The sequence below is a fragment of the Micrococcus sp. Mcc89 genome (assembly GCF_024519795.1).
Lineage (GTDB): Bacteria > Actinomycetota > Actinomycetes > Actinomycetales > Micrococcaceae > Micrococcus > Micrococcus luteus.
In genome coordinates this window covers 1-57,160 of record NZ_JALJRI010000042.1, presented here as the reverse complement: position 1 = coordinate 57,160, position 57,160 = coordinate 1, and the positions used below count along the sequence as shown (strand labels likewise).

The window sequence follows — 57,160 nt, the reverse complement described above, 5'->3', positions numbered from 1 at the left end:
CGTGGCGATCTTCCTGCAGCGCGGCATGGGGTTCACGCCGCTCGAGGCCGGCCTCGTGGGTCTGCCCGGCGCCGTCGTCGTGGCCTCTCTGTCCCCGTGGGTGGGCTCGATGGTGCAGCGGCGCGGGCCCGTGCTCGTGCTGCTCGGCGCTCTGGTGGGCCTCGTGTCGCTGGGGGTGCTCGCGCTCGCGTTCGAGCGCAGCGCAGCCGGCGCGTGGTCGCCGTGGATCGTGGGGGTGGGGCTGATCGTGCAGTCGGCCTCGCAGGCCCTGCTGCTCACCAGCACGCAGGTGCTGATGATGGACGACGTCGCCGGCCACGAGGCGGGGGCGGCCGGCGGCGTCGCCCAGACGGCGCAGCGCCTCGGCACCGCCCTGGGCCTGTCCGTGGTGACGGGCGCGTTCTTCGCGGCCCTGGCCGGCGCCGCAGCCGAGAGCGCCGGGCCACCGTCGGCCGCGGCGTACGCGCACGCGGCCTCGACCGCCATGGGCATGGTGGCCGTGTGCTGGGCGCTCACCGCCGTGGTCGCGGCCCTGGACGTGGTCCGGCGGCGCCGCGCGGTGCGCGCGGCCTGACCGGCCCGCGGGGGCCTCAGCGCAGGAACAGCGCGCCGAGCCGGCGGGCGGCGAGCCACACCCCGACGCCGGCCATCACCACGAAGTAGAGGACGTGGCCGGCGGTCGCCCAGCTCAGCACGCCCACCGCGAGCGCACGCATCATCTCCACCGCGTGCCACAGCGGGAACACGCGGATCACCCACTGGATCGGCTCCGGGTAGACCGCGAGCGGGAAGAACGTGGCCGAGAACAGGAACATGGGCATCAGCACGATCTGGATCCAGTCCATGTGCTGGAACGTCTTCATCCAGCTCGTCACCGCCATGCCGAGGGAGGCGAAGCCCAGCGCCACGAGCAGGGCGCCGGGGATCATGAGCAGCGCCGTCCACGAGGTGACGAGCCCGGCCACGGTCATGACGATCAGGAAGCCGACCGCGTAGATCAGCCCGCGCAGCAGCGCCATCGCGATCTCCCCGAGGGCCACGTCCAGCGGGCCCAGCCGCGTGGAGAGCATGGTCTGGTACGTCTTCGCGTAGCGCAGCTTGAAGAACACGTTCCACGTGGAGTCGTAGATGGCGCCGTTCATCGCCGAGACCGCCAGCAGTGCGGGGGCGAGGTACATGCCGTACGGGACGGGGGTGCCATCCGGGCCGGCCACGTCGCCGACCAGCGCACCGAGCCCCAGCCCCAGGGAGGCCAGGTAGAGCACGGGCTCGAAGAACCCGGAGAAGAACACCACCCAGTTGTTGGACTTCAGGGACAGGAACGCCCGCTCCATCACCGCGCGCACGTTGCCCGAGTACGCGCCGGCCAGCGGGCCGCGGCGCACGGGGATCTCGGGCATGGGCGGCACGGCGACGGCGTGTTCCCGCACCACCGACGACGACGGCGCGGCCGGGCCCGCCTGCGGGGCGGCGGGTGCGACGTCGGCGCGGGCGGCCCCGGTGCGCGCGGCACGGCGGCCCAGGCGCGGGGCACGGTCCCGACGGGCGACCGTGACGGCGTCGCGGTCCGGGGTGCCGCGGACCCAGCCGAGGCGGCGCGTGTAGATCCGCACCGCGAGCCAGGCCCCGCCCAGCGCGAGGGCCAGCAGGAACGCCACGTGCACCACGGTGAGCCAGACCGGCTCGGCCATCCCGTAGGAGAGCACGCGGCCGAGCTGGGCGGCATGCCACTGCGGGGAGAGCCAGCCGATCCAGCGCAGCCACACCGGCAGCGCCTCGAGCGGGTAGAAGGTGGCGGAGAACAGGAACAGGGGCATGACCACGAGCCGCTGCAGGGTGGCGAACTGGCCCTTGTCCTCCTGCAAGGAGGCCGCGAACGCCATGATCGGCGCGCCGACGGCGAGCCCGCCGAGCGTGGCGGTGAGGACCTGCACCCACGCCCACGGGCTCGAGACCACGCCGAACGCCAGCATCACCAGCAGGAACACGGCGGCCTGGAACACGAACCGCAGGCTCACGGCCGCGAGGTGGCCCAGGGCGATCTGCGCCGGAGACAGCGGAGTGGCCTGCGCCGCGTAGTACGTGCGCTGCCACTGGAACCCGCCCATCACCGGGTAGGAGAACTCGACGGACGCGGTCATCAGCGCGCCCGAGGCCAGCAGCGCCGGGGCGATGAACGCGACGTAGGAGACCCCGCCCAGGGCGTCCTGCGGCATCCCCCCGCCCATGAGCTGGGCCAGGCCCAGGCCCATGGCCAGCAGGTAGAGCACGGGCTCGCCGAGCGCCCCGACGAGCAGCACCGCGCCGTAGCGACGCATGTTCCGCAGCTGGTGTTCGGCGTAGAGCAGGACGCCGCGGCGCCTCACACGCTCCGCGGACGCCGCCGCGGTGACCGGCGGGCGCAGCGGCTCGGCGGGCGTGGCGGACGGAGCCGAGGTCCCGGACCGCGGGCCGGGCGAGGCGGGGCCGGGGGTCGTCGTCGTGGTGGGGGACGGCACGGGTCAGTCCACCAGGGTGCGGCCGGTGAGGATGAGGAACACGTCCTCGAGGCTCGCGCGGCGGGTCAGCGTGGTGGCGGGGGCGGGCAGGGCGCCCTCGTCGACGAGGCGCTGCACGACGTCGTGCAGGTCGTCCGCGCGTCGGGCGTAGACGAGGACGCGGTCCGGGAGGACCTCGACGCGGTGCACGACGCCGTCACCCGCGTGGGCCTGGACGGTGCGGGCCGCGGCCTCGTTGCGGTCCGCGCCGAAGCGCGCCTCAAGGACCTCACGGGAGGCGTGCTCGCGGATGAGCTCGGCGGGGGTGCCGGCGGCCATGATCTCGCCGCCGTCGACCACGACGAGCCGGTCGCACAGCTGCTCCGCCTCGTCCATGTGGTGCGTGGTCAGCAGCAGCGTGGTGCCGCGTTCCTTGAGCCGGTAGAGGCGGTCCCACAGGATGTGGCGGGCCTGCGGGTCCAGGCCCGTGGTGGGCTCGTCGAGGAGGAAGAGGGCCGGCTCGTTGACCAGGGCGCGGGCGATCACGAGCCGGCGCTTCATGCCGCCGGAGAGGTCGGTGACCTTGGCGTCCGCCTTCTCGGTGAGCTGGGCGAAGGCCAGCAGCTCCTCGGCCTTGGGCCGCAGGTATGAGTAGGGCAGGCCGAAGTAGCGGCCGTAGATCAGGATGTTCTCCCGGGCGGTGAGCTCCTCGTCCAGGTTGTCCTGCTGCGGCACCACGCCCAGGCGCGCACGGACGGCCGGCCCGTCCTCCTCCGGGTCGATGCCCAGGATGGTCAGCTCGCCCGCGGTGCGCTGCGAGGTGCCCGCGAGCATGCGCATGGTGGTGGACTTGCCCGCGCCGTTGGGGCCGAGCAGGCCGAAGCACTCGCCGGGACGCACGTCCAGGTCGATGCCCTTCACGGCGTGGAACTCGCCGTACTGCTTGCGCAGCCCACGGGCACGGATGACGGAGGCGCCGCCGGGGGACGCGTGCAGAGTGGTGTGACTCACAAGGCGACAGCATAGACGCACCACCCGCCCGGACGCGCGCCGCCCCCTCGGCGACGAACCCTGCGATATGGCCCCCATCCGGGGTGGATGGGGGCCATATCGCAGGGTTGGTCGCGGGAGTGGGAGAGGTCAGGCTCCGGCCCGCTCCCCGGCCCAGTCCTCGCCGTCGGCGGCACGCTCGGCGGCCTCGACGACGTTCGCCAGCAGCATGACGCGGGTCATCGGCCCGACGCCGCCCGGGTTCGGCGCCATCCAGGCCGCCTTCTCCTTCACGGCCGGGTCCACGTCGCCCAGGACGCGCGACGTCCCGTCCTCCCCGGTCACGCGGGAGACGCCCACGTCCAGGACGATCACGCCCTCCTTGACCTGCTCCGGCTTCACCATGTGGGCGGAGCCGGCGGCGGCGATCACGACGTCGGCGCTCGCCAGCAGCTCGTCGAGGTTCGTGGTGCCGGTGTGGGCCAGGGTCACGGTGGCGTTGACCTCGCGGCGGGTGAACACGAGGCCGGCGGGCCGGCCGATGGTCACGCCGCGGCCGATCACGAGCACGTGCTTGCCGGCCAGCCCCACACCGTGGTGGCGCAGCAGCTCGACGCAGCCGGCCGGGGTGCACGGCAGCGGCGAGTCCAGCTCGCCGCCGACCGAGGCCACGAGCCGCCCCAGGTTCATGGGGTGCAGGCCGTCCGCGTCCTTGTCCGGGTCGATGGCCTCGAGCACCTTCTGGGTGTCCACGTGCTTCGGCAGCGGCAGCTGGACGATGTAGCCCGTGCAGGCCGGGTCCTCGTTCAGCTCGCGCACGACGTCGAGGATCTGCTCCTCCGTCGCGTCCGCGGGCAGCTCACGCTGGATGGACTCGATGCCCACCTCGGCGCAGTCGCGGTGCTTGCCCGCCACATACTTCTGCGAGCCGGCGTCCTCACCCACGAGCAGGGTGCCGAGGCCGGGGGTGTGCCCGCGCTCGGCGAGGGCGGCCACGCGGCCGCGCAGCTCCTCCTTGATCGCGGCGGCGGTGGCCTTGCCGTCCAGGACCTTCGCGGTCATCGCCGGCTCACCAGCCCTCGAGGCCGTCGTACAGCGGGAAGTCCTCGGTGAGCTTCACGACGCGGGCGCGCAGCGCCTCCACGTCCGGGCTCGGCTTCAGCGCCTCGGCGATGACGTCGGACACCTCGCGGAACTCGGCCTCGCCGAAGCCGCGGGAGGCCAGCGCGGGGGTGCCGATGCGCAGGCCGGAGGTGGTCATCGGCGGACGCGGGTCCCACGGCACCGAGTTGCGGTTCACGGTGATGCCGACCTCGTGCAGGATGTCCTCGCCCTGCCTGCCGTCCAGCTGGGACTCGCGCAGGTCCACCAGGACGAGGTGCACGTCCGTGCCGCCGGTGAGCACCGAGATGCCGTGCTCGGCCATGTCCGGGGCGGTCAGGCGCTCGGCCAGGATCTGCGCGCCGGCCAGGGTGCGCTCCTGCTTCTCCTTGAAGTCCGCGGAGCCGGCGATCTTGAAGGCCACGGCCTTGCCCGCGATCGCGTGCATCAGCGGGCCGCCCTGCTGGCCCGGGAACACGGCGGAGTCGATCTTCTTCTTCAGCTCCTCGGTGGAGAGGATGAAGCCCGAACGGGGGCCGGCGAGGGTCTTGTGCACGGTGGAGGAGACGACGTCGGCGTGCGGCACCGGGTTCGGGTGCAGGCCGGCGGCCACGAGGCCGGCGAAGTGGGCCATGTCCACCCAGAGCCTGGCGCCGACCTCGTCCGCGATCGAGCGGAAGGCGGCGAAGTCGAGCTGACGGGGGTAGGCGGACCAGCCGGCCACGATCACCTTCGGCCGGGCCTCGAGGGCCTTCTCGCGCACCTTGTCCATGTCGATGCGGTGGGTGTCCGGCTCCACCTCGTACGCGGCGATGCTGTAGTTCTTGCCGGAGAAGTTCAGCTTCATGCCGTGCGTCAGGTGGCCGCCGTGCGCCAGGGACAGGCCCATCATCGTGTCCCCGTGGTCCAGCAGCGAGGTCATCACGGCCACGTTGGCCTGGGCGCCGGCGTGCGGCTGGACGTTGGCGTGCTCGGCGCCGAACAGGTCCTTGGCGCGCTGGATGGCCAGGTTCTCGGCCACGTCCACGAACTCGCAGCCGCCGTAGTAGCGGCGGCCCGGGTAGCCCTCCGCGTACTTGTTGGTCAGCACCGAGCCCTGCGTCTCGAGGATGGCGCGCGGCACGAAGTTCTCCGAGGCGATCATCTCGAGCGTGCCCCGCTGGCGGCCGAGCTCGTCCGCGAGCGCCGCGGCGATCTCCGGGTCCACCTCGGCGAGGGGCTGGGTGTTGATGTCGGGCGTCTGCGTCACGGGGGTTCCCTTCGAACGGGGGTCTGTGCGGCCGGAAGGCTCCGGTGCCCTCCATCCTAGTGACCAGGCGCCGTCGTCGGGCCTGCGCGACGGCGGCCCGCGGCCCCGGCGACCGACCCCGGCACCCGGTTCTTTTGACTGATTCAGAAATATGCCAAGATCGGGGGTGACGCCGCCCACCGCGCCGATCGGTGCGCGGCCGACGTCGATCGACGAAGGAGAGTTCCATGACGGAGTACCAGAAGAAGACCCCGCACGCGACCGGTTCCACCCGCCAGAACGGCGCCCCGGCCGTCAGCGACCGCCAGTCCCTGACCGTGGGCAGCGAGGGGCCCATCGTCCTGCACGACACCCACCTGCTGGAGACCCACCAGCACTTCAACCGCATGAACATCCCGGAGCGCCGCCCGCACGCCAAGGGCTCCGGCGCCTTCGGCGAGTTCGAGGTGACCGAGGACGTGTCGAAGTACACCAAGGCCCTCGTGTTCCAGCCGGGCACGAAGACCGAGACCCTCCTGCGCTTCTCCACCGTGGCCGGCGAGCTCGGCTCCCCGGACACCTGGCGCGACGTGCGCGGCTTCGCGCTGCGCTTCTACAGCGAGGAGGGCAACTACGACATCGTCGGCAACAACACCCCGATCTTCTTCCTGCGCGACCCGATGAAGTTCACCCACTTCATCCGCTCGCAGAAGCGTCTGCCGGACTCCGGCCTGCGCGATGCCACCATGCAGTGGGACTTCTGGACCAACAACCCCGAGTCGGCGCACCAGGTGACCTACCTGATGGGCCCGCGCGGCCTGCCCCGCACCTGGCGTGAGATGAACGGCTACGGCTCCCACACCTACCTGTGGGTCAACGCCCAGGGCGAGAAGCACTGGGTGAAGTACCACTTCATCTCCCAGCAGGGCGTGCACAACCTCTCGAACGACGAGGCCACCAAGATCGCCGGCGAGAACGCCGACTTCCACCGCCAGGACCTGTTCGAGTCCATCGCCAAGGGCGACCACCCCAAGTGGGACCTCTACATCCAGGCGATCCCCTACGAGGAGGGCAAGACCTACCGGTTCAACCCCTTCGACCTGACGAAGACGATCTCCAAGAAGGACTACCCGCGCATCAAGGTCGGCACGCTGACCCTGAACCGCAACCCGGAGAACCACTTCGCGCAGATCGAGTCCGCCGCGTTCAGCCCGAGCAACACCGTGCCGGGCATCGGCCTCTCCCCGGACCGCATGCTCCTGGGCCGCGCCTTCGCGTACCACGACGCACAGCTGTACCGCGTGGGCGCCCACGTGAACCAGCTGCCGGTGAACCGTCCCAAGAACGCGGTGCACAACTACGCCTTCGACGGCCAGATGTGGTACGACCACACCGGCGACCGCTCCACCTACGCGCCGAACTCCAACGGCGACTCCTGGTCGGACGAGACCGGCCCGGTGGACGACGGCTGGGAGGCCGACGGCACCCTGACCCGCGAGGCCCAGGCCCTGCGCGCGGACGACGACGACTTCGGCCAGGCCGGCACCCTCGTCCGGGAGGTCTTCTCGGCCCAGGAGCGCGAGGACTTCGTGGAGACCGTGGCCGGCGCGCTGAAGGGCGTCCGCCAGGACGTCCAGGCCCGCGCCTTCGAGTACTGGAAGAACGTGGACACCGCGATCGGCCAGCGCATCGAGGACGAGGTCAAGCGCCACGAGGGCGACGGCATCCCGGGCGTCGAGGCCGGCGGCGAGGCCCGCATCTGACGGCTCCCTCCCCCGGCGGGCGCCCGCGCGCGCTCCGCTGAACGCACGGCGGCCGCTCCCTCGCACGAGGGGGCGGCCGCCGTCGTCGTGGGGCGAATGCCCAGGTCAGCGCTTGCCCCAGCGGCGCTCCTGCGCCTGGGCCAGCTTGTCCTTGATCACCTTCACGGCCTTGTCCTTGGCGGACACGGCCACGTTGTCCCGCAGCGGGACGGCGACCTTGTCACGCACGGTCTCGAACGCGGAGGCCGCCACGGCGCCGGCCTGGGCCAGCTTCGACTCGCCCTCGGCGTCCGAGCCTCGGGTCTGGTCGCGGTCCGCCCGCAGGTCCGGGAGGGCGGCGCCCTCGGTGTCGTCCTCGGCGGGCTCCTCATCCGTGGGGGCGGAGGAGGTGGAGGTGTCCGGGGCCACGGTCGTGGGCGTCGACGACGTCGGCGCGGCGGTCCCGGCGGCTGCCGCCGACTGCGCGGCGCGGGCCTCGCGGCGGGTCGCCGGAGTGGCGTCCTCCGCACGGCCGGACGAGGCCGCGGTCGGATCCAGCTCCGGGGCGCCGCCCAGGGGCGTGGCCGGCGTGGTGCCGGCGTGGGTCTCCGGGGCCTCGGCCCGTCGGGTGGCCGGGGTGGCCTCGAGGGACGGGCGCTCGGCCGCGGCCTCGAGGGACGGGCGCTCAGCCGCGGGCTCGACCGCCGCCGGCTGCGCGACGTCCGCGCCGTGGTCATCGGTGCGCGCCGGCTCGCGGTCCGCCTCCGCCACGCGACCGGGCACCCCGGGCGTGCCGTCGATGCGCAGGGACCCGGCGGCCGAGCGCTCCGCCCCGTCGGCGCCGTTCTGCTGGGCCTGGTCCGACTCGGTGGCCACGACGGTGACCGAGCCGTGCGCGGTGGTGGCGACCGTGTGCGTCTCGAGGTGCTCGCCCTGAGGGACGGGGATCGCGTCCGTGGCGAACTCCTTGGTGGGGGTGTGCTCGGTGGCGACCTCGGCGGCGGGGACGGTCCCGTGCACGTGCTCGGGAGCCGGGGTGAGGTGGCTTCTGTGCTGCGGAGCCTCGGCGGCCGGTGCCGCCGGGGCGGGGGTCTCGGTCACCGGAGACGGGGAGGCCGGGGTCGCCGGGACGTCGGCCGCGGGCGTCTGCTCGTCCAGGGTGACGCCGGAGCCGCCGGCCACACCGGCCGCGCCCAGGCCCACGGTGTCCGTCTCGCGCGCCGTGCTCGGCGCCGCCGCGGCGGGGCGCAGAGTGCCCCGGGTGGCCGGAGCCGCGGCATCGCGACGGTGGGTCTCAGCGGCGGCCTCGGTGCTCGGGGCGTCGTGCTGGTCCACGGTCACCCCCGCCCCGCCGGCCACGCCGGCGACGGACTCGTCGGTCTCGCGGTCCGCCGCGGCGGTGTCGAACGCAGCCATACCCCCGGCGGGCTTCACCGCGGCTGCGGGGCGCGCGTCCTTCTCTGCCACCACCTCGTCCAGGCGGGAGAGGCGGGGCGGGGCCGCGGGGGCGGCCGCCTGCTCACCCGCGGTGTCCGCGGTGACACCCCGACGCTCGAGCCGGGTCTCGGCGGCCTCGGCCTCGGCCTCGCGACGACGGCGGGAGGCGATCACCGAGAGGATGATCAGGATCAGCAGCACGACGATGATCGCCGCGATGATCCAGTAGAGGGTGGACTGTGGCATGGGGGTGCTCCTCGGTCGTCTGGGGCGACCGGCCGGGCCGGGCGCCGCGTCGTGCTTCCCGCGCCGCCGCGCGGCGGGGAACCTGGTCTTGAGGATGACACGGGGCCCGGCCCCCCGACCAGGGATCAGCCCCGTCATCCCGCGGTTCCGCGCGGCCGGCACCGCCTACCATCGACGCCATGGACACGGCAGCCCTCTCCCCCAGCCCCTCCCCCGCCTCCGGCGCCGAGCACGCCCACGTGCTCACGCTGGCCTGCACGAACCGCAAGGGCATCGTGCACGCCGTGACGGGCGCCCTGCTGGGCGTGGAGGCGGACATCACCGAGTCGCAGCAGTACGACTCCCCGGACACCGGCGACTTCTTCATGCGCGTGGAGTTCGTGACCCCGGCCACGCGGGAGGACATCGACCAGGCGCTCGTGCCGGTGCGCGAGGAGTTCGGCATGCGCATGGGCCTGTGGGACGCGGCGCACCGCATGCGCACCCTCGTGATGTGCTCCAAGGACGGGCACACCCTCAACGACCTGCTCTTCCAGCAGCGCGCCGGCACCCTGCCCATCGAGATCCCCGTGGTGGTCTCGAACCACCTGGACCTGCAGCCGCTCGCCTCCTTCTACGGCGTGCCCTTCATCCACGTGCCCGTCTCCAAGGACCCCTCGAGCCGGGACTCCAAGGAGGCCGCGGAGGACCGGCTGCGCGACCTGATCGCCCAGTTCGACATCGAGCTGGTGGTCCTGGCCCGCTACATGCAGATCCTCTCGGACGAGCTGTGCCGGGACCTGGCCGGGATGGCCATCAACATCCACCACTCGTTCCTGCCCTCCTTCAAGGGCGCCCGCCCCTACCACCAGGCGCACGAACGCGGCGTGAAGCTCATCGGCGCCACCGCCCACTACGTGACCGCCGACCTGGACGAGGGCCCGATCATCGCGCAGTCCGTGCAGCCGGTGACCCACGCCCAGACCGCCGCCGACTTCGTGGCCCGCGGCCGCGACGTCGAGGGCTCCACGCTCGCGCAGGCCGTGCGCTGGCACGCCCAGCACCGCGTCCTCGCGGACGGCCGGCGGACCGTCGTCTTCAGCTGAGCCCGGGACGACGGCGCCACGCGGCGCCGTCGTCCTGCCCGCCTAGGCTGGTGGCATGGCCCACATCATCACCGTCGCGGGTGCCACCCCGCGCATCCACGAGTCCGTCTTCCTCGCCCCGACCGCCGCGATCACCGGCGACGTCGAGATGGCCGAGCGCTCCTCGGCCTTCTACGGCGTCTCCGCCCGCGGTGACTCCGCCCCCATCCGCGTCGGGGCGGGCACCAACCTGCAGGACAACGTGGTGCTGCACGCGGACGAGGGCTTCCCGTGCACCCTGGGCGCCGGTGTCTCCGTGGGCCACTCCGCCGTGGTGCACGGGGCCACCGTGGAGGACGACTGCCTGATCGGCATGTCCGCCACGGTGATGAACGGCGCGGTGATCGGGGCCGGTTCGCTCGTGGCCGCCGGGGCCCTGGTGCTCGAGGGGACGCAGGTCCCGGCCGGCTCTCTCGTGGCGGGCGTCCCCGCGAAGGTCCGCCGCCCCCTCACGGACGAGGAGCGGGAGGGCCTCAAGAAGAACGCGGCCACCTACCTGCGGCTGTCCGCCGCGCACCGGGACGCCGTCGCCGGCTGAACCGGGCCCGGAGGATGTGGGACGGTGGGCACCATGCCCACCTCTTCCGCTCTCCCCCGCACCCGACCCGACGACGTCCCCGAGCGCCTGCTCGTCCTCCCCGCGGCGCAGGACGTCGCCGGCACCCCCTACGCCCACGCCCGTCGGCTGGCCGAGCAGGCCGTGGCCGACGTCGGCGGCGCCGCCGTGGCCGAGGGCGACACCTCTGCCACGGCCCTGCTGATGGTCCGCCCGATCCCGGTCGATGCGCTCGCCGCGGCCCTGACCGCCCACCCCCACGTGAGCTGGGTGCAGCTCCCGTTCGCCGGGATCGAGCCGTTCGTCCCCCTCGTGCGCAGCCGCCCGGACATCGTGTGGACGTCCGCCAAGGACACGTACGCGCCGCCGGTGGCCGAACACGCGCTGCTGCTCACCCTGGCCCTGCTGCGGGACCTGCCCGCGCGCGTCCGCGCCACCACGTGGGGCCCCTCCTCCGGCCGCACCCTGAACGGCCTGAACGCCGTGGTCGTGGGCGGCGGCGGGATCGCACAGGAGTACATCCGCCTGCTCAAGACCTGGGACGTGCACGTCACCGCGGTCCGCCGACGCGCGGGAGACGTGCCCGGCGCGGACCGCACCGTCACGACCGACCGCCTCGACGAGGTCCTGCCCGGTGCGCAGGTCGTGATGATCGCCGCGGCCGCCACGGACGAGACCCGCGGCCTGTTCGACGCCGACCGCCTCGCCCTCCTGGACGAGGACGCCGTGCTCGTGAACATCGCCCGCGGGACGCTGGTGGACACGGACGCCGTCGTCGAGGCCCTCGCGGCGGGCCGGCTGCACGGCTACGGCACGGACGTCACCGACCCCGAGCCGCTGCCGGAGGGCCACCCGCTCTGGACGGAGGAGCGTGCGCTCATCACGCCGCACACGGCGGACACCCCGGAGATGTGCGTCCCGCTGCTCCACGCGCGGGTCGAGCGGAACCTGCGGGCCCGCGCGGCCGGGACGGAGCTGGAGGGCTTGGTGGACGCCGAGGGCGGGTACTGACCCGCCCCCGGCGTCCGCGGTGCCGGCTCAGCGGCGCGGCGCGTCCGCCTCGCGTTCGGCGGCATCGCGCTCGGTGGCCATCTCGATCTGGCGGCGGCGCTCCTCGGCGGCCCGGCGGGTCAGCTCCGCGCCGACCTCGGGGTCGCGGGTGAGGTTCTCACCGGTGGTCGGGTCGAACAGGTGCACGCGGGTGGTGTCCACCCACAGGCGGGTCGGCGTGCCCGGCCGGGCGCGGGACTCGCCGGAGAGGGTGGCCACGACGACGGGGCGCAGCTCGTCCGCGTCCAGGTCCTTGGCCAGCGAGGAGAGCATCTCGGCCACGGCCGGGTCCGGATCGAACTCGATGTAGCCGTACTGCTCGTGGCCGAGCCACTCCAGGTGCGTGAGCGTCGCGTCGAAGGTGGAGCCCTGGTCGCGGCGGCTGTCCTCCACCAGCTCGGCGTCCTCGAAGAACTCCGGCCGCAGGCCGAGGAACACGATGTCCCGCCCCTCGGCGGCGCGGGCCTTCTCGGGCGGCACCGGGATGTCACCGATCGGCGAGGACAGCACGTGGCCGCCCTCCTTCTGCTTCAGCGAGGCGGGCAGGAAGTTCATCGACGGCGAGCCGATGAAGCCGGCCACGAACAGGTTGAGCGGCTGCTCGTAGAGCTCGCGCGGGCTGGCCACCTGCTGCAGCTCGCCCTTCTTGAGCACGGCCACCCGGTCGCCCAGGGTCATGGCCTCGGTCTGGTCGTGCGTCACGTAGACGGAGGTGGTGGCCAGGCGGCGCTGCAGCTGCGAGATCTCCGCGCGCATCTGCCCACGCAGCTTGGCGTCCAGGTTGGACAGCGGCTCGTCGAAGAGGAACGCGTCCGCCTCGCGCACGATCGCCCGGCCCATGGCCACGCGCTGACGCTGGCCGCCGGAGAGGTTGCCGGGCTTGCGCTCGAGGTGGTCCTCGAGCTCGAGCACGCGGGCGGCGTCGCGCACCTTGCGGTCGATCTCCTCCTCGGAGGGCTTGTTGTCCTTGATCAGCCGCAGCGGGAAGGCGATGTTCTCGTACACCGTCAGGTGCGGGTACAGCGCGTAGTTCTGGAACACCATCGCGAGGTTGCGGTCCTTGGGGGCCGCCTCGTTCACGCGGCGGCCGTCGATCAGCATCTCGCCGTCGGTGATGTCCTCGAGGCCCACGATCATGCGCAGCAGCGTGGACTTGCCGGAGCCGGAGGGGCCCACGAGGATGACGAACTCGCCGTCCTCGATCTCCAGGTTCACGTCCTTGATGGCGTGGAAGCCGTCGTCGTAGGTCTTGTCGATGTGGTTCAGGGTGATGGAGGCCATCGGGGGGTCCTTTCGGGAGGTCTCGTGTGCGGGCCTCAGCCCTTCACCGCGCCGTTGGTCAGGCCGGCCACGATCTGACGCTGGAACGCCAGCACCAGGATCACGATCGGGATGGTCACGATGATCGCGGCCGCCGAGATGGCCCCGGTCGGCGACTCGAACTGCGAGGCGCCGGTGAAGAAGGCCAGGGCGGCGGGCACGGTGCGCGCGGTCTCGGTGGAGGTCAGGGAGATGCCGAACACGAAGTCGTTCCAGGCGATGAAGAAGGCGATGATCGCCGTCGTGAAGACGCCGGGGGCGGCCAGCGGGACGATCACCTTGCGGAACGCCTCGAGCGGGGTGGCGCCGTCCACCTGCGCGGCCTGGTCGAGCTCCCACGGGATCTGGCGGAAGAACGCGGCCAGGGTCCAGATGGAGATCGGCAGGGTCAGGGACAGGTAGGGGATGATCAGGCCGAGCCACGTGTCGTACAGCCCGAGGGTGCGCCACATGTTGAACAGCGGCGTCACCAGGGAGATGACGGGGAACATCGAGACCATCAGGGACACCGTGAGCACGATCCGCTTGCCCGGGAAGTCCAGGCGGGCGATCGCGTAGGCGCACAGCGTGGCCAGGATGACGGCGATGATCGTGGCGATCACGGTGATGCCGATCGAGTTGCGCAGCGCCGTGAGGAACAGCTCGCGCGAGCCGCCCACGAAGATCTCCTCGTAGTTCACGGTGGACCACTGGGTGGGCAGCAGCTTGCCGTTGGCGAGGTCGGCGGGCGTCTTGAAGCTGGTCGCGAAGATCGAGAACAGCGGGAAGAGGCACCACACGCCGATCACGACGGTGAGGATCCACCACAGTGCGGTGGCCTTTCCGGTGCCGCGACGGTGGGGCGCGCGGCCCTCAGGCGCGCGGCCCTCGGGGGCGGGAGCGGATGCGGCGGTGCTCACTTGGAACCTCCTCGGTCGGCCAGGTCCACCTTGAAGCCCTTGACGGCGATGACCGCCATGAGGGCCACGCACAGGAACAGGATCACGGAGACCGCCGAACCCATGCCGATCTCGAGCCGGCCGATGGACGTGCGGTAGGCCAGCAGCGAGAGGACCTCGGTGCCGTAGGCGCCGTTGGTCATGATGTAGATGGAGTCGAAGATGCGGAACGCGTCCATCGCGCGGAACAGGACGGCCACCATGATCGAGGCCTTCATGTTCGGCAGGATGACCAGCTTCATCCGCTGCCACCACGAGGCGCCGTCGACGGAGGCGGCCTCGGTGAGGTCGCCCGGCACCTGGGCCAGGCCGGCCAGCAGGAGCAGGGAGATGAACGGGGTGGTCTTCCAGATCTCGGAGAGCATGATCACGAACAGCGCGGTGCTGCCCTGCGCGAACCAGTTCAGGTCCGCGTCGACGCCCGGCAGCCACTCGAACCAGGCGTTGATGTAGCCCGAGTCGATCGAGAACATGTAGAACCACGCGAACGCGGAGACCACGGTGATGATGCCGTACGGCACCAGGATGATCGTGCGGATCAGGCCGCGGGTCTGCTTGATGGCGTGGTGCATGGCCAGGGCCAGCAGGAAGCCGAGGATGAGCTCGACCACCACGGTCACCACGGTGATCAGCAGGGTCACCCCGAGGCCCTTCCAGAACACGGGGTCCGTGAGGATCACGCCGTAGTTGCCCAGGCCCACGAACTCGCGGTCGCCCGGCGCGGTGAGCCGGTACGTGAACAGCGAGTCGTAGAGGGCCTGCAGGATCGGGTACAGGACCACGAACAGCATCACGAAGAACGCGGGGCCGGCCAGGAGCCAGCCGAGACGCGCCTCGGACTTCGCGCGCTGGGACTTCACCCGGCGGGGGCGACGACCCTCGGCGGCGCGCGGGGTGGATGCGGCGGGTGCGGTGTCGACGTGGCTCACAGCAGACGCTCCCCTCTCAGGACTTCCTGGATGAAGTCGTCGGTCTCGGCCGGGGTGGACTCGGTGACGCCCGACGGCGGCGCGTAGCGCTGCTGGATCGCGGTGGAGACCTCGTTGTAGTACGGGGTCTGCGGCCGCGGGGCGCCGAGTTCGAGGGACTCCCGGATGGTGTCCGCCATGGGGTACTTCTCGGCGACCTCGGGGGCGTCGTAGGCCGCCGGGTCGGCGGGCGGGTTGCCGTTCTCGACGAAGTACTGGCTCTGGTGCTCGGTGGTGGTGATGCAGGAGATCGCGTCCCAGGCGAGGTCCTGGTGCTCGGACTTCGCGCCCACCCCCAGGTTGATGCCGCCCACGGGCGGCGCGGCGTCCTCGCCCTCGACGGTGCGGGGGTAGACGGCCCAGCCGATGTCCTCGGGCAGGTCCTCCGGCAGCGAGCCCTCCTCCACGGAGCCGAGGGTGGCCGGCCAGACGAACGGCCAGTTGACCATGAACGAGCCGTTCTTGCCCTGGAAGAGCAGCATGGAGGCGTTCTCGTCCTGGGTCGGCAGGCCGGCGCTGCCGAGACCCTCCTTGCCGATCGTGGAGATGATCCGGGCGGCCGTGCGGCCGGCCTCGGAGTCGAGGTTCGTGGTGACCTCGTCCGTGGGCGCCTCGGCGTTGGGGACGATCTGCTCCCCGCCGCCCTCGATGAGCGCGTTGAGCCACACGGTCATGGACTCCGCACGGGCGCCCTGGACGGCCAGGTCCTTGTCCTGGCTGCGGGCGGCCTCGATCAGCTGGTCCCACGTGACGGGCTGGGACATGTCCAGCCCCGCGGCCTCGGCGACCGACTTGCGGTACCAGAGCAGCTGCGTGTTGGCCCAGAACGGGACCGTGACGAGCTCGTCCTTCCAGCTGGCGGCCGCGAGCGCGCCCTCCAGGGCGTTGTCCTTCGCGTACGCCTGCATCTCCTCCGGCACGGGGGCCAGGAAGCCGGGCTCGGCGAGCTCGGGGACGAACGGCGGGTCGAGGGACATGATGTCCATCGACGTGTCGCCCGCGGCGAGGCGGCGGGTCAGCTGCTCGCGCTGGGAGGCGGCGTCCGTCGGAAGCATGGACGTCTCGACTCTGTACCGGCCGTTCGCGGCGTCGGTGCACTGGGCGGCGATCTTCGCCTGCCCGCCGTCGTCGGGGTTGGTGTACCAGGTCAGGGTGGGCGTCTGCTCGGCCGGAGCACACCCGGCCAGGATCAGCGCGCCCGCGGCGACGGCGCCGGCCAGCGTGGCCCGGCGCCGTTGACGTGCCCGCGTGTCGTGTCTCACTAGTGGAACCTCAATCGATGCGAGTCGGATGTGACGGCCATCATCACGCATCACAGCGATTCCTGCACGTTTCGCGGACCCCTTTCTCAGCGGGCGCGGCGGTTCGTCCGGGCGGTCGGCTCCGCGGCGGCGGGATCCTCGGGCCACGGGTGCTTGGGGTAGCGCCCCCGGTTCTCAGCGCGGACCTGCGCGTAGGGGCCGGCCCAGAAGGAGGGCAGGTCGGCGGTCACGGCGAGCGGGCGACCTGCCGGGGAGAGCAGGTGCAGGACCACCGGCTCACGACCGTCCGCGACAGCGGGGGTGACACGCGCCCCGAAGAACTCCTGCAGCTTGGCGGCGACCACGGGCGGGGTGTCCTCGTGGACGGCCGGATAGTCCACGACGACGGCGCGCCCGCTCGGCACGGGCAGACGCTCGGGGGCGAGCTCGTCCAGCCGCCCCGCCTCCGGCCACGGCAGGGCACCGCGCAGCAGCGCCTCGGCGTCCAGGCGCGCGAGGGGCCGCCCCGCGGCCAGGTCGGCCGCGAGCCCGTCGACCAGCGCGTCCAGGCCGGGCAGCGCCGCGTCCGAGAGGTCCGGCCACGGGGCGCCGAGGACGCGGTGGAGCAGGTGCACCCGGCGGCGCAGGCGTTCGGTCCGACCGCTCGGGTCGAACCGGGCGAGGCCGTCGGCGGCGAGTGCGGCGCGCACGGCCTGCGCGGCGGCGTCGGGGGCGACGCGGGCCGGCGTCTCCGCCAGCACGAGCGCGCCCAGCCGGTCCATGCGGCGGCCGGTGAGCCGGTCCCCGCGCCAGTCGGCGGTGTCCTCGGTGCGCCGCAGGCCCGCGCCGGCGAGTTCGGCGAGCGGCCGGTCGATCGGCGCGGCCGCGCGGATCGCGGCACCCGTGCCGGCCGCGTCCCCGGCGATGCGGGCGACCTCGGCCACGGCCAGCCACTCCTGCCCCGCCAGGCCGCCGCCGGCGGCGTCGCGGGGCAGGGCCGCGCGGGTGCCGGAGGCGAGCAGGTACGCGCCCGCCTCCCCCGCGCGTCGGGCGATCCACGCGGGGAAGGCCAGGGCGGCCACGAGGCCGGCGGGGTGGCGCCGCGCGGTCGCCGTCGCCTCGGGCCCGGGCTCATCCGGGGCGTGGTGTGCGTGCCGACGGGCGAGTCGTTCCAGTCGGTCCGCCTCCCGGCGCCAGCGCCCGGCCTCCGGGTGCCGGCCGTCCCGCACGGCCGCGACCAGCGCCTCGAGGTCGGCCCCGGGGGCGCGCAGGTCCAGGGCGAGGGCCGCCGTCGCCTCGGCCGCGGGGCGGGGCCCCGTCCACGGTGCCGCGCGCAGGAGGGCGTGGCCGAGGGGCGGGTCCAGGGGCAGCTCGGCCAGGACGGCGCCGTGCGGGGTGATGCGCCCGTCCGCGTCCACCGCGTCGAGGGAGGCGAGCGTGCGCTCGGCGGCGGCCATCGCGTCGGCCGGCGGGTCCTCGGGCAGGGTCAGCCCGCGCCCACCTGGGGCGCCCCACGCCGCGAACGCCAGGGCCACCGGCGCGAGGTCGACGACGGCGAGGGCCGGCGTCGGGGCTGCGGGCGCGGTGCCCAGGGCCGCGGCGGTGTGGCAGCGGACCACGGTGCCGGGGCCGAGGCGGGCGGCGCGGCCCGCACGCTGGCCGGCGGCGGCACGCGAGGCCTGGACGGTGACGAGCCCGGCCATGCCGCGCCCCCGGTCCCGGCGCGGCTCGCGGGCCAGGCCCGCGTCGATGACGAGGCGCACCCCCGGCACGGTCAGCGAGGACTCGGCGACCGCCGTCGCGACGACGACGCGCGGCACGGTGGGGTCGGCGCGGCCGGCGAGCGCGGCGTCCTGGTCGGCGGGCTCCTGGCGGCCGTGCAGGACGCGGACCTCGGTGTCCGGGGCGAGCGCGGCGACGCGCCCCGCGACCGCCTCGACCTCGGCCACGCCGGGCAGGAAGACGAGGGCGTCCACGGTCGGGTCGGCGTCGAGCGCCGCGGCGTGGGCGCGCGCGGCCGTGGCCGCGACGTGGTCGAGGAAGGCCCGGTCCACGCGGCCCTCGGCGGTGAGGCGGTGGCCGCGGAAGGGGGCGTGCTCCTCGCGCAGCGGGTGCAGCACGGCCGGGGTGGAGGCCACGGGCAGGGGCGCCTCCTCCCCCATGCCGCGGGCCCAGCGGGTGGCCAGGGCCGCCGCGTCCACGGTGGCGGACATGGCCACGAGCGCGAGTTCGGGACGCAGCTGCCGCAGGTCGGCGAGGAGCGCGAAGAGCACGTCTGTGTCCAGGTCCCGCTCGTGGACCTCGTCCAGGACCACCGCGTCCACGCCGTCGAGCCCGGGGTCGGCGAGGAGGCGGCGCAGCAGCAGGCCGGGGGTCACGAACTCGACGGCCGAGGCCCCGCCGCCGGCCGCATCACCCCGCACCGCGTAGCCGACGGCGGCGTCCGCGAGCCGAGCCCGCGCGTCGGGGCCGGCGCCGGGCTGCGCGTCGGCCGCGGCGCCCAGCACCGCCGTGCGCAGCCGCCGCCAGGCCGCGCGCACCGCGACCCGCCGCGGCTGCGTGACCAGGACGCGCCCGCCGCCGTGGTCCGCGAGCCGGACCGCGAGCGCGGGCGGGACCACGGTGGTCTTGCCCGTGCCCGGGGGCGCCTCGACGACGGCCGCCCCGCGCGCGTCCAGCGCCGCCTCGAGGTCGGGCAGGGCGGCGGTGAACGTCAGCCCGGCACCGAGGCGGTCGAGGGCGGCGGCGAGGGCGGTGGGGACGGCGACGGGATCGGCGGGGGTGGGCATCGGGTCCATTGTGCCCGCCTCCGTCGCGCTGTCCCGGGACCGTCCCACTGACTAGGCTGTGACCCATGACCACACCCGTCCAGGAGCACCTCGATCGCCTCACGTCGGCCCACGCGGGTGAGGGGGAGGTCCCGGACGGGCTGGGCGTCGCGATGCTCATGGTGGACGGGCACCGCTACGTCTCCGGATCCATGACGCCCGTGCCGCTCGCCACGCTCGCCTCTCCCCTGTTCCACGCGCAGGCCCTCGAGGACCTCGGCGCGGTGCGGGTGGGCGAGCGCGTGGGCGCCGCCCCCGTGCGGGACCTGGACCACCGGGTCGAGGTGGACGCCGTCACGGGCCTGCCGCACAACCCGCTCCAGAACGCGGGCGCGGTGGCCACGGCCTCCCTGGTGAAGGGCCGCGGTGGCCGCGACCGCACCGCGCGCATGATGCAGCTGCTCTCCGCACTGTTCGACCGCGAGGTCACCGTCACGGAGTCGGCCGCGCGTGCGGAGAACCGCGCCCAGCATCACACCCGGTCCGCTGCGTGGCTGATGAAGTCCCTCGACACGCTGGACGCCGACCCCGAGACGCTGCTCGAGGACATCGCCACGGTGCGTGCCGCCGCCGTGACCGTGGAGGACCTCGCCCTGCTCGCCGGCACCCTCGCGCACGGCGGTGTCCACCCCGTCACCGGGGACCGTGTGCTGAGCGAGGAGACGGTCCGCGGTGTGCTCTCCGTGATGGACTCCTGCGGCATGGACACCCGGGACTCCCGGTGGGCATACGACGTCGGCCAGCCCGGCTGGGCGTCGACGCGCGGCGGCACGGTGCTCGTGGTGGTGCCGGGCCACCTCGGTCTGGCGCTGCAGTCGGACACGACGGACGAGAACGGGCTCGGCGCCGCGGCGATGGCCGCCCTGCGGACCCTCGTCGAGGACTTCGAGCTGCACCCGTCGGTGGTCACCGGCTCCCCGCGCGCGGCCCTGCGCACCCACTACCGGATCGATCAGGCGCCCTCGGGCACGGTGCGCAGCGCCGTCGTCCTCGAGGCGCTCGGGCGGTTCGCGGACACCGTGCACGTCATGGAGCTGGGCGGTCACCTCGGCTTCAGCCAGGTGGACGCGATCGCCCGCGTCAGCCGTGGTCTACCGGAGGTCCTCGAGACGCTCGTGGTGGACATGCGCTCGGTCAGCTCCATCTCCCGTCCGGCCCGGCTGCTGGTGGCCCAGTGGTTCGCCCGCGCGCTGGGCAACGGGCTCGACGTCGTCGTCGTGGACCGGGACGCCGCGGAGATGAAGGAGCTGATGGCGGCCGTCGAGGAGTCCGTGGAGGTCGACCTGCCCGAGCCGCTGCAGGATGAGGCCGAGGGGGTGGATCCCGCCGCCGAGGGTGCGCAGTTCGTGTTCTTCGACTCCCGCTCGCGGGCCGCCCAGTGGGCCGAGCAGCGGCTGCTCTCCCGGCACGCCCCCCACCTGCTGCCGCGGGACGCCCAGGAGGCGGCCGTGGCACCCCTGCTGCAGCACCTCTCCGCGGACGACGCGCGTCTGCTCGAGTCCATGATGGACGAGCGGGTCTACTCGGACGGCCAGATCATCCGTCGCGCCGGCCAGCCGTTCGGCGGCATCTACGTGATCGTCTCCGGCAGCGTGGAGCTCTCGGGTCAGGGCACGGGCAGCCGCCGCGTGCGCCGCACCCTGCTCACCCCGGGGATGACGTTCGGCGAGATGGCCCTGGGCCAGCCCGGCCGCCAGCCCTCCACCGTCCGCGCGCGCGGGCCGGTGACGGCGCGAGTCCTCACCGCCCAGGTGATGGTCGCGCTCCAGGAGGGCTTCCCCCAGCTGGCCCTGGCCCTGTGGGAGGCCCTGGCCCGCGACGCGTTCACCGCGCTAGGCCAGCTCATCCGGGAGACCGGCGCGCTGCAGGACTGACCACCCGCCGGGGCAGCGTCTCTGTGGGACGCGCCCCCACCCCCGTCACCGCCCGAGGATGTGGCGCAACGCGCCCTCCAGTTCGGGGTCGCGCATCTCGTAGCCGGAGGAGACCAGCCGGTCCGCCAGGACCTTCTGGTCGGCCGCGACGGTCTCCATCCGGCCCTCCTCGCCCAGCAGCAGGCGCGGCCCGGCCTCGGGCACCGGGATGACCGCGGGCCGGCGCAGCACCCGCCCGAGCACGGTGGCGAACTCCCGGGCCGTGACCGGCACGGGCGCCACCGCGTTCACCGGGCCGGTGACGCCGTCGTCGAGCACCGCGTGGGCGAAGGCCCCCGCGATGTCATCCGCGCCGATCCAGCTCAGCCACGGGCTGCCGTCGTGGCTCTCCCCACCCGAGGTCGCGACCGGACCGCCGAGGCCCGCGAGGAACAGCGGCAGCACCTGCTGCAGCATGCCCCCGGCCGGGCTCAGGACCACGCCGGTCCGCAGCATCGCGACCCGGATCCCGGCCGCCTCGGCGCGCCGGGCCTCCGCCTCCCAGTCCGCGACGACCTCGGCGAGGAAGTCGTCCCCGGGCTCCAGATCCTCGACGAGGCCGCTGCCGAACGGGCCCGTGCCCGCGTCCGCCCCGTAGTACCCGATCGCCGAGCCGTTCACGAGTGCCCGCGCCCGCGCCTCGTCCCCCTCCCGCGCGGCGATCCGGGCGAGCGCGTCCACGAGGGTGCGCGTGCCGCGCACGCGCGAGTCGTGCACGGCCTCCTTGTGCGCGTCCGAGAACCGGCCCGCGATGGGCTCGCCCGCCAGGTTCACGACGACGTCGGCCTCGGCCAGGGCGTCCTCATCCACGGTCTCCCGGCCGGGGTCCCACAGCGCCGCGTCCAGCGCGCCGGCCTTCTTCGGGCTCCGCACGAGCCGGATGACGCGGTGGCCGCCGGTGGTGAGCAGGGCACAGAGCTGCCGGCCGATCAGTCCGCCGGCCCCCGTCACGGCGACCGCGCGGGCCGGCCCGCCGACGAGGGGACCGGGGTGGGCGGCGTGGAAGTCCAGGTCGTCGGCCATCACGCGGGCGCGATAGGCGAACTGGCGGCCCAGCTCCGCCTCGAAGGCCTCGTGGGCGCGGCGCGAGGCCGCGGTGCCCAGAGCGGGCACGCGGGCCACCAGGGACTCCCCCGGCAGGGCGTACTCGATGTGGTCCGTCACGACCGTGCCGCGCCGGCCGTCCGCCGTGTCCGCCTCACCGGGCGCGGCGTCATCGAGCAGGTGAGTGTGCCGCCAGGAGGCCAGAGGTCCGGAGACCATCTCGTCCCGGAACATGCGGCCCTCCTCGTAGGCCGTGTGGCGGGCGCGCCACGGCACCGCGGGCGCGGCCCCACCGGGCAGGCGGGAGGCGACGGCGTCCGGCAGCAGGCCCGTGAGCATCCCGTGGGCCGCGCCGGCGAACAGGCCGGCCGCCCCGGGGGCCTGGATGCGCAGCCGTGACTCGGAGCCCACGCGGAGGCCGTCCGTGGGTCCCTGGACCACCTCGCCGGCGAAGGGCGGGGTGAGCCGCTCCAGCGCGCCGGGGTTCTCCAGCCAGCGGAAGACGACCTCACGCGGGTGGCGCAGGAGGGTGCGGTGCTCGAAGACGCGGATCTCAGTCATGGACGCCAGCCTGACACAGGGAGGGGACGCGCGAACACCTGTCCGGGCCGGGCCGTGCAGGACAATGAGGGGATGGACCTGCTTCCCGAGCTGCGCTGGACCGCCGCCGCCCTGCCCGCCACCGAGCTCACCCTCGTGGCCGTCTTCTCCCCCGAGGACCAGACGGTGCGCGCCTCCGGCGTGGCCGTGCCGGAGGACTCGGAGCCCCCCGCCGCCGCGATCGGGCGCCTCCTCGAGACGCTCATGGACCGGCTCGTGGCCCTGGACCCGGAGACCGCCGACCGCGAGATGAACCCGCGCCCCGTGGAGCCGCGCCCGGGCGTGTCCCAGCCCGTCGCCGACGCCCTGGCCGCCTACGCCGCGGGGGACGTGGCCGCGCTCGACGCCCTCGACGTCACCCAGCCGGGCACCGCGTTCCGGCAGCGGGCGTGGCGGGAGCTGCGCGGCATCGCCCCCGGCTCCCCCGCCACCTACGGCGGCCTGGCCGAGCGGTGCGGGGCCCCGCGGGCCGTGCGCGCGGCCGGCGGGGCGTGCGCCGCCAACCTGGTGGCCGTCGTCGTGCCCTGCCACCGCGTGGTGCGCGCCGACGGCGCCGCCGGCCACTACCTCTACGGCACCGCCGCGAAGCAGGCCCTGCTGGCCCACGAGGCGGCACACGCGGGCTGACCACCCCTCCCCCCGGGCAACGTCGGTTGAGTTGTCACGGGTCCGGGGCACGCACACCCGTGACAACTCAACCCGCGTTGCGGGCGGGGAGCCGTCTCGGGTGGCCGGGTGGCCGGGGGTCGGCGTCGGGCGCCGGGGAACGACAAGGGGCCGGGCCGCGCGCTCCACGCACGCGACCCGGCCCCCGGCGCTCGAATGCTCAGACGGAGAGCTTGTCCACGATCGCGTTGAGCGTCGCGGACGGGCGCATCACCGAGGTGACCTTCTCCAGCTCCGGCGCGTAGTAGCCGCCCAGGTCCACCGGGGAGCCCTGCACGCCGTTGAGCTCGGCCAGGATGGTCTCCTCCTGGGCCTCCAGCTCCTCGGCGACCGGCTTCGCCGCGGCCGCCAGCTCGGCGTCCTCGGTCTGCTTCGCCAGCTCGCGGGCCCAGTACAGCGCCAGGTAGAAGTGGCTGCCGCGGTTGTCCAGCTCGCCGACCTTGCGCTGCGGGGACTTGCCCTCGATCAGCAGGGTGCCCGTGGCGGCGTCCAGGGTGTCCGCCAGGACCTGCGCGCGGTGGTTCTCGTTCGCGACCGCCTCGTGCTCGAAGGACACGGCCAGCGCGAGGAACTCACCGAGGGAGTCCCAGCGCAGGTGGTTCTCCTCCACCAGCTGCTGCACGTGCTTCGGGGCGGAGCCGCCCGCACCGGTCTCGAACAGGCCGCCGCCGTTGAGCAGCGGGACGACCGAGAGCATCTTCGCGGAGGTGCCCAGCTCGAGGATCGGGAACAGGTCCGTGTTGTAGTCACGCAGCACGTTGCCGGTCACGGAGATGGTGTCCTCGCCGCGGCGGATGCGCTCCACCGAGAGCTTGGCGGCCTCGACCGGGGAGAGGATGCGGATGTCCAGGTCCTCGGTGTCGTGCTCCTTGAGGTACTCCTCGACCTTCTTGATGAGCTCACGGTCGTGGGCGCGGGTCTCGTCCAGCCAGAACACGGCCGGGGTCTGGGACGCGCGGGCGCGGGTCACGGCCAGCTTCACCCAGTCGCGCACCGGGACGTCCTTGGTCTGGCAGGCGCGCCAGATGTCGCCGGCCTCGACCTCGTGGGAGAGCAGGGTCTCCCCGGCGGAGTTCTTCACGGCCACGGTGCCCGCGGCGTCCATGATGAACGTCTTGTCGTGCGAGCCGTACTCCTCGGCCTTCTGCGCCATGAGGCCCACGTTCGGGACGGTGCCCATGGTGGTGGGGTCGTAGGCGCCGTTGGCCTTGCAGTCGTCGATCACGGCCTGGTAGACGCCGGCGTAGGAGGAGTCCGGGATGACGGCCAGGGTGTCCTGGGTCTGGTCGTCCTTGTTCCACATGCGGCCGGAGGTGCGGATCATGGCCGGCATGGAGGCGTCCACGATCACGTCGGAGGGCACGTGGAGGTTGGTGATGCCCTTGGCGGAGTTCACCATGGCCACGTCCGGGCCGTTCTCGTAGGCGGCGGCGATGGCGGCGCGCACACCCTCGGCGGTCTCGGCGTCGAGCTTGTCCAGGCCGCCCTCGATCGCGGCGAGGCCGTTGTTCGCGGACAGGCCGGCGGCGGCCAGCTGCTCGCCGTACTTCTCGAACAGCTCGGAGAAGTAGGCCTTCACGACGTGGCCGAAGATCACCGGGTCGGAGACCTTCATCATGGTGGCCTTCAGGTGCGCGGAGAAGAGGATGCCCTCCTCCTTGGCGCGCTTGACCTGCTCGGCGAGGAACGCGTCCAGGGCCTTGGCGGACATGAACGTGCCGTCCACGACCTCGCCCTTGAGGACCTTCAGGCCCTCCTTGAGCACGGTGGTCTTCCCGTCCTCACCGGTGAACTCGATCGTCAGCACGTCGGCGGCCGGCAGGGTCACGGACTGCTCGTTGGCGCGGAAGTCGTCCGCGCCCATGGTGGCGACGGCGGTCTTGGAGTCCGGGGTCCACTCGCCCATCGAGTGGGGGAAGCGCTTGGCGTACGCCTTCACGGCCTTCGGGGCGCGGCGGTCCGAGTTGCCCTCGCGCAGCACCGGGTTCACGGCGGAGCCCTTGACCGAGTCGTAGCGCGCCTTCGCGTCCTTCTCCTCGTCGGTCTTCGGCTCGTCCGGGTACTCCGGCAGCGCGTAGCCGTCCGCCTGCAGCTCCTTGATCGCGGCGCGCAGCTGCGGCACGGAGGCGGAGATGTTCGGCAGCTTGATGACGTTCGCCTCGGGGGACTTCACGAGCTCGCCGAGCTCGGCGAGGGCGTCCGCGGTGCGCTGGTCCTCGGGCAGGACGTCCTTGAACGCGGCGAGGATGCGGCCGGCCAGCGAGATGTCACGGGTCTCCAGCTCCACGCCGGCGGTGCCCGCGTAGGCGCGCACGATCGGCAGCAGCGACGCGGTGGCCAGCATGGGGGCCTCGTCCGTGAGCGTGTAGATGATCTTCGACATGCGGATGATCTCTCCTTCTGGCCGCACTCGAGACGCGGCCCTCGTCGGCAGGGAACGGGTGACTCCCCGCCAATCTACCCGGCGCCTCGGACGCGCCACACCGTGTGTGGCTCGGCGTCAGCGCCCCCGGCCGTCGCCGGTGCCCTCACCGGGCCGGGCAGGGTCGCTCGGGTACCAGGGGGCGTCGTGGATCGTGGTCGGCTCAGATGCCGAGCACGGCCTGGGCGATGAAGAAGGAGACGACCAGGCCGAGGGCGTCCACGAGCGTCGAGATGAACGGGTTCGAGAACACGGCGGGGTCGGCGCCGATCGTGCGGGCCGCCAGCGGCATGAGACCGCCGACGGTGGCGGCGAAGGCGCACACGGTGAACAAAGTCGCCCCGATCACGAGACCGACGGGCCACGAGAACACGAGCCCGGCGAGCACGAGGCCCAGCAGGCCGATGCACCCGCCCAGGGCCATGCCGACGCGCAGCTCGCGGACCATCACGCGCGGCGCGTCGCGGGGCCGGACGTCGTCGAGGGCGAGCGCCCGGGTGACCGTGGTGGCCGCCTGGTTGCCCGTGTTGCCGCCCGTGCCGATGATCAGCGGGATGAACAGGGAGAGGACGACCATCTCCTCGAGCGTGTCCTCGAAGACGCCGAGCACCTGCACGGTGAGGGTGGCGCCGATCGCGAGCACGAGCAGCCACGTGATGCGCGAGCGCATCAGCGCCAGCACGGAGGTCGCCAGATAGGGCCGGCCGAGGGGCTCCACACCACCGGCGCGCGCCGCGTCCTCTGTCGACTCCTCGTCGAGGACCTCGAGGGCGTCGGCCACGGTGAACACGCCGATCAGGCGCCCCTCCGAGTCCGTCACCGGCACGGTCCACAGACGGCGGTCCGCGCAGAGCCGGGCCACCTCCTCGGCGTCCTCGGTGGCGACGGCGGACACCGGTTCCCGCATGATCTCCGAGACTCGCGCATCGAGCGGCTGTGTGACCAGGACGGAGACGTCCACGACGCCGGTCAGGCGCGCCTGCGGGCTCACCACCGGCACGGAGACGATGGCGGCCTGCTCCCGGCCGCCGTGGTCCCGGAGGTTCTCCAGGGCCACGGCCACGGTCCAGTCCTCGCGCAGACGCACCGGCGCCATGCGCAGCCGGCGGCCCACCGAGTCCGCCGGGTAGCCCAGGAGCCGGCCGACCTCGCCGCGCGCCTCGGCGTCGAGCCCGGCGAGCATCTTCCGGGCCACGGTGGCCGGCATCTCGTCGAGCAGCCGGGCCTGGCCCGAGACCCGCAGCTCGGCGAAGAGGTCCTGGACCTGACCGTCCTGGAGCTTGCGCACCAGGTCGGACTGCTGGCCCGTCTCCATCGCCGCGAAGACGTGGACCGCCGTCGGCTTGTCCAGGAGCCGGAACAGCACGGGGACCATGCGCGGCTCGGAGCGGTCGAGCAGTTCGAGCGCGTCGCCCGGGGACAGCGCGCGCAGCAGCTCGACCGCGCTGTCGAGGTCGTCCCTGCGCAGGTGCTCGCGGATGCGGTCCTCGACGCTCTCGACCTCGCGGCGGGTCATCGCCTCGTCACCTCCTGGGGGTCGCGGGGGCCCGGTCCGGGCCCCCGTCCGGCGGCGGCGCGCCGCGCTCAGCCGTGGAAGAAGTGGCGCGCCCCGGTCAGGTACAGGGTCACGCCGGCGGCCTCGGCCGCGGCCACGACCTCCTCGTCCCGGACGGAGCCGCCCGGCTGGACGACGGCCTTCACGCCGGCGTCGATGAGGATCTGCAGCCCGTCCGCGAACGGGAAGAACGCGTCCGAGGCGGCCACGGAGCCGCGGGCCCGCTCGGGGGCGCCCTCCCCGGAGACGTTCTCCGCGCCGCCGGCGCTGCTCACGTCCTGCCCGCCGGTCTGCGCGGCGCCCAGGGTGTTGGCGCGCTCGACGGCCAGGCGGCAGGAGTCGAGGCGGTTGACCTGGCCCATGCCCACGCCGACCGTGGCGCCGTCGTGGGCCAGCAGCACGGCGTTGGACTTGGCCGCGCGCACGGCACGCCACGCGAAGGCCAGGTCGGCCAGGACGGCGTCGTCGGCGGCGGGGCCGGCGGCGAGGGTCCAGGTGGCCGGGTCGTCGCCGTCCGCGTCCACCGCGTCCGCGATCTGCAGCAGCATGCCGCCGGAGACCTGCTTGGCCTCCACGGCGTCCCGCAGGAAGCCCTCGGGCAGGCTCAGCAGGCGCAGGTTCTTCTTGGCGGAGAGGATCTCCAGGGCCTCGGGCTCGAACGCCGGGGCCACGACGACCTCCGTGAACACGTCCTTCACCTGGGCGGCCATGGCGGCGGTGACGGGGCGGTTGGCCGCGATCACGCCGCCGAACGCGGAGACCGGGTCGCACGCGTGGGCCTTGGCGTGCGCCTGCGCGATGTCCGTGCCCTCGTCCGTGACGGCCACGCCGCACGGGTTGGCGTGCTTGACGATCGCCACGGCCGGGACCGGGTGGTCGAAGGCGGCGCGCACCGCGGCGTCGGCGTCCACGTAGTTGTTGTAGCTCATCGGCTTGCCGTGCAGCAGCTCGGCCTGCGCGATGCCGGGGGCCGCCGAGGAGTCCAGGTACAGCGCCGCGGGCTGGTGCGGGTTCTCGCCGTAGCGCAGGATCTGCGCTCGCTCGAGGGAGAAGCCGGCGTAGGGCGGGAACACGGGGATCTCGTCGGCGTGGATGTCCTCGCCGAAGTGGGCGGCGGTCCAGGCGGCCACGGCGTTGTCGTACGCCGCGGTGTGGGCGAAGGCCAGGGCGGCCAGGCGCCGGCGGGCACGCAGGTCGAAGCCGCCGGACTGGGCGGCCTGGACGACCTCGCCGTAGCGGGCCGGGTCCACGACGATCGCCACGGACGCGTGGTTCTTCGCCGCCGCGCGCACCATGGACGGCCCGCCGATGTCGATCTGCTCGACGACGGCGTCCTCCGCGGCGCCCGAGTTCACGGTGTCCACGAACGGGTAGAGGTTCACGACGACGAGGTCGAACGGCTCCACCTCGAGCGCGCGCAGCTGGGTCACGTGGTCCTCGCGACGACGGTCCGCCAGGATGCCCGCGTGCACGCGCGGGTGCAGCGTCTTCACGCGGCCGTCCAGGCACTCCTGGAACCCGGTGACCTCGGCGACCTCGGTGACGGGGACGCCGGCGGCGGCGATGCGCTGGGCGGTGGAGCCGGTCGAGACGATCTGCACGCCCGCGGCGTGGAGCCCGGTGGCGAGCTCCTCGAGGCCGGTCTTGTCGTACACGGAGATCAGGGCCCGCTTCAGGGGCACCGTGTCCAGGACGGTGGTGGTGGGCTGGGCAGAGGTCACGAGGGGGCGCTCCTTCGAGGGGGTCCGGGTGTCCTCCAGCATAGGCCGGGCCGCATAATGGCCCAGGCGTCCGCGTGACGGACCGCCCCCCACTCCACCCGACGAACGGGAGCCGACCATGTCCTCCGCCACCCCGCCCCGCCCCAGCGCCGACGGCGCGCACCCCGGGCCCGCGCCCGACGTCGTCGCCCCCGACGCCGCCCTGCCCACCGGTGAGGCGGTCGTCCAGGAGCTGCCGTGGCGCTGGTCCGTCCAGGGCCGCATCTTCCTGATCGGCGGCCTGGGCTTCATGTTCGACGCGTGGGACGTCACGCTCAACGGCGTGATGATCCCGCTGCTGCGCGAGGAGTGGGCCCTGGACAAGGCCGACGCCGCGTGGATCGGCACCGCCAACCTCATCGGCATGGCCGTGGGCGCGTTCCTGTGGGGCACCATCGCGGACCGCATCGGCCGCAAGGCGGCGTTCGCGTGGACGCTGGCGATCTTCTCCGTGTTCACGATCGCAGGCGCGCTGACCGACTCCCTGCTGTGGTTCGCGCTGTTCCGGTTCGTGGCCGGCATGGGCCTGGGCGGCACGATCCCCGTGGACTACGCGCTCGTGGGCGAGTTCACCCCGCGCCGGCTGCGCGGTCGCGTCCTGGCCGCGATGGACGGCTGGTGGCCCGTCGGCGCCGCGCTGTGCGGCCTCGTCTCCGCCTGGCTCGTGGGCACGTGGGGCGACTGGCGCCTGCCCCTGCTGGCCATGGTCCTGCCGGCCCTGCTCGTGTTCGTCGTGCGCCTGGGCATCCCCGAGTCCCCGCTGTTCCTGATGAGCCGGGGCCGCGAGGCACAGGCCCGCGCCGTCATCGACCGCATGGTGGCGGCCACCGGCGCGCCTCGCCGGCCCTACACGATGCCCCCGGCCGAGCCGGCCCGCTCCGGCGGCGTCGGCGCGCAGCTCGCCGCGGTCTGGCGGTTCTCCCCGCGCATCACCGCGGTCGCCTGGGCCCTGTTCGTGGCCATCATGCTCGTCTACTACATCGCGCTGCAGTGGCTGCCGACGTTCCTCATCGACGCCGGCTACGCGGAGGGCCGCGCCTTCATCATGACCTCCGGCATGGCCGCGGCCGGCCTGCTCGGCGTGGTCGTGGCCACCGCGCTGATCGAGGTCACCGGCCGCCGCTGGCTGCTGGCCGTCAGCGCCGTCGTCGCGAGCGCCCTGACCGTCTGGCTGGCGAGCGTGCTGGACGTGCCCGCCGCGGTGCTGCCGCTCGTGCTGGCGTTCGGCTTCGTGGTGCAGGTCGCGATCCCGGTGCTCTACACGTACGTCTCCGAGCTGTACCCGACGACACTGCGCGCCTCCGGCTTCGGCTGGGCGTCGGCGGCCTCGCGGGTGGGCGCGGGCCTGGGTCCGCTGCTCTTCGTGGGCATGCTGGTCCCCGCCCTCGGGCTGCCGGGGGCGTTCGCCGTCACCGGCGGGCTCGTGGTCCTGGCCTGCGCGGCGATGCTGGCGCTGGCCCCGGAGACCCGCGGCCGCGCCCTCGAGGTCAGCGCCGACTGAGCTCGCCGAGCACGCGCAGCAGCAGGGCCCGCTCCTGGACCTTGATGCGCTCGTGCAGCTCGGCCTCGGTGTCCGTGTCCAGCACGGGCACCGCGGCCTGGGCGAGGATCGGGCCGGTGTCCACGCCCGCGTCCACCACGTGCACGGTGCAGCCGGTGACCTTCACCCCGTGCGCCAGCGCGTCCCGGACGCCGTGGGCCCCCGGGAAGGAGGGCAGCAGGGCCGGGTGGGTGTTGAGGATGCGGCCGTCGAACCGCTCGAGCAGCGGGGCGCCCAGGATCCGCATGAACCCGGAGCACACGACCCAGTCCGGCGCGTAGGCGGCGACGGCGTCCGCAAGCGCCTCGTCCCACGCGCGCCGGTCCGCGTGGTCCTTCGGGGACACCACGAACGTCTCGATCCCGTGGGCGCGGGCACGCTCCAGGCCGCCGGCGTCGGCGACGTCGGCGCCCACCGCGGCGATCTCCACGTCCAGGGCGCCGGAGGCGACGGCGTCGAGGACGGCCTGCAGGTTGGTGCCGGAACCGGAGACGAGGGCAACGATGCGCATGCGCCCATCGTAGGGTGAGGGGGTGTCCGCCCCCGTTCCCTCCTCCCCGCCCCGCCCGCCGCAGGGCGCCCCGGACCCCGGCCGCGTCCGCACCGGCCGTGCCCTGCTGTGGCAGTCCGTGGCGCTGCTGGGGATGCTGCTCTCCTTCTCCCTCGTGCTGCCGTGGAAGCTGATCGCCCTCGCGCTGGGGCTGGTCGCCCTCGTGCTCGGCGTGCGCGTGTGGGTCACGAGCCGCGGCGCCGAGCGCTCGGGGCTGCCCCGCGCGGTGGCGTCCGCCGGCATGGCGATGGCGCTGATGGGCATGACGACGGCGGCGCTGCCGCTGCTCGCGTGGGACGCGACGGTCCAGCTCGAGCAGTGCGGCGCCTCCGCGCTCACCGTGCGGGCGCAGCAGGCGTGCGCGGACGAGTTCACCCGTCAGGTGGAGGAGCGCACGGGGGTGCCCCAGCTGCGGCCCTGAGCCGCGGGCGTCAGTCCCGCGCCCGGCGCGGGGACGGCCGGTCGCGCAGGCCCGAGGCGCGGTCGCCGGACCGCGGCACCGTCGTCGTCCCGTCCCGGTGCCCGGCCACGGCCAGGGCGGTGAGGTAGCCGGCCGCGCAGCCCAGCGCGACCCACCCGGCGACGGCGGCGGACACCGCCCAGACGTGGGGGCCGATGTCCGTCAGCGTGCCGAGCCCGAGCGTCCCGGAGGTGAGGGCCAGCGGCACGAGCAGCAGCAGCCCGGCGAGCAGTCCGGTGAGCACGGCCAGGGCCAGCGTGGACAGCGTCAGGGACACCGCGCGGCTGCCGTGACGGGTGTGCAGCCAGTCGTCGAGGTGGTTCTCCCCCTCCCGCAGCAGCCACACGCCGGCCACGGCGCCGGCGCCGATCGGCACGGCCAGCAGGAGCAGCTGCCACGGCGACCACGTCACGGGCAGCGCACCCAGCACCGGGAGGGCAGGCGCGGTGGCCGGCGTCGCGCCGAACACGGAGTAGAGGCTGTCCGCGCCCACGGAGAACCCCGGGCCCGCCGTCCACGCGATCGACCACGCGGTGAACGTGGGCAGCCAGCCGATCTGCAGCAGCGCCACCAGCAGGCCGCCCAGCGGGCCGCCCCCGATCGCCTGGGCCACGGTGACGACGGCGGCCCACTCGACGGCCAGCCGCCCCGCCACGAGCAGCGCGTTCAGGCCCGTCAGGGCGAGCACGGCGACGGCCGCGGCGCGCACCACGGACCACGCGTACGAGCCGGCCCAGCGTTCGTACTGCGAGCGCCGCGAGATCCGCTCCGTGAGGTCCAGGCCGATCAGGTGCGCCCAGGTGCCGGCCTCGCGCCGCGCCCCCGCGAGGGCGGCGACGCCGAAGAGCAGGGCGGGCAGCAGCGCCGCCGGGGCGGGGTGGGCCGTCAGCTCGTCCGTGCCGGGCAGGAACGCCACGGCCAGCCCCACCAGGGCGTAGGCCCCCACCGCGCCCACGAAGGCCTGCCACGCCTGGTCCCGGTAGGACGCGCGGGCCAGGCGCCGGCCGGCCCGCCAGGACAGCGCGAGCGGGACCAGGGTCAGGCCCCACGGCACGAGCCACGCCGTGCCGGTGATGAGGTGATCCGGCGCGGTGGGCATGGCCGTGGCCACGGTGACGGGCACCGCGTGCAGGGCCAGCCACAGGACGCCGCCCACCTGGACGGCGCCCTCGATGGTCGGCCGCTCGAACCCGCCCGTGGCCCACACCGCGAGGGTGGGGACCATGACCGCCAGCAGGCTGATCATCGCCGTGACGAGCGCCTCGACCACCCCCTGCAGCCACAGCGGCAGGGGGACGGGGCGCAACAGACGGGGCGCAGCGGGGCGGGAACTCACCCGTCCATGGTGCCACCCGACTCCAGGCGGCGCCTGGACGGGGGCGGGCCGCGCGGGCCGGTGCGACGACCGTCACGCGCCCCGAGAGTTCACCGCGGGGTCACCGGGCCGTCGTCGGCGGGTGTCCCGGCCGTGGTCCGGGGTCCTTAGCGTCGGCCACGTGCGTGTCGTCGTGGTCGCCGAATCGTTCCTGCCCCATATGAACGGGGTCACCAACTCCATCCTCCAGGTGCTGCGGCACCTGCGGGAACGGGGCGACGAGGCGATGGTGGTCGCCCCGGCCGCCTCGTGGTCCGCCGGGTGGACCCAACGCGCGGGCGCCGGTGAGGCCCCCCGCGAGGTCGAGGGCTTCCCCGTGCGCACCCTGCCCTCCGTGCCCCTGACCGGGTACACCTCCGTGCGGGTGGCCGCCGGCACGGTGGGCCGGCTGCGCGGCATGCTCGCCGACTTCGCCCCGGACGTGGTGCACATCGCCTCCCCCTTCGTGCTGGGCTGGCGCGCGGTGCAGGCGGCCGAGGAGCTCGGCATCCCCTCCGTGGCCGTCTACCAGACCGAGGTCCCCGGCTACGCGGCCCGGTACGGCGCCCCGTGGCTGGAGGACGTCCTGTGGAGCCACGTGGCGCGCCTGCACAACATGGCCACGCTGACGCTCGCGCCGTCGTCGTTCACCGTCCGGCAGCTGCACCGCCAGGGGGTGCGACGCGTGCACCTGTGGGGCCGCGGCGTCGACTCCCGCCGATTCCATCCCGCCAAGCGGGACGAGGCGCTGCGCGCCGAGCTCGCCCCGAACGGCGAGAAGCTCGTGGGCTTCGTGGGGCGGCTGGCGCACGAGAAGCAGGTCGGGGACCTGCGGGTGCTCTCGGACCTGCCGGGCACCCGCCTCGTGGTCATCGGCTCCGGGCCGCTGCGCGAACAGCTCGAGCGGGAGCTGCCCGGCGCGCACTTCGCCGGCTTCCAGGGGGGCGAGGACCTCGCGCGCCACGTGGCCAGCCTGGACCTGTTCGTGCACCCCGGCGAGTCCGACACCTTCGGCCAGACGCTGCAGGAGGCGATGGCCTCGGGCGTGCCCGTCGTCGCCGTCGGCCGCGGCGGCCCCCTCGACATCGTGGACGCCTCCCGCACCGGCTGGCTCTACCCGCCCGGCGAGCTGGACGAGCTGCGCCGCCACGTCGCGGACCTCGTGTACGACGACGTCAAGCGGGCCGCGTTCGCCGACGCGGCGTGGGCGTCGGTGCAGGGCCGGACCTGGCCGGTGCTGTGCGAGCAGCTCATGGGCTACTACGAGAAGGCGATCGCGGTGCAGGAGCGCCGCCGCGTGGAGCTGGCCCGCCGGCTGCTGACGGCGCCGGCGCTGCTGGCCGCGCGCGTGTTCGGCTGAACCCCGGGGCGGACGACGGGCCGGACGCCGGACGGGCGCCCGGGTGTCGTGTCCGGAGTCGTGGCTAGGGTGGCGGGCATGGACGCCACCCCGCATGCCCGCCCCGCCGAGCCTGGCCCCCTGCCCGATCCCGCCGAGCCCCGCCGCCTCGCCGGCAAGGACGTGCACCCCGTCGGCCTCGGATGCATGAACATCGTGCACGGCTACTCCGGATTCCTCGACGACGACGCCGCCGTCGACCTGCTCACCCGCGTGCTGGAGGACGGCACCGACCACCTGGACACCGCCACCCTCTACGGCGGCGGCCGCAGTGAGGAGCTCGTGGGGCGCGCGCTCGCCCGGGCGGGGTCGGGCGTCCGCGAGCGCGTGCTGCTCGCCTCCAAGGGCGGGCTCGTGCGGGACGGGCAGCGGCGGATCGACGGCCGCCCGGAGACGCTGCGCGCGCACGTGGACGCCTCCCTGAGCCGGCTCGGCCAGGACCGGATCGACCTGTACTACCTGCACCGGCTGGACCCGGAGGTCCCCGTCGAGGAGTCCGTGGGGGCGCTCGCAGAGGCCGTCACGGAGGGCAAGATCGGGGCGATCGGCCTGTCCGAGGTCTCGGCCGTCACCCTGACCCGGGCCGTGGCCGTCCACCCGATCGCGGCCGTGCAGTCCGAGTACTCCCTGGCCACCCGCAACCCCGAGTGGGGCGTGCTCGCGGCGTGCCGCCGCCATGGGACCGCCTTCGTGGCCTTCTCCCCCGTCAGCCGCGGCCTGCTCACGGACGCACCGCCGCGGCTGGGCGGGCTGGACGCGGGAGACCTGCGGCACCGGCTGCCCCGCTTCGCCGAGGGCCACTACGAGGCCAACCTGACGCTGCGCGAGGCGCTCTCGGCCGAGGCCGTCCGGCTCGGGACGAGCACGGCGGGGCTCGCCGTCGCCTGGGTCCTGGCCCAGGGCGAGGACGTCCTGGCGATCCCGGGCACCACCTCGTGGGAGCACTGGCTCGAGGACCGGGGCGCGCACGAGGTGCGGCTGACCCCGGCCGACGTCGCCCGGCTGGACGACCTCGTCAACGACGCGACCGTGGCGGGCCCGCGCTACAGCGAGAGCCAGCAGGCCAGCATCGACACCGAGGCGGCGCCGCCGCGCTGAGCCGAACGCGGGGCCCGGGGTGGCCCGCGTCTCATTTCGGCAACAGAGCGCACTCCCTGTCAGGATGGGCGTCAGGCACCGCGGCCTCCTCCGACCGCGGCGCGCCACGGCGGGGGCACCGCGGGGCGTCTCTACCCCGACGTCCGAGGAGGACACCATGAATGAGTCTCTGGAGACCCTGCGCGACGAAGTGTTCGCGCGCAACCCCGGCGAGGCCGAGTTCCACCAGGCGGTGTCCGAGGTGTTCGAGGCGCTGGGACCGGTGATGCAGCGCCACCCCCAGTACGTCGAGGCCGGGGTCATGCACCGCCTCTGCGAGCCGGAGCGCCAGATCATCTTCCGCGTCCCGTGGATCGACGACGCCGGCGTCGTGCAGGTCAACCGCGGGTTCCGCGTGGAGTTCAACTCGGCGCTCGGCCCGTACAAGGGCGGGCTGCGCTTCCACCCCTCCGTGTACCTCGGGATCGTCAAGTTCCTGGGCTTCGAGCAGATCTTCAAGAACTCGCTCACCGGCATGCCGATCGGCGGCGGCAAGGGCGGCTCGGACTTCGACCCCGCCGGCAAGTCCGACCGCGAGATCATGCGGTTCTGCCAGTCCTTCATGACGGAGCTGCATCGCCACATCGGTGAGCACACGGACGTGCCGGCCGGTGACATCGGCGTGGGCGCCCGCGAGATCGGCTACATGTTCGGCCAGTACAAGCGACTGACCAACCGCTTCGAGGCCGGCGCCCTCACCGGCAAGGGCCTGACGTGGGGCGGCTCGCTGGTCCGCACCGAGGCCACCGGCTACGGCGCCGTGATGTTCGTCGACTCCATGCTCCGCACGCGCGGCGAATCCATGGACGGCCAGCAGGTGCTGATCTCCGGCTCCGGCAACGTGGCCATCTACGCCGCGGAGAAGGCCGCCGCGCTCGGGGCCACCGTGCTCACCGCGTCCGACTCCTCGGGCTACATCGTGGACCCGGACGGCCTCGACCTGGACCTGCTCAAGCAGATCAAGGAGGTCGAGCGTGCCCGTATCTCCGAGTACGCCGAGCGCCGCGGCGGGCGGTCCCGCTACGTGACCGGCGGCAGCGTCTGGGACGTCGAGGGCACCGTGGCCCTGCCGTGTGCCACCCAGAACGAGCTCGACGAGTCCGCCGCGCGGACCCTGCTGAAGAACGGGGTGAAGGCCGTGGCCGAGGGCGCGAACATGCCCTGCACCGAGGCGGCCGCCCACCTGTTCGTCGACTCCGGGACGCTGTTCGGCCCGGGCAAGGCCGCCAACGCGGGCGGCGTGGCGACGTCGGCGCTGGAGATGCAGCAGAACGCCTCGCGGGACTCGTGGAGCTTCGACTACACCCACGACCGGCTCGAGCAGATCATGCGCGACATCCACGACCGCTGCGTGGAGACCGCCGAGGAGTACGGCACGCCCGGCAACTACGTGGCGGGGGCGAACATCGCCGGGTTCATCAAGGTCGCCGACGCGATGATCGCCCAGGGCGTGGTCTGAGGCCCGGCCCTGTCCCTTCCGTGATCCTCCGCCGCCCTGCGACATCACCGCCGTTCTGACGCGCGGTGATGTCGCAGGGCGGCGGTCGCTCAAGGGCGCCCGGCTCCTGCACAGGCCCCCCGACGTCGGGTGCCCTCCACCGCCGGCGCGGCCGACCCGTCGCGCCCCCGACGGGCCCACGAGACTGGGCCGCATGACCCTGCTCTCCGACCACTCGCGTGCGCTGCTCCCGGGACGCGGGCCCCTGCTCAGCGCGGCGGACCCTCACGACGGGGCGGCGCGGCGCCGTCTCGAACGCGCCTGGACCCGCGGGGTCCTCGTGCGGCTCTGCCCGCGCGTCTACATCAGCGTCAGCGACTGGGCCGCGCTGCGTCCGTGGGACAGGGCGGTCGTGTCCGCCGTCGCCCTCTCGATCGCCCGCCCCGCGACGGTGTTCACGGGCCTGACCGCGGCCCGGTTGCACGGTCTGGGGCCGGCCGTCGAGCCGCCCGTGCTCGAGCTGCGCGCCCCCTCGCCCGGGCATCACGGCGCCGGTCCGCTGACCCGCCGTCCCTTCGCCCCCTCCGTGGTGGCCCACGATCGCCGGCTTCCCGTCCCGCCGCGCCGCCGACCCCGGTGGGGGCTGCCGGAGGCGGCCCCCGCCGCGCCTCAGCCGGTCGAGGCCGTCCTGTCGGACGGGCAGAGCCTGGGAACCGTCCTGGCGGATCCGCTGCCCACGGTGCTGCTGGTGCTGGGGGCGGCCACCCCGTTCCGCGACGCCGTGGCCCCGCTGGACGCGCTCGTCCGAGCCCGGCCCGAGGAGGCCGCACGCTGGGCGAGGCAGGCGGAGAGCCGACTCAAATCCGCGGCCGCCCTCCGCCGATTCGAGCGGGCCTGGCACTTCGCGGACGCGCGGGCGGAATCCGCCGGCGAGTCCTACAGCCGGGCCAGCATCCACGAGCTCGGCTTCGTCCCGCCCACGGCGCTGCAGCATCGCCACCGGGATGCGAACGGACGCGAGGTGGCCCGCACGGACTTCTGGTGGGAGCAGGTGCGGGTGTACGGGGAGTTCGACGGGCTGGGCAAGTACGACCTGTCGTTCTTCGACGGTGACGACACGGCCCGCCGCGCCAGCATCCGCCGGGAGAAGGAACGGGAGGTGGCCCTGCAGCTGGTCACCCGGGCGGGCGCGCATTGGACGTGGGGAGACCTCCTGCGGCCGGACCGGCTGGCGCGGATCCTCACCGCCGCGGGCGTCCCCCGCTCGGTCTGATCCACGGCCGTCCCACGGGCCCGGTCCCGACCTCCGCGAGCCCGAGCGTTCGACCTCCGCTCTGCGACATCACAGCCGTGCTGCACGGCGGTGATGTCGCTGGGCGGCTGCCGGGCAGTCAGCAGCCCACATCAGCCTGCCTCAGCCGGCCAGCGCCGCCCGCTGCTCGGGGCTGATGCGCACGGGGCGGCCCGTCTGCCCGTCGACGAACACCATGACGGACGTCGCGGTGGCGCAGAGGGTGTCGTCGACGCCGTCGTGCAGGGCGTAGCCCACGTGCACCGAGGCGGCCTTCACGGCGTCCACGCTCACCACCACGCGCAGCGGCACGGGGCGGTAGGGCATCTGGGCCCGGTACTTCACAGTGTGCTCGGAGATGAACGTCCGCACACCGGGGGCCACCCCCTCGAGGAGGTCGATCGGCGGGGCCTGCCCGCCACCGGCGCCGGTGTTCGCGGGCACGCCGAAGGCCGCCACGCGGGCCTCCTCCAGCAGCTGCACCACGGCGATGTTGTTCACGTGGCCGTAGGCGTCCATGTCCGCCCAGCGCAGCGGGATGCGGACCTCGACGGAGCGCGAGGCGGTCATCGGGCGGCCTCCTCGTCCGCGGGCCGGCCGTCGCGCTGCCCCGGGGCGTCGAGGGTCGCCGGCGCCTCGTCGTCACCGAGGATGTCCTCGCGCCATGCCTCGGGCTGCACGTCCACGAACTCGACGGGCAGGATGCCCAGGTCCTCGAGCTGATTGGACAGCGTGGCCCCGTCCGGGCCGTAGCACCACGGGATGCCCGGGGTGGAATGGCGGGTGTCCTCCGCCCGGCCGCCCGCGAGCAGCGCCTGCGAGGGGGTCAGCTGCCGGATGACGATCGCCTTGACCCGGTCGGGGTGGCGCTGCGCGAACTCGGCGTAGATCTCGGGGTCGTGCTGGCCGTCGTCGCCCACCAGGATCCACTGGATGTCCGGGAACTGCTCGGCGAGGCGCTCGAGCTGGACCCTCTTGTGCTCCTGACCGGAACGGAACCAGCGGTCCCTCGTGGGCCCCCAGCTGGTCAGCAGCAGAGCGCCGAGCGGGTAGAGGTTGCGGCCCAGGAAGCGGGTGAGGGTCTGCGCCACGTTCCACGCGCCCGTGGACAGGTACAGCACGGGGGCCTTCGGCTCGAGCTCGGCGATCCGGCGCAGCAGCACGGCGATCCCCGGAGTGGGCGTGCGGGCGTGCTCGTCGATCACGAACGAGTTCCAGGCCGCCAGCAGGGGGCGGGGCAGCGAGGTGACCACCACGGTGTCGTCGATGTCCGAGACCAGGCCGATCCGCGCGCCCGGCTCGCAGATGTACAGGTCCATGACGGCGTGCTCCTCTTGGCCGCCGACGTGGAGGGTGGCGGTCTGCCAGCCGGGCTCCAGCTCGACGTCCAGCACGACGTCGACGACGCCCATCCGGTCCGTGCGCACCGTGGTGCGCAGGTCCCCCACCTGCACCTCCACCTCGGCGTAGGCCATGGGCGGGGCCACGAAGTTGCGCCAGCCGCGCACGCCGTCCGCCACCACCTTCGACAGCCGACGGCCGTTCATGAACTCCTCGTCGGAGGCGATCACCACACGGGAGAGGATCCGCACCCAGCTGGTGCTGCCGTAGCCCGTGAACGCCATGACCGTCGGCACGTTGCCGGCACGCAGCGCGCGGGCGCGGTGCCAACGGTTCCACCCCTCCTGCAGGTGCGTGGCGACGTTCTCCACGGGAGTGGGGTCACCGGAAGGGGCCAGGCGGCCGCGCCGGGGCGCGGGCGTGGGGGCGTCGGAGGCTGCGGGCATGCGCCCAGTATTCCGCACCGTGCGCTCTCAGCGGATCTCGGGGACCAGCGCGGTCAGGCGGTCCAGCATGCGGCCGACCTTGCCGTTCTCGATCGCGGCGGCCACGTGCCCGTTCGCGAACCGCTCGCCGCGCACCAGGTAGGTGAACAGCGTGCCGAGGTCGGCCAGGGACGCCTCGGCGATGCCGGCCTCGCTCACCCGGTCCACGTTCCGCAGGTAGTCGACGTCGATGCCCGCCAGCTCCTGCGCGGCCACGAGGCCGGGGAACACGCGGTCGTCGTAGTCCGGGTAGACGCCGCCGAGGGTGCCGGGCGCGGGGGCGCCGTAGGAGGCGATCGGCCGGGCCTCGGTGCCGTAGCCGGCGGCGAGCAGCTCGCGCAGCGCACGCACGGCGGCCACGCGCTGGGGCGTGGGGGTCTGCGGGCCGGTGAGGGTGGCGTCGTCGTCGGGGGTCGGGAGGGGGTGCTCGGTCATGGCGGCTCCTCTGCTCGGGGGGGGTCGGCCCCATTGTCTCGCGTGCGGTCCGACGTGTCCGGGCCCCCGCCTAGGCTCGGGGCATGAGCCCCGCCCTGCCCTGCCCCGCCGAGCTGCGCGCGATCGCCCTCGACGCCGCCCGCGCGGTCGTCGGCGACCTCGCCGCCGCCTTCCGCTCCCCCACCGCCATCGGGCCCGAGGCCAAGACCACGCACCACGACCTCGTCACCGTGCACGACCGACACACCGAGGCCCGGCTCGTCGCCGCGCTCACGACGGCGGTCCCCGGCTCCGGCGTGCTCGGCGAGGAGCTCGGGGCGCAGGCCGGCACCGGTGAGGCCGCCCGGCTGACCTGGATCGTCGACCCCATCGACGGCACCTCCAACTTCACACACGGCTTCGCGATGTTCTCGGTGTCCCTGGCCGCCGAGGTCGACGGCGAGGTGGTGGCCGGCGTCGTGCTGGACCCCGTGGGCCGGCTGGCGTTCTCCGCCGACGCGGACGGCGCCTACCTCACCCGCGGCGACGGGCCGGAGCGCCCGCTGGCCGAGGTCGGCCGGCCGGCGCCGGCCGGCGGCGAGCGCGCCCAGAACCTCGTGACCTCCTATCCGGCGGGCGAGGCGCTCGCGCGCGAGGGCGAGGACGCGCTGCGCCGCTTCGGGCGGCTCGTGACCGCCCACGCGACCGTGCGCCGCACCGTCTCCGGCGCCCTCGAGCTCGCCCACACGGCGGCGGGCTGGGCCGACGCCGCGCTGTACGTGGACACCAAGCCCTGGGACGTCGCGGCGGGGCAGCTGATCCTGCGCCGCGCCGGGGGCAGGTGGCTCACGCCGGACCCGGCCGCGCCGTCGTCGGGCCGGCTCGTCGACGACGGCCCGCGCGCCCACACGTGCCCGTTCGCGCTCGCCGTCGCCCCGGGCCGCGAGGCGCCGACGACGGCGGCGGTGCTGGGTGACATCGTCGCCTCGCGGGCGACCGACCATGTATAGAGTGGATGTGAGCCCGATCTCAGCGCCGCGCCCGACGGCGCCCGTCCCGGCATGCCAGGAGGCCCCGATGACCCAGCAGCACCACGACACCGACGACGCCCCGTCGATGCAGCGCCCCGATCCGGTCGCGGAGCCCGGGGACCACCTGATGTTCGAGCACCCGGACGGCGAGGCCGTCCTGGTGCTGGACGAGGACCAGGTCTGGCGACTGCTGGGCCGCGTGGGCCACGCGCGCCTCGGGCTGGCCGTGGACGGGCGGCCGGACATCGTGCCGGTGAACGTGCGGGCCCACGACGGCGCCATCTACTTCCGCACCGCGCCCGGCTCGAAGCTCGCCGAGCTCACGGTGAACCCGCGCGTCGTGGTGCAGGCCGACGGGATCCTGGCCGACCAGGCCTGGTCCGTGCTCGTGCACGGCACCGCGCGCCGCCTGGACACGGAGGCGGAGATCGCGGAGGCCGAGTCCCTCGGCATCGAACCGTGGGTGCCGACGCTGAAGGACTTCTACGTCCGCGTGGACGTCCAGCGCGTGTCCGGCCGCCACTTCGTGTTCGGCCCGCACCCCGAGCGCAACGAGTCCCAGACCGACTGAGCCGCCGGCAGGACGCGTGGGCTGAGCCGGACGGCTCAGCCCACGTCCGCCGGGCTCAGGGCTGCGCCGGGGGCTGGCCGCCCTCGCCGCCCGCCGGGGGCTGGCCACCGCCGGGCCCGCCCATCCCGCCCTGCTCCTGCTCAGTGGTGGTGTCGATCGGGACGTCGATGGTGATGGCGAAGCCCTTTTCCACGGAGCCCGTGATCTGCGGCAGCTGCGTCTCGTAGCCGTCCGAGAAGACGTTGTCCGTCTCGAGGCTGACCTTGGCGAAGTTCGCCGTCGACCCGTCGTAGGCTGAGGTGGCATAGACCTGCGAGGACTGCTCCTCGGGCATGGCGATCTGGGAGGTGAGGACGTTGTTCGTCGCGTCCGTGATGGACGCCTTGTCGGGGAACACCTCGAAGTGCAGATGGGGCCACCGGCCGTCGTAGCAGCCGGGCCACACCGTGGTGAAGGTGACCGTGCCGTCGTCGCCCACCACCTGGACGCCGCGCAGGTAGGTCTCCTCCGTGATGCCGTCCGAGTACATCGAGTAGCGGCCCTGCGCGTCGGCGTGCCAGAGGTACACGGCGGCGCCGGTCATCGCGGCGTCGCCGTTGGCCATGTCGATCACGTTCATCGTCACCGTCAGCGGGACGCCCTCGGCGACGGTGCCCGTGTCGATGCTCGTGGTCAGGTCGGAGCGTTCGATGCCGGACGCGTCGAGCACGTCCGGGCCGTTGGAGCCGTCGCCCGGGTACGGGCCTGCGGTCTCGGTGACCATCTCGGTCAGGGTGGCGGACGGCGAGGCGCTCGCCGCCGACGAGGAGGAGGCCGCGGGTGACGAGGAGCCGGCGCTCGCCGACGTCGAGCTGGAGGAGGACGAGGCGCCCTCCTGGACTCCGCACGCGGCGAGGACGAGGGCCCCCGCCCCCGCGCCGAAGATGCCCAGCGCGTTGCGGCGGGAGACGAGCGTGCCGACGTCGAAGGCGGCGCCCTGGTCCTCGACGTCCTCGGCCGGGGGGTGGGAGGCCCGGCCCTCGAAGGTGGGCGTGACGGCGGGGACCTCGCCTGCCTCGGTGACCTGGGGGAAGGGACGACGGGAGCGGGTCGGGAGCCAGGGGGCCATGGAGCTCCTCTCGTGGGGCGCCCGCCAGGTGGCGGGTCGCGTCGAGATGCCAGCATGGCAACGGATGCCGGACGTTTTCGTGAGATCGGCGGGATGGTTCCAGGACATCTCCTGGGCGGTTTCCGACACGGGCGGGACCGCCGGCGCCTCGGTCGACGCCTCAACTACCTGCCGGTCCAGCTCCGTTGCTGAAACATGCACCTGGAAAGGTGGCGCACACTCTCAGGGTCGAGTCAGCGATTCCGGCGCCGGGCCGTCTCAGACCTCCGGGGCCTCCCCCAGGTGGCTCGGCGCCCACATCGCCAGGCGGGTCTGCACCACCACGACGTTCGGCCCGTCCGCCTGGAACGCGCGCTCGAGCGCGCCGCGCACGTCCTCCACTCCCACCGTCTCGGCGGGCACGCCGAAGGAGGCGGCGAGGGCCTGGAAGTCCGGCCTGTCGAGCTCGGTGGCCGTGGCCTTGCCGAACGCGCCCTCCATGTACTCGCGCAGGATGCCGTATCCGCCGTCGTCGATGATCAGCCACGTCACCGCCGCGCCGTGCTGTCTGGCGGCCGCGAGCTCGGCGAGGGAGTACATCGCCGAGCCGTCGCCGGCGACGGCGAGCACGCGCCCGTCGATCCCGGTGCGTCCCTGGTGGGCCAGGCCCACCGCGCCGCCGAACGCGGCCGGGAACCCGTAGCCGAGCCCTCCGGCACCCTGCGCCGAGTGGAACTCGCCGTCCTGCGCGTCCCAGCAGTTCCACGCCCAGTAGGCGGCGATGGTCATGTCCCAGTACGTCTGCATGGTCGACGGAACGGCGGCGCGGATGTCCGCCAGGAGCCGGCGCTCCACGCCGAGGTCCTGGGCATCGAGGCGGGCGGTGATGCGCGCGTTGACGTCGGCGACCACCTCGGCCGGGGTGCGGCCGTGCCAGACGGCGGCGTCCTGCGCCACCGAGCCCGACTCGCGCAGCGCCGCGGCGAGCGCCTCGAGCGCCTGGCCGGCGTCGGCGCGCACACCCAGCGTGGGGTGGTTGGTCTCCAGCACGCGCGGCTCCGCGTCCACCTGGATGAGGCGGCCGCGCGGCTCGAGCGTGAAGTAGTTCGAGGTGACCTCGCCGAGCGAGGAGCCGACCACGAGCAGCACCTCCGCGTCCTCGAGCAGGTCTGTGACGAGGCGGTCCTCCACCCAGCCGCCGAGGCTGAGCGGGTGCTCCCACGGGAAGGCGGTGTTGCCGCCCGGCGAGCAGACCACGGGTGCCTGGAGCAGCTCCGCGACCTCCCGCAGGCTCTCCATCGCGGCCCGGCCGGAGCGGCGCACACCGCCGCCGGCCACGATCGCCACCCGCCCGGCCCCGCGCAGCCAGCGTGCGGACTCGGCCACGAGCTCGGCGCGCGGCGGGTGGTCGTAGGGCACGGCCAGGGCGTCCTCGACCGGGGGCACCATGACCTCGCCGAGCAGCACGTCCTGCGGGATCTCGACCCACACCGGCCCCTGCGGCACGGTGATGGCCTCGGCCCACGCGTCCTGGATGGCGGACGGGATGCCCGAGGCGTGGTGGACCGTGAACTGGGCCTTGGTGACGTTGCGGGCCGAGGCCTTCTGGTCGTCCAGCTGGTGCAGCATGCCCTTGCGCCGGGCGCCGAGCCCGGACAGCGGGATCTGCGAGGCGACCACGAGCATCGGCACGCCCGTGGCGTACGCCTCCTGCAGGCCGGCCAGTGAGGTGAGGGCGCCCGGGCCGGTGGAGAGGAACAGGACGCCGACCTCGCCGGTGGCCCGGGCGTATCCGTCCGCGGCGAAGGCGGCGTTGTTCTCCACGCGGTTCGAGACGAACTCCAGCGGGGAGCGGGACAGGGCGTCGAAGAGGCCGAGGGCGTGTTGGCCCGGGATGCCGAAGACCGTCCGTGCGCCCAGGGCGTGGAGCGTCTCGACGGCGAGGTCGCCGCCGTTGCGCCGCGGGGCCGCCGTCGTCGTCTGCTCGTCGCTCATCGGGCCGACTCCTCACCGGCGGCCGCGCGGGTGGCGCGGCGGTCGGCCATCAGGGAGATGAGGTCGTAGGCCACATGGGAGGCGGCGACGCCGGTCAGCTCGGCGTGGTCGTAGGCCGGGGCCACCTCCACCAGGTCTGCGCCCACGATGTCGAGCCCGCGCAGCCCACGCAGGATCTCGAGCAGCTCGCGGCTCGTGATGCCGCCGGCCTCGGGGGTGCCGGTGCCCGGCGCGTGCGCGGGGTCGAGGACGTCGATGTCCACCGAGATGTAGAGCGGCCGACCCCCGATGCGCTGGCGCAGCTGGTCCACGATCTCGTCCACGCCCTGACGGAACACGTCCGAGGAGGTGACGATGCCGAAGCCCATGCGGTGGTCGTCGTCGAGGTCCTTCTTGCCGTAGAGCGGACCGCGCGTGCCCACATGCGAGATGGCCTCGGTGTCCAGGATCCCCTCCTCCACGGCGCGGCGGAACGGCGTGCCGTGGGTGTACTCGGCCCCGAAGTAGGTGTCCCACGTGTCCAGGTGGGCGTCGAAGTGCAGCAGGGCAACGGGCTCGCCCGCCCGGGCGGAGGCGGCGCGCAGCAGCGGCAGCGCGATGGTGTGGTCGCCGCCGATGGTCATGAGCGAGGAGCCGTCCTCGGTGAGGTCCATCGCGTCCTGCTGGATCGCCTCGATGGCCTCGCCGATGTCGAACGGGTTCACCGCCATGTCCCCGGCGTCCACCACCTGGGCCTGCGCGAAGGGCGAGGTGTCCGTGGCGGGGTTGTACGGGCGCAGCAGCCGCGAGGACTGCCGCACGTGGCCGGACCCGAAGCGTGCACCGGGGCGGTAGGAGACGCCGGCGTCGAACGGTACGCCGACCACCTTGATCTCCGGGGCGACGCCGGCCGCGGCCGCCTCGTCCAGGCGCGGCAGCAGCGCGTAGGTGGGGGTGCCGCCGTAGCGGGGCACGAGGGCGGAGTTCACGGGGCCGAGGCGGCCGTTGTCCTCGACGCGGGGGATCTCGAGCATCTGGATGTCCTCTCTGGGCGGTTCGGTTCGGTCTGGTCGGTCTGGTCTGTCCGGTGTGGGCGCGCCGGACGGGGTCACGCGTGGCCCACGAGGGTCCACAGCACGACGGCGGGGCGGTCGTCCGGATTGGCCCACGAGTGGGGCTCGCGGCCGGGGAAGGTGACGGTGTCCCCCTCCTCCAACAGGTGCACGGCCTCGGTGGTCCGCAGCTCGAGGCGGCCGGTGACCACGTGCACCGCCTCCACGCGGCAGTCCACGGTGTACAGCTCCGCCTCCCCGCGGCCGCGCGGCGCGATGTCAGCGCGCAGGATCTGCAGGTCACGACTGCCGCGCGGGGTGATCAGGCGCTCGCGGATGCCCTCGCCGCCGAGGTTGACCGCGGGGGCGTCGGCGAGGCGCACGACCGTCACCTCGGGCGCGTCCAGGACGTCGCCCGGGCTCGCGCCGAGCACCTGGCACAGGGTCACGAGCGTGCTCACGGACGGGCTCGTCAGGTCCCGCTCGAGGCGGGAGAGGAAGCCCTTGCTGACGCCGGCCGCCTCGGCCAGCTGGGCCACGGTGAGCCGCCGCGCCTCGCGCAGCGCACGCAGCCGACGGCCGATCAGCGCCTGGCCCGGCGCGGTCTCGAGCGGGAGGGCCTTCATCGCGCTCCTCCCGACGTCGGCCAGGCGACATCGCCGATGTCACCCTGGACGACATGTTGTCTGATAAGCAACATGTGTTTACCGTAGGCCCGGATCGTGTGATCGGCAACACGACGATCTCTTGTGTCCCGCCGCGGCGCACCGCATCCCGGCGCCTCGGATCCCTTCGCTCCAAAGACCGCCCGTGACCCTCAACCTGACCATCGTCGCCGTCTACCTGGTCGGCATGCTCGCCTTCGGCTGGTGGGGCAAGACCCGCGCCGCCAGCTCGGAGGACTACCTCGTGGCGGGCCGCCGCCTCGGGCCGGTGCTGTTCACCGGCACCATGGCCGCCGTCGTGCTCGGCGGCGCCGCCACCGTGGGCGGCGTCGGCCTGGGGTACGAGTTCGGGCTCTCCGGCGCGTGGCTCGTGGCCGCCATCGGCGTCGGCGTCCTCATCCTGTCGGTGGCGTTCGCCCCGATCCTGGCCCGCCTGAAGATCTACACCGTCTCGCAGATGCTCCGCCTGCGGTACGGCCGTGGCGGGGCCTCCCACGCCTCCTCCTTCGTGATGCTCGCCTACACGCTCATGCTCGCCGCCACCTCCACGGGCGCCTACGCGTCGCTCTTCGTGGTGCTCTTCGGCTGGGACCGCTGGCTGTCCGTCCTGGTGGGCGGCGGCATCGTGCTGGCCTACTCCGTGCTCGGCGGCATGTGGTCCATCACCCTGGCCGACATGGCCCAGTTCCTCATCATGACCATCGGCCTGTTCGCCCTCATGCTCCCCCTCTCCCTGGCCAACGCCGGCGGCTGGAGCGCCATGCAGGAGCGCCTGGGCGCCGAGTTCTTCAGCTGGGACGGGATCGGCGTGCAGTCGATCGTCACCTACTTCGTGATCTACACCCTCGGCCTGCTGATCGGCCAGGACGTCTGGCAGCGCGTGTTCACGGCCCGCTCCCCGCGCGTGGCCCAGATCGGCGGCGCCACCGCGGGGCTGTACTGCATCGTGTACGGCGTCGCCGGCGCCGTGATCGGCATGGCGGCGCGCACGGTGACCGCGGACATCGCCGCCACGGACGACGTGTTCGCGTGGGTCGCCCAGAACCTGCTGCCCGTGGGCGTGGGCGGCGTGGCCCTGGCGGCCGCCGTCGCGGCCATGATGTCCACCGCCTCGGGCGCGATCATCGCGGCCTCGACCGTGATGCGCACCGACATCCTCCCGATCCTCCGCGGCGAGGCCACCGCCGCCGAGGACGGCGCCGTCGCCGAGGACGCGGCCACGGAGACCGCGGCGGAGCTCGCCTCGAACCGCGGCTGGGTGCTGCTGCTCGGCGCCGTCGTGCTGGGGCTGGCGATCGTCGTCCCGGACGTGGTGGCGGCCCTGACCATCGCGTACGACATCCTCGTGGGCGGCCTGTTCGTCGCGATCGTCGGCGGCCTCGTGTGGAAGCGCGGCACCGGCACGGCGGCCCTGTGGTCCATGGTGGTCGGGACGGTGGGCACCCTCGGCACCATGGGCTGGCTCGAGCTGAACGCGGCCGAGCCCTTCGAGGGCGTCTTCGCGAACGAGCCGATCTACGTCGGCCTGGCCGCCTCCGCCGTCGTGTACGTCCTCCTCAGCCTGATGACCCGGCCCACCGACCCCGCGGTCCTCGAGGCCTGGCGGGTGCGCTCCCGCCACGGCGTCGACCCCGCGGTCCGAGCGCAGGTCTGACCCACGCTCCCGGGGCCTGTGATCCTCCGACGCCCGCACGATGGCCGAGGCCACGTGGTGCGGCGGGCGGCGGCGGGCGACCCTTCCCGCGGGCTCCCCCCGGCCCCTAGTGTCTCCGTACAGCCTGAGACCGGGACTCCCCCTCGGGTTCGCCCCGTCTCTCGCCCCACCTGGGGCCTCGCTGGAGACAGAAAGGCAACAGTTCTCATGACCACCAAGAACCGCGCCGTGGCATTCCACGGCATCAAGGACGTGCGCGTCGACGAGCTGGACTTCCCCAAGCTGGAGATGCCCGACGGCTCCGCCGCGCCGCACGGTGTCATCCTCAAGATCGTCGCGACCAACATCTGCGGCAGCGACCTGCACATCTACCGCGGGTCCTTCCCCGCCCCCGAGGGCATGGTGCTGGGTCACGAGATGACCGGCCAGGTGCTGGAGGTCGGCAGCGACGTCCAGTTCCTGCAGGAGGGCGACCTCGTCTCCGTGCCGTTCAACGTGGCCTGCGGCCGTTGCCGCAACTGCCGCGCCGGCCGGACCGAGATCTGCGAGACCGCCAACCCGGACCAGGCCTGCGCCGCCTACGGCTTCAATCTGGGCGGCTTCCAGGGCGGGCAGGCCGAGTACCTGTTCGTGCCGTACGCCGACTTCCAGCTGCTGCGCTTCCCGGACCAGGAGCAGGCGATGGAGAAGATCCTGGATCTGACCGTGCTCTCGGACATCCTCCCGACGGCGTTCCACGGCCTCGTGGAGGCCGGCGCCAAGCCCGGCTCCACCGTCTACATCGCCGGTGCCGGCCCCGTGGGCCGGTGCGCCGCGGCCGCCGCTCGGCTGCTGGGCGCCTCGTGCATCATCGTGGGCGACCAGGACGCCTCGCGACTGGAGCTGGTGCGCAAGCACGGCTGCGAGACCATCGACCTCTCCACCACGGAGAACCTGCAGGACGCCGTGAGCGACATCCTCGGCGAGCCGATGGTGGACTGCGCGGTGGACTGCGTCGGCTCCGAGGCCCACGGCCTGGGCTCCGCGTCCGATGAGATGCAGCCGATCGCCGCCGTGAACCAGGTCCTGGACATCACCCGTCCGGGCGGCGCCACGGGCATCATCGGCATCTACGGGCCGGACCCGATCGCGGAGACGAAGGCCGAGCAGGAGGGCACCTTCCCGGTGGACTTCGGCAAGGCCTGGATCAAGTCGCCCCACATCATCGGCGGCCAGGCGCCCGTCATGCGCTACAACCGCCAGCTGATGATGTCGATCCTGTGGGATCGGATGCCGTACCTGACGGAGATGGTCAACCCGCGCGTGATCAGCCTGGACGAGGCACCGCAGGCCTATGCGGAGTTCGACCAGGGCTCCCTGGAGAAGTTCGTCATCGACCCCCACGGCATGATCGCCCGCTGAGCGGTCCGCCTCCGGATGCACGACGGCGCCCCTCACCCGCCCCGCGCAGGTGAGGGGCGCCGTCGTCGTCCGCGGATCATGCCGCGTGCAGCAGCGTGGCGGTGATCCCGAGGGCCGCCAAGCCCACCACCAGCGCGACCATGCAGGCCACCGACGCCAGGGCCGGCCGGGCCTGCTCCCGCGCGATTCCGTCCGCGTGCGCCACGTAGCGCCGGCGCTGCGTGGCCAGCACCGCCGCCCCGCCGACGGCCGCCACCACCGCAGGCCCGAACGCCCACGCGCCGACGGTCGGCCACCACCTCAGGAACGTGAGGCTGAGGACGCCCAGCGCCAGGACCGTGCGGCCCCAGCTCATCACGGTGCGCTCGGGCTGCAGCCCCGGGTCGTGATGCAGGCGCATCGTCTCAGCCCCGCGGAAGGACGACGGCGGCCAGCAGCACCACGACGGCCAGCACGACGCCCCCCGCGAGGACCGGGACGATCAGCGGCAGCGGCAGCGGACGGCCGCGGCGCATCGCCCGCTCCACCCGGAGCCAGCGCGCGCCCGCGCCCAGGGCGAGCAGCGCCGCCAGGACGAGCAGCACCGTGCTCAGCACCACCCGGACCGGCGGCGCGAAGAGGGCGCCGGTGAACGCCTCCACCGCGACCCCGCCGGCCAGCAGCGCCAGCGCCGTCCGGACCCAGGCCAGGAACGTGCGCTCGTTGGCGAGCGTGAACCGGGGGTCCGGCTCCTCCCCGCCCGCCAGGAGGCGGTGCTGCCAGGCCGGCCGGCCGCCGTCGTGGGCGGCGGTCTCGGGGCCGTCGGGGGTCTCTGCTGCGTCCATGCGGCCATGGTAGCGACGGCGTAGACTGGCCGGTCGGGCGCGCCCGGCCGCGACGGCGCCGCCCGTCCCCGCCCGCCCATCCGATGGAGCCCCATGAGCCCCGCCCACACCGCCACGCCCGCGGCACGTCCCGAGCCGACCCGCGAACAGGTCCGACGCTGGCGCCGCTACCTCGCCGACGAGATCGCCGAGGGCCAGATCTACCGCGACATCGCCGCTCGCAAGGACGGCGTGGAGCGCGACATCCTGCTCGGCCTCGCCGAGGCCGAGCGCCGCCACGAACAGCACTGGCGGGCCCTCCTGGGCGAGCACGCCGAGAACCCGCCGCGCCCCTCCCTGCACCGCATCCTGCTGCGCTGGCTCGCGCGGATCTTCGGCTCCGTGTTCGTGCTGGCCCTGGCCCAGCGCGCCGAGTCGGACACTCCCTACGCGGAGGACCAGGACGCCCCCGAGGGCATGGTGGCGGACGAGGCCATCCACGAGGAGGTCGTGCGCGGCCTCGCCGCCCGGGGTCGCGAGCAGCTGGCCGGCAACTTCCGCGCCGCCGTCTTCGGCATGAACGACGGGCTGGTCTCCAACCTGGCGCTCGTGATGGGCATCGGCGCGACGGGCGTGGCGCCGTCCGTCGTGCTGTTCACCGGCGTGGCCGGCCTGCTGGCGGGCGCGCTGTCCATGGCGGCCGGCGAGTACGTCTCGGTGCGGTCCCAGCGGGAGCTGCTCGAGGCCTCCTCCCCCACCCAGATCACCCTCGAGGCGGCCCAGCACCTGGACCTGGACCACAACGAGCTCACGCTCGTCTACCTGGCCCGCGGCATGACGCCCGAGGACGCCGAGCACCGCGCGCTCGAGCGCCTCGGCTATCTCACGTGCGACTGCAACCCGCAGTTCTCCGCCCGTCCCGACGGCTCCCAGGGGCCGGTGGACCACTCGGACTCCTTCGCGGAGATCGGCTCGGCGTGGAGCGCCTCCCTGTCCAGCTTCGCGTTCTTCGCCTCCGGCGCACTCATCCCGATCCTGCCGTACATCTTCGGCATGTCCGGGCTGTGGGCCCTGGGCCTGGCGGCGGCGATGGTGGGCGTGGCCCTGCTCTTCACCGGCGGTGTGGTCGGGCTGCTGTCCGGCTCCTCACCGCTGGCTCGGGGCCTGCGCCAGCTCGCGATCGGCTTCGGCGCCGCTGCCGTGACGTACGTGCTCGGCCTGCTCTTCGGCGCGAACGTGGGCTGACGGGCGCCCACCGCCTGCTCCGCCCCGCACAGCACACGGCCCCTGCCCCTCAGGACGAGGGACAGGGGCCGTGGTGCATCCGCCTGCCGGTGCGGAGCGCCGGCATCGGCGCCCCCCACCGCGGGATCAGGCCTGGGCCTGCAGGATCTCCCGCATGAGCTGGGCGGTCTCGGACGGGGTCTTGCCGACCTTCACGCCCGCGGCCTCGAGGGCCTCCTTCTTGGCCTGCGCGGTGCCGGCGGAGCCGGAGACGATGGCGCCGGCGTGGCCCATGGTCTTGCCCTCCGGGGCGGTGAAGCCGGCCACGTAGCCGACGACCGGCTTGGTGACGTTGGCCTTGATGAACTCGGCCGCACGCTCCTCGGCGTCGCCGCCGATCTCGCCGATCATCACGATGGCCTGGGTGTCCGGGTCGGCCTCGAACGCCTCGAGGGCGTCGATGTGGGTGGTGCCGATGATCGGGTCGCCGCCGATGCCGATGGCGGTGGAGAAGCCGAAGTCACGCAGCTCGTACATCATCTGGTAGGTCAGCGTGCCGGACTTGGACACGAGGCCGATGGGGCCGGAGCCGGTGATGGTGGCCGGGGTGATGCCCGCCAGGGCCTCGCCCGGGGTGATGACGCCGGGGCAGTTCGGGCCGATGATGCGGGTCTTCGGCTTGCCGTCCTCGCCGGTCTTGGACTGGGACAGGGCGAAGAACTCGGCGGTGTCCTGCACCGGGATGCCCTCGGTGATGACCACGAGCAGCGGGATCTCGGCCTCGATGGCCTCGATGGCGGCGTCCTTGGCGAAGGCCGGCGGCACGAAGGCCACGGACACGTCCGCACCGGTCTTCTCCATGGCCTCCTTGACGGTGCCGAAGACGGGCAGCTCGACGGCGTTGCCGTCCTTGTCCTCGTGGGACACGGTGGTGCCGGCCTTGCGGGCGTTCACGCCGCCCACGATGTTCGTGCCGGCCTTGAGCATGAGGCGGGTGTGCTTGGTGCCCTCACCGCCGGTGATGCCCTGGACGATGACCTTGGAGTCCTTGTTCAGGTAGATCGACATAGCTGTTTCCTCAGTCTTTCCGAACGGTCAGTTCGCGGAGTGGGCGAGCTCGGCGGCCTTGTCGGCGCCCTCGTCCATGGTGGCGGCCAGGGTGACGAGCGGGTGGTTCGCCTCCTGCAGGATGCGGCGGCCCTCCTCCACGGCGTTGCCGTCCAGGCGCACGACCAGCGGCTTGGTGGCGGTGTCACCCAGGATCTCGAGGGCCTTGACGATGCCGTTCGCGACCTGGTCGCACGCGGTGATGCCGCCGAAGACGTTCACGAACACGGACTTGACCTGCTCGTCGCCCAGGATGACGTCGAGGCCGTTGGCCATGACCTCGGCGTTGGCGCCGCCGCCGATGTCCAGGAAGTTGGCCGGCTTCACGCCGCCGTGCTGCTCGCCGGCGTACGCGACGACGTCGAGGGTGGACATCACGAGGCCGGCGCCGTTGCCGATCACGCCGACCTGGCCGTCCAGTTTCACGTAGTTGAGGCCGTTGGCCTTGGCCTTGGCCTCCAGCGGGTCCTCGGTGCGCTCGTCGACGAGGGCGGCGTGGTCCTCGTGGCGGAACGCCGCGTTGTCGTCGAGGGAGACCTTGCCGTCCAGGGCGAGGATCGTGCCGTCGCCGGTCTTCACCAGCGGGTTCACCTCGACGAGGGTGGCGTCCTCCTTCTCGAAGACCTCCCAGAGCTTCTGGATGACCTCGGCGACGTCGGCGCGCAGCTCCTCGGGGAAGCCCGCCTCGGTGACGATCTTCTGGGCGGTCTCGGCGTCGATGCCGGTCAGCGGGGAGACGGGCACCTTGGCGAGGGCCTCGGGGCGCTCCTCGGCGAGCTGCTCGATCTCCATGCCGCCCTCGACCGAGCACATGGCCAGGTAGGTGCGGTTGGCGCGGTCCAGCAGCACGGAGAAGTAGTACTCCTCGGCGATGTCGGCGCCCTGGGCGATCATGACCTGGTGCACGGTGTGGCCCTTGATGTCCATCCCCAGGATGGCCTTGGCGTGCTCGTAGGCCTCGTCGGCCGTCTTGGCGACCTTCACGCCGCCGGCCTTGCCGCGGCCGCCGACCTTCACCTGCGCCTTGACGACGGTGACGCCGCCGATCTTCTCCGCGGCCGCCTTGGCCTCGTCCGGGGTCTGCGCAACGATGCCGGCCAGCACGGGGACGCCGTGCGCCTCGAACAGATCGCGCGCCTGGTACTCATACAGGTCCACGGTGGTGTGTCCTTCTTGGTCGAAGACAGGGTCTGCCGGCCTCGCCCGCGGGCGCGGCCGACGTCGACGCCCCCTCCGTGGCCGGGCCGGGCGCGGGGGCACGGCGGGGCGGCGGACGGCGGCGTTCCACGGCTCACTGTAGTCCACGCCCCGGGGCGACCGGGGGGTCGGCGGGCCGGTCCCGTCAGCCCTCGACCTTCGTCAGCGGGGCGTAGCGCAGCAGCAGCCGCTTCTGCGCCCCGGTGGCGTCGAAGGTGACGGTCGCGACGGTCTTGTCCCCCGCGCCCGCGACGGCGTCCACGCGCCCCTCGCCGAACGTGGCGTGGGAGACGCGGTCGCCCGGGCTGAGCGCCACGATCTCCTTCTGCGGCTGCACCCGGCTCGGCGCCTTCCCGCGCACCACGCCGGAGGGCACCGTGAGGTCCGCCGGCTCGTCCCCGCGGGTGAGGCGCTGGGGTCGCGCGCCGTCGTCGTCCCGGGACCGCCAGGCCGGCCGGCCGCCCCCGAACCGCCCCGCGTAGCGCGAGGTGCCGGCGCCGGTCAGGCTCAACGAGCCGGCCGAGCGGGTGGTGCCCTCCCGCTCCCAGTCGATGAGCGTCTCCGGGATCTCCCCGAGGAACTGGCTGGGCGGGTTGAACTGGTGCTGGCCCCACAGCGAGCGTGCCTCGGCGCGCGTCAGGAACAGGCGACGGCGGGCGCGCGTCAGGCCCACGTAGGCCAGACGGCGCTCCTCCGCGAGCTCCTTCTCGTCCGTCATCGAGCGGGCGTGCGGGAACACCCCGTGCTCCATGCCCGTCAGGAACACCACGGGGAACTCGAGGCCCTTGGCGGTGTGCAGCGTCATGAGCGTGACCTGGCCCTGCTGCTCGGCGAGCGCCTCGCCCTCCACGTCCGGGGCCGTGGGCAGCTGGTCTGCGTCCGCCACGAGCGCCACCTGCTCGAGGAAGTCGGACAGGGTGCCGTCCGGGTGCGTCGTCTCGAAGGAGCGGACGACGGCGACGAGCTCGCCGAGGTTGTCCGCGCGGGACTCGTCCTGCAGGTCCTCGGACTCGCGGAGGGCGGCCAGCATCCCGGACTGCTCGAGGACGGCCTCCAGGACGGTGGCCGGGCCGGCGGACTCGGCGACCTGGCCGAGGTCGTCCATCATCTGCACGAAGCCGCGGACGGCCTTGAGCGAGCGGGCGGCCATGCCGGGGGCGTTCTCGGCGTCGCGCAGGGCCGCGGAGAACGTGGAGCGGTTGCGCTCGGCCCACGCGGCGATGGCGCCCTCGGCCCGGTCCCCGATGCCCCGTTTGGGCTCGTTGAGGATGCGGCGCACGTTGACGTCGTCGTCGGGGTTGACGATCACCCGCAGGTAGGCGAGCGCGTCCTTGATCTCCTTGCGGTCGTAGAAGCGCGTGCCGCCGATGACGCGGTACGGGATGCCGCGCGTCACCAGCCGCTCCTCGAGCGCGCGGGACTGCGCGTTGGTCCGGTAGAACACGGCGACGTCGGCCGGGCGGATCCCGTCCTCGTCCTGCAGCCGGTCGATGGTGGTGGCGATCCACTCCGCTTCGGCGGACTCGTTCTCCGCGGCGTAGCCGACGATCGCCGGGCCCTCCCCCTCGGCCGTCCACAGGCGCTTGGGGCGGCGGTCCGGGTTGCGCTCGATCACCGCGTTGGCGGCGTCCAGGATGGTCTGCGTGGAGCGGTAGTTCTGCTCGAGCTTGATGGTGACGGCGTCCGTGAAGTCCTGCTCGAACTCGACGATGTTGCGGATGTCCGCGCCGCGGAACGCGTAGATGGACTGGTCCGAGTCGCCGACGACGGTCAGCTCGCCGCCGGGGGTCTCCACGCCCTCGGGGTCGCCCGCCGGGCCGGCGAGGAGCCGGATCAGGCGGTACTGGGCGTGGTTGGTGTCCTGGTACTCGTCCACGAGGACGTGGCGGAACCGGCGGCGGTAGTTGTCCAGCACGCGCGGGAACGCCTCGAACATGTGGACCGTCATGCCGATCAGGTCGTCGAAGTCCAGGGCGTTGGCCTGGCGCAGGCGGGCCGTGTAGTCCCGGTAGACGGCGGCGACGGCGCGGCCCCACGGGTCCCCCTCGGCCACGGTGGCGGCGTAGTCGTCCGCCTCCACGAGCTCGTTCTTCAGGGAGCTGATGCGGTTCAGCAGGGCCTTGGGCGCGAAGCGCTTCGGGTCCAGCTCGTGCTGCTTGGCGACGGTGGTGACCAGGCGCAGGCTGTCCGCCGAGTCGTAGATGGTGAACGTGGACTTCAGCCCGATGTTGGCGGCCTCGTTGCGCAGCAGCCGCACGGCGGAGGAATGGAACGTGGAGATCCACATCCGCTGGGCGGTGGGACCGATCAGCCCGGCCACGCGCTCGCGCATCTCCGCGGCGGCCTTGTTCGTGAAGGTGATGGCGAGGATCTCGTGCGGCCGCGCCCGGCCGGTGGCGAGCAGCCACGCGATGCGGTGGGTCAGCACCCGGGTCTTGCCCGAGCCGGCGCCCGCCACGATCAGCAGCGGCGCCCCCGTGTGGGTCACCGCGGCGGCCTGCTGCGGGTTGAGCCCCGCCACGAGCGACTCGGGAGTGTGCGCCGGCGCGGCCGGCCGGACGTCCTGGCCCCAGGCCTCGGGGTCCGCGGCCGCGCGCGTGACGGCCGGGGGCACGAGCCCGGGCAGGGCGGTCTCCGGGTCCGCCGGGCGGCGGGTGCGGTCGAGGTTCAGGGGCGTGCGTCCGAGCGCGGAGAAGAGGTCAGCCATGGCGGACCCAGTCTAGGTGTTGTGGGTCATGAGGTTCTTGGCACGAGGGCCGGGCTGAGATGAGACGAGCGG

46 protein-coding genes (1 of these 46 cut by a window edge) are annotated in these 57,160 nt (G+C 73.6%); 18 read left to right on the top strand and 28 right to left on the bottom strand.

Annotated features, from left to right (window positions below; translation table 11 throughout):
• On the top strand, window positions 1–574 hold the 3' end of the coding sequence (locus NR072_RS05555; RefSeq protein ID WP_256836443.1) for an MFS transporter. Its footprint begins 929 nt before the window's first position; 574 of the gene's 1,503 nt are visible here — the last part of the coding sequence; its start codon lies off the left edge, out of view; the stop codon is at window positions 572–574.
• 16 nt (window positions 575–590) lie between these two features.
• Here NR072_RS05555 and NR072_RS11475 read toward each other — a convergent pair whose 3' ends face one another.
• The 4 genes from NR072_RS11475 to glyA form a co-directional block, all read right to left on the bottom strand.
• Window positions 591–2,498, bottom strand: coding sequence for an ABC transporter permease (locus tag NR072_RS11475; protein WP_373021485.1), 1,908 nt, complete (start codon window positions 2,496–2,498; stop codon window positions 591–593).
• A gap of 3 nt (window positions 2,499–2,501) precedes the next feature.
• Complete coding sequence (locus NR072_RS05540) at window positions 2,502–3,488, bottom strand: ABC transporter ATP-binding protein (RefSeq protein WP_060974382.1); 987 nt, start codon at window positions 3,486–3,488, stop codon at window positions 2,502–2,504.
• Between the two features lie 129 nt (window positions 3,489–3,617).
• On the bottom strand, window positions 3,618–4,529 hold the full coding sequence (locus NR072_RS05535; protein ID WP_036338210.1) for a bifunctional methylenetetrahydrofolate dehydrogenase/methenyltetrahydrofolate cyclohydrolase: 912 nt from the start codon (window positions 4,527–4,529) through the stop codon (window positions 3,618–3,620).
• Window positions 4,530–4,536: 7 nt separating this feature from the next.
• Window positions 4,537–5,817: a serine hydroxymethyltransferase gene (gene glyA / locus NR072_RS05530; RefSeq protein ID WP_010079361.1), complete on the bottom strand. Its 1,281-nt coding sequence runs from the start codon at window positions 5,815–5,817 to the stop codon at window positions 4,537–4,539.
• Window positions 5,818–6,044: 227 nt separating this feature from the next.
• On the opposite strand from glyA, the gene NR072_RS05525 reads away from it, so the two are divergent.
• On the top strand, window positions 6,045–7,559 hold the full coding sequence (locus NR072_RS05525) for a catalase (protein WP_256836442.1): 1,515 nt from the start codon (window positions 6,045–6,047) through the stop codon (window positions 7,557–7,559).
• A 105-nt stretch (window positions 7,560–7,664) separates the two neighbouring features.
• On the opposite strand, the gene NR072_RS05520 is transcribed toward NR072_RS05525, so the two are convergent.
• Entirely contained in the window at window positions 7,665–9,221 is a 1,557-nt protein-coding gene (locus NR072_RS05520; protein WP_256836440.1) for a hypothetical protein, read from the bottom strand.
• A 179-nt stretch (window positions 9,222–9,400) separates the two neighbouring features.
• On the opposite strand from NR072_RS05520, the gene NR072_RS05515 reads away from it, so the two are divergent.
• Genes NR072_RS05515 through NR072_RS05505 form a run of 3 tightly spaced genes read left to right on the top strand, consistent with a single transcriptional unit; the run spans window position 9,401 to window position 11,912 of the window.
• Window positions 9,401–10,306 (top strand): formyltetrahydrofolate deformylase, encoded by a 906-nt coding sequence (locus tag NR072_RS05515; RefSeq protein ID WP_049145581.1) that lies wholly within the window; start codon window positions 9,401–9,403, stop codon window positions 10,304–10,306.
• A 55-nt stretch (window positions 10,307–10,361) separates the two neighbouring features.
• Complete coding sequence (locus NR072_RS05510; protein WP_036314590.1) at window positions 10,362–10,883, top strand: gamma carbonic anhydrase family protein; 522 nt, start codon at window positions 10,362–10,364, stop codon at window positions 10,881–10,883.
• Window positions 10,884–10,907: 24 nt separating this feature from the next.
• A complete protein-coding gene (locus NR072_RS05505) occupies window positions 10,908–11,912 on the top strand; it encodes a D-isomer specific 2-hydroxyacid dehydrogenase family protein (RefSeq protein WP_373021483.1) in 1,005 nt (334 codons plus the stop codon).
• Window positions 11,913–11,939: 27 nt separating this feature from the next.
• Here NR072_RS05505 and NR072_RS05500 read toward each other — a convergent pair whose 3' ends face one another.
• The 5 genes from NR072_RS05500 to NR072_RS05480 form a co-directional block, all read right to left on the bottom strand.
• A complete protein-coding gene (locus NR072_RS05500; RefSeq protein ID WP_063188965.1) occupies window positions 11,940–13,232 on the bottom strand; it encodes an ABC transporter ATP-binding protein in 1,293 nt (430 codons plus the stop codon).
• Between the two features lie 35 nt (window positions 13,233–13,267).
• Window positions 13,268–14,170, bottom strand: coding sequence for a carbohydrate ABC transporter permease (locus tag NR072_RS05495; protein ID WP_080695865.1), 903 nt, complete (start codon window positions 14,168–14,170; stop codon window positions 13,268–13,270).
• A complete protein-coding gene (locus tag NR072_RS05490; RefSeq protein ID WP_036381993.1) occupies window positions 14,167–15,138 on the bottom strand; it encodes a carbohydrate ABC transporter permease in 972 nt (323 codons plus the stop codon). The genes NR072_RS05495 and NR072_RS05490 overlap by 4 nt, the downstream gene beginning before the upstream one ends.
• Window positions 15,135–16,439: an extracellular solute-binding protein gene (locus NR072_RS05485; RefSeq protein WP_256836433.1), complete on the bottom strand. Its 1,305-nt coding sequence runs from the start codon at window positions 16,437–16,439 to the stop codon at window positions 15,135–15,137. Before NR072_RS05485 ends, NR072_RS05490 begins: the two co-directional genes overlap by 4 nt.
• Before the next feature lie 86 nt (window positions 16,440–16,525).
• Window positions 16,526–19,207, bottom strand: coding sequence for an ATP-dependent helicase C-terminal domain-containing protein (locus NR072_RS05480; protein ID WP_256836431.1), 2,682 nt, complete (start codon window positions 19,205–19,207; stop codon window positions 16,526–16,528).
• Window positions 19,208–19,272: 65 nt separating this feature from the next.
• On the opposite strand from NR072_RS05480, the gene NR072_RS05475 reads away from it, so the two are divergent.
• Entirely contained in the window at window positions 19,273–21,120 is a 1,848-nt protein-coding gene (locus tag NR072_RS05475; RefSeq protein ID WP_250161994.1) for a glutaminase, read from the top strand.
• Window positions 21,121–21,165: 45 nt separating this feature from the next.
• Here NR072_RS05475 and NR072_RS05470 read toward each other — a convergent pair whose 3' ends face one another.
• Window positions 21,166–22,764: a TIGR01777 family oxidoreductase gene (locus NR072_RS05470; protein WP_063188956.1), complete on the bottom strand. Its 1,599-nt coding sequence runs from the start codon at window positions 22,762–22,764 to the stop codon at window positions 21,166–21,168.
• A 72-nt stretch (window positions 22,765–22,836) separates the two neighbouring features.
• Here NR072_RS05470 and NR072_RS05465 point away from each other — a divergent pair, with 72 nt between their 5' ends.
• A complete protein-coding gene (locus NR072_RS05465; RefSeq protein WP_134416276.1) occupies window positions 22,837–23,430 on the top strand; it encodes a methylated-DNA--[protein]-cysteine S-methyltransferase in 594 nt (197 codons plus the stop codon).
• Window positions 23,431–23,629: 199 nt separating this feature from the next.
• Here NR072_RS05465 and NR072_RS05460 read toward each other — a convergent pair whose 3' ends face one another.
• The 3 genes from NR072_RS05460 to purH form a co-directional block, all read right to left on the bottom strand.
• The gene (locus NR072_RS05460; RefSeq protein WP_250161995.1) at window positions 23,630–25,852 is read right to left on the bottom strand and encodes an NADP-dependent isocitrate dehydrogenase; all 2,223 of its coding nucleotides are present in this window, start codon (window positions 25,850–25,852) and stop codon (window positions 23,630–23,632) included.
• 202 nt (window positions 25,853–26,054) lie between these two features.
• A complete protein-coding gene (gene mgtE, locus NR072_RS05455) occupies window positions 26,055–27,407 on the bottom strand; it encodes a magnesium transporter (RefSeq protein ID WP_256836430.1) in 1,353 nt (450 codons plus the stop codon).
• A 68-nt stretch (window positions 27,408–27,475) separates the two neighbouring features.
• The gene (gene purH, locus NR072_RS05450) at window positions 27,476–29,167 is read right to left on the bottom strand and encodes a bifunctional phosphoribosylaminoimidazolecarboxamide formyltransferase/IMP cyclohydrolase (RefSeq protein ID WP_250161997.1); all 1,692 of its coding nucleotides are present in this window, start codon (window positions 29,165–29,167) and stop codon (window positions 27,476–27,478) included.
• A gap of 118 nt (window positions 29,168–29,285) precedes the next feature.
• Here purH and NR072_RS05445 point away from each other — a divergent pair, with 118 nt between their 5' ends.
• The gene (locus NR072_RS05445) at window positions 29,286–30,707 is read left to right on the top strand and encodes an MFS transporter (protein WP_063188952.1); all 1,422 of its coding nucleotides are present in this window, start codon (window positions 29,286–29,288) and stop codon (window positions 30,705–30,707) included.
• Here NR072_RS05445 and purN read toward each other — a convergent pair.
• Window positions 30,694–31,257, bottom strand: coding sequence for a phosphoribosylglycinamide formyltransferase (gene purN / locus NR072_RS05440; protein ID WP_041102979.1), 564 nt, complete (start codon window positions 31,255–31,257; stop codon window positions 30,694–30,696). The two genes, NR072_RS05445 and purN, sit on opposite strands and share 14 nt — an antisense overlap.
• Window positions 31,258–31,279: 22 nt before the next feature.
• Between purN and NR072_RS05435 the strand changes: the two genes are divergently transcribed.
• Window positions 31,280–31,717 (top strand): hypothetical protein, encoded by a 438-nt coding sequence (locus tag NR072_RS05435; protein ID WP_044659006.1) that lies wholly within the window; start codon window positions 31,280–31,282, stop codon window positions 31,715–31,717.
• Window positions 31,718–31,727: 10 nt separating this feature from the next.
• Here the strand turns inward: NR072_RS05435 and NR072_RS05430 are convergent, their stop codons facing one another.
• Entirely contained in the window at window positions 31,728–33,092 is a 1,365-nt protein-coding gene (locus NR072_RS05430; protein ID WP_231866270.1) for a DUF6350 family protein, read from the bottom strand.
• A gap of 160 nt (window positions 33,093–33,252) precedes the next feature.
• On the opposite strand from NR072_RS05430, the gene NR072_RS05425 reads away from it, so the two are divergent.
• The 4 genes from NR072_RS05425 to NR072_RS11470 all read left to right on the top strand — a co-directional run bounded on the left by NR072_RS05425 (window position 33,253) and on the right by NR072_RS11470 (window position 38,357).
• Window positions 33,253–34,470: a glycosyltransferase family 1 protein gene (locus NR072_RS05425; RefSeq protein WP_044659010.1), complete on the top strand. Its 1,218-nt coding sequence runs from the start codon at window positions 33,253–33,255 to the stop codon at window positions 34,468–34,470.
• Window positions 34,471–34,548: 78 nt separating this feature from the next.
• A complete protein-coding gene (locus NR072_RS05420; RefSeq protein ID WP_250161998.1) occupies window positions 34,549–35,607 on the top strand; it encodes an aldo/keto reductase in 1,059 nt (352 codons plus the stop codon).
• Window positions 35,608–35,764: 157 nt separating this feature from the next.
• Entirely contained in the window at window positions 35,765–37,105 is a 1,341-nt protein-coding gene (gene gdhA, locus NR072_RS05415) for an NADP-specific glutamate dehydrogenase (protein WP_036382024.1), read from the top strand.
• 193 nt (window positions 37,106–37,298) lie between these two features.
• Window positions 37,299–38,357: a hypothetical protein gene (locus NR072_RS11470; protein WP_020621603.1), complete on the top strand. Its 1,059-nt coding sequence runs from the start codon at window positions 37,299–37,301 to the stop codon at window positions 38,355–38,357.
• Between the two features lie 141 nt (window positions 38,358–38,498).
• On the opposite strand, the gene NR072_RS05405 is transcribed toward NR072_RS11470, so the two are convergent.
• The 3 genes from NR072_RS05405 to NR072_RS05395 are packed head-to-tail and all read right to left on the bottom strand — an operon-like array spanning window position 38,499 to window position 40,636.
• Window positions 38,499–38,945, bottom strand: a complete 447-nt coding sequence (locus NR072_RS05405) for a thioesterase family protein (protein WP_002853740.1) — start codon at window positions 38,943–38,945, stop codon at window positions 38,499–38,501.
• Window positions 38,942–40,162 carry an App1 family protein gene (locus NR072_RS05400; RefSeq protein ID WP_061866956.1) on the bottom strand — a complete coding sequence of 407 codons (1,221 nt, stop codon included), beginning with the start codon at window positions 40,160–40,162 and terminating at the stop codon, window positions 38,942–38,944. The genes NR072_RS05405 and NR072_RS05400 overlap by 4 nt, the downstream gene beginning before the upstream one ends.
• 27 nt (window positions 40,163–40,189) lie before the next feature.
• The gene (locus NR072_RS05395) at window positions 40,190–40,636 is read right to left on the bottom strand and encodes a DUF6508 domain-containing protein (protein WP_041103037.1); all 447 of its coding nucleotides are present in this window, start codon (window positions 40,634–40,636) and stop codon (window positions 40,190–40,192) included.
• An 83-nt stretch (window positions 40,637–40,719) separates the two neighbouring features.
• On the opposite strand from NR072_RS05395, the gene NR072_RS05390 reads away from it, so the two are divergent.
• Window positions 40,720–41,625, top strand: coding sequence for an inositol monophosphatase (locus NR072_RS05390; protein ID WP_041103040.1), 906 nt, complete (start codon window positions 40,720–40,722; stop codon window positions 41,623–41,625).
• A 67-nt stretch (window positions 41,626–41,692) separates the two neighbouring features.
• The gene (locus tag NR072_RS05385; RefSeq protein WP_020621599.1) at window positions 41,693–42,217 is read left to right on the top strand and encodes a pyridoxamine 5'-phosphate oxidase family protein; all 525 of its coding nucleotides are present in this window, start codon (window positions 41,693–41,695) and stop codon (window positions 42,215–42,217) included.
• A gap of 55 nt (window positions 42,218–42,272) precedes the next feature.
• Here NR072_RS05385 and NR072_RS05380 read toward each other — a convergent pair whose 3' ends face one another.
• From NR072_RS05380 to NR072_RS05365, 4 genes are all read right to left on the bottom strand, one after another.
• Window positions 42,273–43,325, bottom strand: coding sequence for an intradiol ring-cleavage dioxygenase (locus NR072_RS05380; protein WP_041103041.1), 1,053 nt, complete (start codon window positions 43,323–43,325; stop codon window positions 42,273–42,275).
• A 258-nt stretch (window positions 43,326–43,583) separates the two neighbouring features.
• Window positions 43,584–45,299: a thiamine pyrophosphate-binding protein gene (locus NR072_RS05375; RefSeq protein ID WP_041103045.1), complete on the bottom strand. Its 1,716-nt coding sequence runs from the start codon at window positions 45,297–45,299 to the stop codon at window positions 43,584–43,586.
• Window positions 45,296–46,312, bottom strand: a complete 1,017-nt coding sequence (gene speB / locus NR072_RS05370) for an agmatinase (protein ID WP_041103046.1) — start codon at window positions 46,310–46,312, stop codon at window positions 45,296–45,298. Before speB ends, NR072_RS05375 begins: the two co-directional genes overlap by 4 nt.
• A gap of 74 nt (window positions 46,313–46,386) precedes the next feature.
• Window positions 46,387–46,956 (bottom strand): XRE family transcriptional regulator, encoded by a 570-nt coding sequence (locus NR072_RS05365; protein ID WP_041103047.1) that lies wholly within the window; start codon window positions 46,954–46,956, stop codon window positions 46,387–46,389.
• 184 nt (window positions 46,957–47,140) lie between these two features.
• On the opposite strand from NR072_RS05365, the gene NR072_RS05360 reads away from it, so the two are divergent.
• The gene (locus NR072_RS05360; protein ID WP_041103048.1) at window positions 47,141–48,649 is read left to right on the top strand and encodes a sodium:solute symporter; all 1,509 of its coding nucleotides are present in this window, start codon (window positions 47,141–47,143) and stop codon (window positions 48,647–48,649) included.
• Between the two features lie 207 nt (window positions 48,650–48,856).
• Window positions 48,857–50,050, top strand: coding sequence for an alcohol dehydrogenase catalytic domain-containing protein (locus NR072_RS05355; protein WP_041103050.1), 1,194 nt, complete (start codon window positions 48,857–48,859; stop codon window positions 50,048–50,050).
• A 76-nt stretch (window positions 50,051–50,126) separates the two neighbouring features.
• Here the strand turns inward: NR072_RS05355 and NR072_RS05350 are convergent, their stop codons facing one another.
• Both NR072_RS05350 and NR072_RS05345 read right to left on the bottom strand, forming a co-directional pair.
• A complete protein-coding gene (locus NR072_RS05350) occupies window positions 50,127–50,450 on the bottom strand; it encodes a DUF202 domain-containing protein (RefSeq protein ID WP_041103052.1) in 324 nt (107 codons plus the stop codon).
• Window positions 50,451–50,454: 4 nt separating this feature from the next.
• Window positions 50,455–50,874 carry a YidH family protein gene (locus NR072_RS05345; protein ID WP_041103054.1) on the bottom strand — a complete coding sequence of 140 codons (420 nt, stop codon included), beginning with the start codon at window positions 50,872–50,874 and terminating at the stop codon, window positions 50,455–50,457.
• A gap of 93 nt (window positions 50,875–50,967) precedes the next feature.
• Between NR072_RS05345 and NR072_RS05340 the strand changes: the two genes are divergently transcribed.
• Window positions 50,968–52,098 (top strand): VIT1/CCC1 transporter family protein, encoded by a 1,131-nt coding sequence (locus tag NR072_RS05340; RefSeq protein WP_041103056.1) that lies wholly within the window; start codon window positions 50,968–50,970, stop codon window positions 52,096–52,098.
• Window positions 52,099–52,224: 126 nt separating this feature from the next.
• Here the strand turns inward: NR072_RS05340 and sucD are convergent, their stop codons facing one another.
• The 3 genes from sucD to pcrA all read right to left on the bottom strand — a co-directional run bounded on the left by sucD (window position 52,225) and on the right by pcrA (window position 57,088).
• Window positions 52,225–53,145 carry a succinate--CoA ligase subunit alpha gene (sucD, locus tag NR072_RS05335; protein ID WP_044659020.1) on the bottom strand — a complete coding sequence of 307 codons (921 nt, stop codon included), beginning with the start codon at window positions 53,143–53,145 and terminating at the stop codon, window positions 52,225–52,227.
• 27 nt (window positions 53,146–53,172) lie between these two features.
• Window positions 53,173–54,342: an ADP-forming succinate--CoA ligase subunit beta gene (gene sucC / locus NR072_RS05330; protein WP_044659021.1), complete on the bottom strand. Its 1,170-nt coding sequence runs from the start codon at window positions 54,340–54,342 to the stop codon at window positions 53,173–53,175.
• Window positions 54,343–54,526: 184 nt separating this feature from the next.
• Complete coding sequence (gene pcrA / locus NR072_RS05325) at window positions 54,527–57,088, bottom strand: DNA helicase PcrA (protein WP_256836422.1); 2,562 nt, start codon at window positions 57,086–57,088, stop codon at window positions 54,527–54,529.
• Window positions 57,089–57,160 lie beyond the last annotated feature (72 nt).

Excerpts from the sequence above, each read along its gene's own strand:
- NR072_RS05535 (WP_036338210.1), bottom strand. The coding sequence starts at position 4,529 with ATGACCGCGAAGGTCCTGGACGGCAAGGCCACCGCCGCCGCGATCAAG.
- NR072_RS05525 (WP_256836442.1), top strand. The coding sequence starts at position 6,045 with ATGACGGAGTACCAGAAGAAGACCCCGCACGCGACCGGTTCCACCCGC.
- NR072_RS05520 (WP_256836440.1), bottom strand. The coding sequence starts at position 9,221 with ATGCCACAGTCCACCCTCTACTGGATCATCGCGGCGATCATCGTCGTG.
- NR072_RS05515 (WP_049145581.1), top strand. The coding sequence starts at position 9,401 with ATGGACACGGCAGCCCTCTCCCCCAGCCCCTCCCCCGCCTCCGGCGCC.
- NR072_RS05510 (WP_036314590.1), top strand. The coding sequence starts at position 10,362 with ATGGCCCACATCATCACCGTCGCGGGTGCCACCCCGCGCATCCACGAG.
- NR072_RS05500 (WP_063188965.1), bottom strand. The coding sequence starts at position 13,232 with ATGGCCTCCATCACCCTGAACCACATCGACAAGACCTACGACGACGGC.
- NR072_RS05480 (WP_256836431.1), bottom strand. The coding sequence starts at position 19,207 with ATGCCCACCCCCGCCGATCCCGTCGCCGTCCCCACCGCCCTCGCCGCC.
- NR072_RS05475 (WP_250161994.1), top strand. The coding sequence starts at position 19,273 with ATGACCACACCCGTCCAGGAGCACCTCGATCGCCTCACGTCGGCCCAC.
- NR072_RS05470 (WP_063188956.1), bottom strand. The coding sequence starts at position 22,764 with ATGACTGAGATCCGCGTCTTCGAGCACCGCACCCTCCTGCGCCACCCG.
- NR072_RS05465 (WP_134416276.1), top strand. The coding sequence starts at position 22,837 with ATGGACCTGCTTCCCGAGCTGCGCTGGACCGCCGCCGCCCTGCCCGCC.
- NR072_RS05460 (WP_250161995.1), bottom strand. The coding sequence starts at position 25,852 with ATGTCGAAGATCATCTACACGCTCACGGACGAGGCCCCCATGCTGGCC.
- mgtE (WP_256836430.1), bottom strand. The coding sequence starts at position 27,407 with ATGACCCGCCGCGAGGTCGAGAGCGTCGAGGACCGCATCCGCGAGCAC.
- NR072_RS05445 (WP_063188952.1), top strand. The coding sequence starts at position 29,286 with ATGTCCTCCGCCACCCCGCCCCGCCCCAGCGCCGACGGCGCGCACCCC.
- purN (WP_041102979.1), bottom strand. The coding sequence starts at position 31,257 with ATGCGCATCGTTGCCCTCGTCTCCGGTTCCGGCACCAACCTGCAGGCC.
- NR072_RS05420 (WP_250161998.1), top strand. The coding sequence starts at position 34,549 with ATGGACGCCACCCCGCATGCCCGCCCCGCCGAGCCTGGCCCCCTGCCC.
- gdhA (WP_036382024.1), top strand. The coding sequence starts at position 35,765 with ATGAATGAGTCTCTGGAGACCCTGCGCGACGAAGTGTTCGCGCGCAAC.
- NR072_RS11470 (WP_020621603.1), top strand. The coding sequence starts at position 37,299 with ATGACCCTGCTCTCCGACCACTCGCGTGCGCTGCTCCCGGGACGCGGG.
- NR072_RS05405 (WP_002853740.1), bottom strand. The coding sequence starts at position 38,945 with ATGACCGCCTCGCGCTCCGTCGAGGTCCGCATCCCGCTGCGCTGGGCG.
- NR072_RS05400 (WP_061866956.1), bottom strand. The coding sequence starts at position 40,162 with ATGCCCGCAGCCTCCGACGCCCCCACGCCCGCGCCCCGGCGCGGCCGC.
- NR072_RS05395 (WP_041103037.1), bottom strand. The coding sequence starts at position 40,636 with ATGACCGAGCACCCCCTCCCGACCCCCGACGACGACGCCACCCTCACC.
- NR072_RS05390 (WP_041103040.1), top strand. The coding sequence starts at position 40,720 with ATGAGCCCCGCCCTGCCCTGCCCCGCCGAGCTGCGCGCGATCGCCCTC.
- NR072_RS05385 (WP_020621599.1), top strand. The coding sequence starts at position 41,693 with ATGACCCAGCAGCACCACGACACCGACGACGCCCCGTCGATGCAGCGC.
- NR072_RS05380 (WP_041103041.1), bottom strand. The coding sequence starts at position 43,325 with ATGGCCCCCTGGCTCCCGACCCGCTCCCGTCGTCCCTTCCCCCAGGTC.
- NR072_RS05375 (WP_041103045.1), bottom strand. The coding sequence starts at position 45,299 with ATGAGCGACGAGCAGACGACGACGGCGGCCCCGCGGCGCAACGGCGGC.
- speB (WP_041103046.1), bottom strand. The coding sequence starts at position 46,312 with ATGCTCGAGATCCCCCGCGTCGAGGACAACGGCCGCCTCGGCCCCGTG.
- NR072_RS05365 (WP_041103047.1), bottom strand. The coding sequence starts at position 46,956 with ATGAAGGCCCTCCCGCTCGAGACCGCGCCGGGCCAGGCGCTGATCGGC.
- NR072_RS05355 (WP_041103050.1), top strand. The coding sequence starts at position 48,857 with ATGACCACCAAGAACCGCGCCGTGGCATTCCACGGCATCAAGGACGTG.
- NR072_RS05350 (WP_041103052.1), bottom strand. The coding sequence starts at position 50,450 with ATGCGCCTGCATCACGACCCGGGGCTGCAGCCCGAGCGCACCGTGATG.
- NR072_RS05345 (WP_041103054.1), bottom strand. The coding sequence starts at position 50,874 with ATGGACGCAGCAGAGACCCCCGACGGCCCCGAGACCGCCGCCCACGAC.
- NR072_RS05340 (WP_041103056.1), top strand. The coding sequence starts at position 50,968 with ATGAGCCCCGCCCACACCGCCACGCCCGCGGCACGTCCCGAGCCGACC.
- sucD (WP_044659020.1), bottom strand. The coding sequence starts at position 53,145 with ATGTCGATCTACCTGAACAAGGACTCCAAGGTCATCGTCCAGGGCATC.
- pcrA (WP_256836422.1), bottom strand. The coding sequence starts at position 57,088 with ATGGCTGACCTCTTCTCCGCGCTCGGACGCACGCCCCTGAACCTCGAC.